At 74.5% G+C, this 57,671-nt stretch carries 39 protein-coding genes and 1 tRNA gene (1 of these 40 running past the window's edge); 21 read left to right on the forward strand and 19 right to left on the reverse strand.

Features of this window, described 5'->3' with window-relative positions; genetic code table 11:
* The 5 genes from ACWDBE_RS02285 to ACWDBE_RS02305 form a co-directional block, all read left to right on the forward strand.
* The coding region (locus ACWDBE_RS02285; RefSeq protein WP_449806989.1) for an SDR family NAD(P)-dependent oxidoreductase at positions 1–8,386 on the forward strand (8,386 nt) is incomplete at its 5' end.
* On the forward strand, positions 8,383–11,679 hold the full coding sequence (locus tag ACWDBE_RS02290) for a type I polyketide synthase (protein ID WP_449806990.1): 3,297 nt from the start codon (positions 8,383–8,385) through the stop codon (positions 11,677–11,679). The genes ACWDBE_RS02285 and ACWDBE_RS02290, both read left to right, overlap by 4 nt.
* 97 nt (positions 11,680–11,776) lie before the next feature.
* A complete protein-coding gene (locus ACWDBE_RS02295) occupies positions 11,777–12,319 on the forward strand; it encodes a TetR/AcrR family transcriptional regulator (protein ID WP_449806991.1) in 543 nt (180 codons plus the stop codon).
* Between the two features lie 576 nt (positions 12,320–12,895).
* On the forward strand, positions 12,896–15,004 hold the full coding sequence (locus tag ACWDBE_RS02300; protein WP_449793501.1) for a flavin monoamine oxidase family protein: 2,109 nt from the start codon (positions 12,896–12,898) through the stop codon (positions 15,002–15,004).
* Positions 15,001–16,833 (forward strand): alpha-keto acid decarboxylase family protein, encoded by a 1,833-nt coding sequence (locus ACWDBE_RS02305; protein ID WP_449793500.1) that lies wholly within the window; start codon positions 15,001–15,003, stop codon positions 16,831–16,833. Before ACWDBE_RS02300 ends, ACWDBE_RS02305 begins: the two co-directional genes overlap by 4 nt.
* Before the next feature lie 132 nt (positions 16,834–16,965).
* Here ACWDBE_RS02305 and ACWDBE_RS02310 read toward each other — a convergent pair whose 3' ends face one another.
* Together ACWDBE_RS02310 and ACWDBE_RS02315 are read right to left on the reverse strand one after the other, a co-directional pair.
* Positions 16,966–18,309 carry a GH1 family beta-glucosidase gene (locus ACWDBE_RS02310; protein ID WP_449806992.1) on the reverse strand — a complete coding sequence of 448 codons (1,344 nt, stop codon included), beginning with the start codon at positions 18,307–18,309 and terminating at the stop codon, positions 16,966–16,968.
* Between the two features lie 244 nt (positions 18,310–18,553).
* A complete protein-coding gene (locus ACWDBE_RS02315) occupies positions 18,554–20,110 on the reverse strand; it encodes a sialidase family protein (RefSeq protein WP_449806993.1) in 1,557 nt (518 codons plus the stop codon).
* 388 nt (positions 20,111–20,498) lie between these two features.
* Between ACWDBE_RS02315 and ACWDBE_RS02320 the strand changes: the two genes are divergently transcribed.
* Together ACWDBE_RS02320 and ACWDBE_RS02325 are read left to right on the forward strand one after the other, a co-directional pair.
* Complete coding sequence (locus tag ACWDBE_RS02320; RefSeq protein ID WP_449787424.1) at positions 20,499–21,020, forward strand: SigE family RNA polymerase sigma factor; 522 nt, start codon at positions 20,499–20,501, stop codon at positions 21,018–21,020.
* A 700-nt stretch (positions 21,021–21,720) separates the two neighbouring features.
* On the forward strand, positions 21,721–22,068 hold the full coding sequence (locus ACWDBE_RS02325; protein WP_449787425.1) for a hypothetical protein: 348 nt from the start codon (positions 21,721–21,723) through the stop codon (positions 22,066–22,068).
* A 155-nt stretch (positions 22,069–22,223) separates the two neighbouring features.
* On the opposite strand, the gene ACWDBE_RS02330 is transcribed toward ACWDBE_RS02325, so the two are convergent.
* Positions 22,224–23,648: an MFS transporter gene (locus tag ACWDBE_RS02330; RefSeq protein ID WP_449787753.1), complete on the reverse strand. Its 1,425-nt coding sequence runs from the start codon at positions 23,646–23,648 to the stop codon at positions 22,224–22,226.
* A gap of 159 nt (positions 23,649–23,807) precedes the next feature.
* Here ACWDBE_RS02330 and ACWDBE_RS02335 point away from each other — a divergent pair, with 159 nt between their 5' ends.
* Positions 23,808–24,233 (forward strand): winged helix-turn-helix transcriptional regulator, encoded by a 426-nt coding sequence (locus ACWDBE_RS02335; protein WP_392875880.1) that lies wholly within the window; start codon positions 23,808–23,810, stop codon positions 24,231–24,233.
* Between the two features lie 120 nt (positions 24,234–24,353).
* Here the strand turns inward: ACWDBE_RS02335 and ACWDBE_RS02340 are convergent, their stop codons facing one another.
* On the reverse strand, positions 24,354–25,547 hold the full coding sequence (locus ACWDBE_RS02340; protein WP_449787754.1) for an MFS transporter: 1,194 nt from the start codon (positions 25,545–25,547) through the stop codon (positions 24,354–24,356).
* Between the two features lie 210 nt (positions 25,548–25,757).
* Between ACWDBE_RS02340 and ACWDBE_RS02345 the strand changes: the two genes are divergently transcribed.
* Entirely contained in the window at positions 25,758–25,916 is a 159-nt protein-coding gene (locus ACWDBE_RS02345; RefSeq protein WP_449787426.1) for a hypothetical protein, read from the forward strand.
* 221 nt (positions 25,917–26,137) lie between these two features.
* Positions 26,138–26,914, forward strand: a complete 777-nt coding sequence (locus tag ACWDBE_RS02350; protein ID WP_449787427.1) for a hypothetical protein — start codon at positions 26,138–26,140, stop codon at positions 26,912–26,914.
* Positions 26,915–27,336: 422 nt separating this feature from the next.
* Here ACWDBE_RS02350 and ACWDBE_RS02355 read toward each other — a convergent pair whose 3' ends face one another.
* Complete coding sequence (locus ACWDBE_RS02355) at positions 27,337–27,960, reverse strand: LysE/ArgO family amino acid transporter (RefSeq protein ID WP_449787428.1); 624 nt, start codon at positions 27,958–27,960, stop codon at positions 27,337–27,339.
* A 69-nt stretch (positions 27,961–28,029) separates the two neighbouring features.
* Between ACWDBE_RS02355 and ACWDBE_RS02360 the strand changes: the two genes are divergently transcribed.
* Together ACWDBE_RS02360 and ACWDBE_RS02365 are read left to right on the forward strand one after the other, a co-directional pair.
* On the forward strand, positions 28,030–28,947 hold the full coding sequence (locus ACWDBE_RS02360; protein ID WP_449787429.1) for a LysR family transcriptional regulator ArgP: 918 nt from the start codon (positions 28,030–28,032) through the stop codon (positions 28,945–28,947).
* Between the two features lie 319 nt (positions 28,948–29,266).
* The gene (locus ACWDBE_RS02365) at positions 29,267–31,357 is read left to right on the forward strand and encodes a HelD family protein (protein WP_449806994.1); all 2,091 of its coding nucleotides are present in this window, start codon (positions 29,267–29,269) and stop codon (positions 31,355–31,357) included.
* 99 nt (positions 31,358–31,456) lie between these two features.
* On the opposite strand, the gene ACWDBE_RS02370 is transcribed toward ACWDBE_RS02365, so the two are convergent.
* The gene (locus ACWDBE_RS02370) at positions 31,457–31,639 is read right to left on the reverse strand and encodes a hypothetical protein (RefSeq protein ID WP_449787431.1); all 183 of its coding nucleotides are present in this window, start codon (positions 31,637–31,639) and stop codon (positions 31,457–31,459) included.
* Positions 31,640–31,980: 341 nt separating this feature from the next.
* Here ACWDBE_RS02370 and ACWDBE_RS02375 point away from each other — a divergent pair, with 341 nt between their 5' ends.
* Positions 31,981–32,838 carry an ABC transporter ATP-binding protein gene (locus ACWDBE_RS02375; protein WP_449806995.1) on the forward strand — a complete coding sequence of 286 codons (858 nt, stop codon included), beginning with the start codon at positions 31,981–31,983 and terminating at the stop codon, positions 32,836–32,838.
* Entirely contained in the window at positions 32,835–35,444 is a 2,610-nt protein-coding gene (locus ACWDBE_RS02380; RefSeq protein WP_449806996.1) for an ABC transporter permease, read from the forward strand. Before ACWDBE_RS02375 ends, ACWDBE_RS02380 begins: the two co-directional genes overlap by 4 nt.
* A gap of 44 nt (positions 35,445–35,488) precedes the next feature.
* Here the strand turns inward: ACWDBE_RS02380 and ACWDBE_RS02385 are convergent, their stop codons facing one another.
* From ACWDBE_RS02385 to ACWDBE_RS02395, 3 genes are all read right to left on the reverse strand, one after another.
* The gene (locus ACWDBE_RS02385; protein ID WP_449806997.1) at positions 35,489–35,911 is read right to left on the reverse strand and encodes a hypothetical protein; all 423 of its coding nucleotides are present in this window, start codon (positions 35,909–35,911) and stop codon (positions 35,489–35,491) included.
* Positions 35,912–36,077: 166 nt separating this feature from the next.
* Positions 36,078–36,857 carry a response regulator transcription factor gene (locus ACWDBE_RS02390; RefSeq protein ID WP_449787435.1) on the reverse strand — a complete coding sequence of 260 codons (780 nt, stop codon included), beginning with the start codon at positions 36,855–36,857 and terminating at the stop codon, positions 36,078–36,080.
* 181 nt (positions 36,858–37,038) lie between these two features.
* Entirely contained in the window at positions 37,039–38,583 is a 1,545-nt protein-coding gene (locus ACWDBE_RS02395) for an FAD-dependent monooxygenase (RefSeq protein WP_449806998.1), read from the reverse strand.
* A gap of 58 nt (positions 38,584–38,641) precedes the next feature.
* Between ACWDBE_RS02395 and ACWDBE_RS02400 the strand changes: the two genes are divergently transcribed.
* Entirely contained in the window at positions 38,642–39,271 is a 630-nt protein-coding gene (locus ACWDBE_RS02400; RefSeq protein ID WP_449787437.1) for a TetR/AcrR family transcriptional regulator C-terminal domain-containing protein, read from the forward strand.
* Positions 39,272–39,327: 56 nt separating this feature from the next.
* Here ACWDBE_RS02400 and ACWDBE_RS02405 read toward each other — a convergent pair whose 3' ends face one another.
* Both ACWDBE_RS02405 and ACWDBE_RS02410 read right to left on the reverse strand, forming a co-directional pair.
* A complete protein-coding gene (locus ACWDBE_RS02405; RefSeq protein WP_449787438.1) occupies positions 39,328–39,747 on the reverse strand; it encodes a cyclic-phosphate processing receiver domain-containing protein in 420 nt (139 codons plus the stop codon).
* 54 nt (positions 39,748–39,801) lie between these two features.
* On the reverse strand, positions 39,802–43,182 hold the full coding sequence (locus ACWDBE_RS02410; protein ID WP_449806999.1) for a S8 family serine peptidase: 3,381 nt from the start codon (positions 43,180–43,182) through the stop codon (positions 39,802–39,804).
* Positions 43,183–43,474: 292 nt separating this feature from the next.
* Between ACWDBE_RS02410 and ACWDBE_RS02415 the strand changes: the two genes are divergently transcribed.
* Both ACWDBE_RS02415 and ACWDBE_RS02420 read left to right on the forward strand, forming a co-directional pair.
* Complete coding sequence (locus ACWDBE_RS02415; protein WP_449787440.1) at positions 43,475–44,008, forward strand: SigE family RNA polymerase sigma factor; 534 nt, start codon at positions 43,475–43,477, stop codon at positions 44,006–44,008.
* The gene (locus tag ACWDBE_RS02420) at positions 44,005–44,814 is read left to right on the forward strand and encodes a hypothetical protein (RefSeq protein ID WP_449787441.1); all 810 of its coding nucleotides are present in this window, start codon (positions 44,005–44,007) and stop codon (positions 44,812–44,814) included. Before ACWDBE_RS02415 ends, ACWDBE_RS02420 begins: the two co-directional genes overlap by 4 nt.
* A gap of 235 nt (positions 44,815–45,049) precedes the next feature.
* Here the strand turns inward: ACWDBE_RS02420 and ACWDBE_RS02425 are convergent, their stop codons facing one another.
* From ACWDBE_RS02425 to ACWDBE_RS02435, 3 genes are all read right to left on the reverse strand, one after another.
* A complete protein-coding gene (locus ACWDBE_RS02425; protein WP_449787442.1) occupies positions 45,050–45,517 on the reverse strand; it encodes a hypothetical protein in 468 nt (155 codons plus the stop codon).
* Positions 45,518–45,855: 338 nt separating this feature from the next.
* Entirely contained in the window at positions 45,856–46,842 is a 987-nt protein-coding gene (locus ACWDBE_RS02430; protein WP_449787443.1) for an AraC-like ligand-binding domain-containing protein, read from the reverse strand.
* Between the two features lie 23 nt (positions 46,843–46,865).
* Positions 46,866–47,891 (reverse strand): helix-turn-helix domain-containing protein, encoded by a 1,026-nt coding sequence (locus ACWDBE_RS02435; protein WP_449807000.1) that lies wholly within the window; start codon positions 47,889–47,891, stop codon positions 46,866–46,868.
* A 205-nt stretch (positions 47,892–48,096) separates the two neighbouring features.
* Between ACWDBE_RS02435 and ACWDBE_RS02440 the strand changes: the two genes are divergently transcribed.
* On the forward strand, positions 48,097–50,850 hold the full coding sequence (locus ACWDBE_RS02440; RefSeq protein WP_449787445.1) for an ATP-binding protein: 2,754 nt from the start codon (positions 48,097–48,099) through the stop codon (positions 50,848–50,850).
* Between the two features lie 51 nt (positions 50,851–50,901).
* Here the strand turns inward: ACWDBE_RS02440 and ACWDBE_RS02445 are convergent.
* Positions 50,902–50,972 (reverse strand) — tRNA-Cys (locus tag ACWDBE_RS02445).
* A 195-nt stretch (positions 50,973–51,167) separates the two neighbouring features.
* Between ACWDBE_RS02445 and ACWDBE_RS02450 the strand changes: the two genes are divergently transcribed.
* Positions 51,168–52,016 (forward strand): hypothetical protein, encoded by an 849-nt coding sequence (locus ACWDBE_RS02450; RefSeq protein WP_449807001.1) that lies wholly within the window; start codon positions 51,168–51,170, stop codon positions 52,014–52,016.
* Between the two features lie 45 nt (positions 52,017–52,061).
* Here the strand turns inward: ACWDBE_RS02450 and ACWDBE_RS02455 are convergent, their stop codons facing one another.
* Positions 52,062–52,733, reverse strand: a complete 672-nt coding sequence (locus ACWDBE_RS02455; protein ID WP_449787447.1) for a polysaccharide deacetylase family protein — start codon at positions 52,731–52,733, stop codon at positions 52,062–52,064.
* Positions 52,734–53,268: 535 nt separating this feature from the next.
* Here ACWDBE_RS02455 and ACWDBE_RS02460 point away from each other — a divergent pair.
* Positions 53,269–53,925: a hypothetical protein gene (locus ACWDBE_RS02460; protein WP_449807002.1), complete on the forward strand. Its 657-nt coding sequence runs from the start codon at positions 53,269–53,271 to the stop codon at positions 53,923–53,925.
* A 49-nt stretch (positions 53,926–53,974) separates the two neighbouring features.
* Here ACWDBE_RS02460 and ACWDBE_RS02465 read toward each other — a convergent pair whose 3' ends face one another.
* A complete protein-coding gene (locus ACWDBE_RS02465; protein WP_449807003.1) occupies positions 53,975–54,844 on the reverse strand; it encodes an NAD-dependent protein deacetylase in 870 nt (289 codons plus the stop codon).
* A 140-nt stretch (positions 54,845–54,984) separates the two neighbouring features.
* Entirely contained in the window at positions 54,985–55,788 is an 804-nt protein-coding gene (locus tag ACWDBE_RS02470; RefSeq protein WP_449787450.1) for a methyltransferase domain-containing protein, read from the reverse strand.
* A 272-nt stretch (positions 55,789–56,060) separates the two neighbouring features.
* Between ACWDBE_RS02470 and ACWDBE_RS02475 the strand changes: the two genes are divergently transcribed.
* Positions 56,061–56,750, forward strand: a complete 690-nt coding sequence (locus tag ACWDBE_RS02475) for a Tat pathway signal sequence domain protein (protein WP_449787451.1) — start codon at positions 56,061–56,063, stop codon at positions 56,748–56,750.
* A gap of 182 nt (positions 56,751–56,932) precedes the next feature.
* Here the strand turns inward: ACWDBE_RS02475 and ACWDBE_RS02480 are convergent, their stop codons facing one another.
* A protein-coding gene (locus tag ACWDBE_RS02480; protein WP_449807004.1) for a class I SAM-dependent methyltransferase crosses the window boundary here: on the reverse strand, positions 56,933–57,671 show its 3' portion. 17 nt of this gene lie beyond the right edge of the window; the window shows 739 of its 756 coding nt (coding positions 18–756); the start codon falls outside the window, past its right edge; it ends in the stop codon at positions 56,933–56,935.

A 57,671-nucleotide genomic window follows, 5' to 3' on the forward strand; every position in this document is an offset into this window, starting at 1 on the left:
CAACGCCACCACCCTCCACGCCACCCTCACCCCCACCACCCCCGACACCACCCACCTCACCATCACCGACCCCACCGGCACCCCCGTCCTCACCGTGGGCTCGTTGCACCTCCGGGCGGCCGACCTGACCCCGTCGGCCACCGCCGCCGACCCCGGCCTCGGCCTGTTCCGGGTCGACTGGCAGCCCGTCGCCACCCCGCCCGAGGCAGAGCGGGCCGTCACCCGTGCGGTGCTGGGCCAGGACGTGATCGGCGTCGTCGCGGCGCTCGGCGGGGACGTCCCGCTCCACGAGGACCTGGACGCGCTGCTCGCCGCCGGGCCCGTACCGGAGGAGGTGCTGTTCGCGGTCAGCCCCGGCCGGCCGCCGCGCGGCACGTACGTCCCGGTGGAGCTGGCCAAGGAGGCCCCGAGCCGAGTCCTGAAGGTCCTCCAGCAGTGGCTCGCGGACGAGCGGTTCAGCCGTTCGCGGCTGGTCGTGGTCACCCGCAACGCCGTCTCCACCCGCTACGACGAGACGATCCGGGACCAGAGCCTGGCGGTCTGGGGCCTGGTGCGCACGGCGGAGCGCGAGCACCCCGGGCGGTTCCTGTTGGTCGACGTGGACCGGGACGAGGCCTCGCACCGGGCACTGGGACAGGCGCTGACCGTCACCGGGGAGAACCAGCTCGCGCTGCGCCACGGCGCCGTGCTCGCCGCCCGGCTCGGCCGGGAGGCCCCCGGGGGCCGGCTGGCGGAGCCCGCCGGGTCGGCCAACTGGCGCCTCGGCTCAGCGAGTCGGGGCACCCTGGACCACCTGGCGCTGCTGCCCGCCGAGGACCCGGACGCCCCGCTCGGGCCGGGTGAGGTGCGGGTCGGCATCCGGGCGGTGGGCCTGAACTTCCGCGACGTCCTGATCGCGCTGGGCCAGTACCCCGGCGAGGCTCCGATCGCCAGCGAGGGTGCCGGCTACGTCCTGGCGACCGGGCCGGGGGTCGACGGGTTCGCTCCCGGCGACCGGGTGATGGGTCTGTTCGAGTCGGGCGCGGGCGGTCCGGTGGCGGTCACCGATCAGCGGCTGCTGACCGGGGTCCCCGGCAACTGGTCCTTCACCCAGGCGGCCGGCGCACCGGTGGTGTTCCTCACGGCGCTGTACGCACTGCACGACCTCGGTGACTACCGGGCCGGCCAGACCGCGCTCGTCCACTCGGCGGCGGGCGGCGTCGGCATGGCCGCGGCCCAGCTGGCCCGCGCCCGCGGCCTGGAGGTGTACGGCACCGCGAGCCCGGCCAAGTGGGACGCGCTGCGCTACCAGGGCTTCGACGACGCCCACCTGGCCAACTCCCGCACCCTGGAGTTCGAGCAGCGGATCCTGGACCTGACCGGGGGCCGCGGCGTGGACCTCGTGCTGGACGCGCTGGTGGGCGAGTTCGTGGACGCCTCGCTGCGGCTGCTGCCGCGCGGCGGCCGGTTCCTGGAGATGGGCAAGGCCGACATCCGCGACCCCGAGCAGGTCGCGCGGGAGTATCCCGGCGTGGTCTACCGGGCGTTCGACCTGATGGAGGCCGGTCCGGACCGGATCGCCGAGCTGCTCGCGGAGCTGTCCGCGGGCTTCGAGTCCGGTCAGCTGCTGCCGCTGCCCGTCGAGGCCTGGGACGTGCACCGGGCCGGTGACGCCTTCCGCCAGCTGCGCCAGTCTCGCCACGTCGGCAAGGTGGTGCTGACCCTGGCCAAGCCGCTGGACCGCGACGGCACGGTACTGATCACCGGTGGCACCGGCACGCTGGGCGGCCTGCTCGCCCGCCACCTGGTCACCGAGCACGGCGTCCGGCACCTGCTGCTCACCAGCCGCCGGGGCCCCGACGCCCCCGGCGCCGCCGAACTCGCCGCCGGTCTCTCGGCATTGGGCGCCGAGGTGGAGATCGTCGCCGCCGACCCCGCCGACCGGGAGGCCGCCTTCGCCCTGGTCGGCTCGGTCGGGCCGGAACACCCGCTGACCGCCGTGATCCACGCGGCCGGGGTGCTGGACGACGGCACCATCGAGTCGATGACCCCGGAGCGGCTGGACACGGTGGCCCGGCCCAAGCAGGACGCCGCCTGGCACCTCACCGACGCGGTACGGACCCTGGACCTGTCGGCCCTCGTGCTGTTCTCCTCCTTCGCCGGTGTGCTCGGCAACCCGGGTCAGTCCAACTACGCGGCCACCAACTCCTTCCTCGACGGCCTCGCGGCGTACCACCGCAGCAACGGCATCCCCGGCGTCTCGCTCGCCTGGGGCCTGTGGGGCGCCGAGGCCGGGGACGGCGCAGGAGGCGGCATGGCGGGCGCGTTGGACGGCGGGGCGCTGTCCCGGCTGGCCGCCGCCGGGTTCGCGCCGCTGGCCCCGGAGCAGGGCCTCGCCCTGTTCGACCAGGCGCTCGACCGCGACGAGCCGCTGCTCGTCCCGCTGCGGCTGGACCTCGCGGGGCTGCGCGCCCGCGCCGAGGACCGCTCGCTCGCGCCGCTGCTGCGCGGCCTGGTCCGTACCCCACTCCGGCGGCCGGCGGCCACCGCGCGGGCGGCCGCGGGCGGCGGCGGTTCGCTGGCCGACCGGCTGCGCGAGGTGGACGAGGCCGAACGGGACCGGCTGCTGCTCACCCTGGTCCGGGCCGAGGCCGCGGCCGTGCTGGGCCACGGCGGCGCCGAGTCCGTCGGGCCCGAGCGGGCGTTCAAGGACCTCGGCTTCGACTCGCTGACCTCGGTGGAACTGCGCAACCGGATCAACAGCGCGACCGGGCTGCGGATGCCGTCCTCGCTGGTCTTCGACCACCCGACCCCGGCCGCCCTGGCGGGCCGGCTGCGCACCGAACTGCTGGACGAGGACGAGGCGGCGCCGGTGAAGGCCGTCGCGGTGCCGTCGGCCCCGGTCGAGGACGACCCGATCGCGATCGTGGGCATGGCCTGCCGCTTCGCCGGCGCGGTGACCTCGCCCGAGGAACTGTGGCGGCTGGTGGCCGAGGGCCGGGACGGAATCACCGACTTCCCGGAGAACCGCGGCTGGGACACCGAGGCGCTGTACGACCCGGACCCGCAGCGGACCGGCACCTCGTACACCCGTCGGGGCGCCTTCCTGACGGACGCCGACCGGTTCGACGCGGCCTTCTTCGGCATCAACCCGCGTGAGGCGACCGCGATGGACCCCCAGCAGCGGCTGCTGCTGGAGACCGCCTGGGAGGCCGTCGAGCGGGCGGGCATCGACCCGACCGCCCTGCGCGGCAGCGACACCGGGGTCTTCGCCGGCGTGGTCGCGGGCGACTACGTGACCAGGCTCGGGCACTCGCCGGAGAGCGTCGAGGGCTACCTGGCGACCGGGACGACGGCCAGCGTCGCCTCGGGCCGGATCGCCTACACCCTCGGCCTGGAGGGCCCGGCCGTGTCCGTGGACACCGCCTGCTCCTCCTCCCTGGTGGCGCTGCACCTGGCGGCGCAGTCCCTGCGGGCCGGCGAGTGCTCGCTCGCCCTGGCCGGCGGTGCGACCGTGCTCTCAGGCCCCACCAGCTTCGTGGAGTTCAGCCGCCAGCGCGCGCTGTCCGCCGACGGCGTGTGCAAGGCCTTCTCCGACGACGCGGACGGCACCGGCTGGGGTGAGGGCGCGGGCCTGCTCCTCCTGGAGCGCCTGTCCGACGCCCGCCGCAACGGCCACCCGGTGCTCGCCCTGATCCGCGGCACCGCCACCAACCAGGACGGCGCCAGCAACGGCCTGACCGCGCCGAACGGCCCCAGCCAGGAGCGGGTCATCCGCCAGGCCCTCGCCAACGCCCGGCTGACGGCCGACCAGGTGGACGCCGTCGAGGCCCACGGCACCGGCACCAAGCTCGGCGACCCCATCGAGGCGCAGGCCCTGCTGAACACCTACGGCCGCGCCCGCGATGCCGAACACCCGCTCTGGCTCGGTTCCCTGAAGACCAACGTCGGCCACACCATGGCGGCGGCGGGGGTCGGCGGCGTGATCAAGATGGTCATGGCGATGCGGCACGCGACCCTCCCCCGCACCCTGCACGTCAGCGAGCCCACCAGCCACGTCGACTGGTCCGACGGCACCGTCCGACTGCTCACCGAGGCGCAGCCCTGGCACCACGAGGGCGATCGGCCGCGCCGCGCCGCCGTCTCCTCCTTCGGCATCAGCGGCACCAACGCCCACGTCATCCTCGAACAGCCCGTCGGGGACCCGGAGCCGGCCACCGGGACGGCGGAGCTTCCGCTGCTGCTCTCGGCCCGCAGCGCCGAGGCGCTGCGCGAGCAGGCCGGGCGACTGACCGCCTTCCTGGCCGAGCAGCCCGAGGCGCGGAACGCCGCCGTCGCCCGCGCCCTCGCCGCCCGCACCCGCTTCGACCACCGCGCCGTCGTCCTCGGCCAGGACCGCGAGAGCCAGCTCGCCGGACTGCGGGCGCTCGCCGACGGAGTGGAGACCCCGGGGGTGGTCACCGGCAGCACGGTCGGCGACCAGCCGGGCCGGGCCGTGTTCGTCTTCCCCGGCCAGGGCAGCCAGTGGGCCGCGATGGGCCGCGAACTGCTCGACTCCGACCCGGAGTTCGCCCGCTACCTGGGCGAGTGCGCCGAGGCGCTGGCCCCGCACACCGACTGGGACCTGCTGGAGGTGCTCACCGAGGCGCCCGGCGCGCCGGGCCTGGACCGGGTGGACGTGGTGCAGCCCGCGCTGTTCGCCATGATGGTCTCGCTGGCCAAGCTGTGGCGCCACCACGGGGTGGAGCCGGCCGCCGTGATCGGCCACTCCCAGGGCGAGATCGCCGCCGCCCACCTCGCAGGCGCGCTGAGCCTGGCGGACGCCGCCAGGATCGCCGCGCTGCGCAGCCGGGCCATCACCCGGCTGGCCGGAACCGGCGGCATGCTGTCGGTGCAGGCACCGGCCGCGACCGTCGCCGAGCGGCTCGCCGAGCGACTCGGCAAGGGGCTCGGCAAGGGCGAGGACGCGCACGTCGCCGCCGTGAACGGCCCTGCGGCGACCGTGGTGTCCGGGGCGCCGGAGGCGCTGGCGGCGCTGCGGGACGCCTTCGAGGCCGATGGCGTCCGGGCCCGGCTGATCCCGGTGGACTACGCCTCGCACTCCCCTCACGTGGACACGCTGGAGGAGGAGCTGCGGACGCTGCTGGCCGCCACCGCGCCCACCGCGGGCGACGTCCCGTTCTACTCGGCCGTCACCACCGAGCCGCTGGCGGGCACGGAGCTGGACGGTGCGTACTGGTTCCGCAACCTGCGCGAGCCGGTGCGCTTCGAGGAGACGGTGCGACGGCTGCTCCACCACGGGCACACCGCGTTCATCGAGGTCAGCCCGCACCCGGTGCTGACCACGGCGGTGCAGGAGACCATCGAGGCCGCGGGCGCGGCAGCCGTCGCGCTGGGCACCCTGCGGCGTGACCAGGGCGGCCCGGAGCGCTTCGCGCTCTCGCTCGCCGAGGCGCACGTCAGCGGCACCTCCCCCGCCGCCTGGGCACCCGCCGCGGCCGGTGCGGCCGTACCGGAGCTGCCGACCTACCCGTTCCAGCGGGAACGCCACTGGCTGGAGGCGACGCACACGGCGGTGGACGCCGACGGACTCGGCCTGGACCGGGCCGGGCACGCCCTGCTCGGCGCGAGCGTGCCGCTCGCGGACGGCGACCAGCTGGTGCTGACCGGCCGGATCTCCGTCCCGACCCACCCCTGGCTGGCCGACCACGCCGTCGAGGGCACGGTGCTGCTGCCCGGCACGGCCTTCGTCGACCTCGCGCTGCACGCGGCCGAGCTCGCCGACCCGGAGGCCGAGGTGCCCGCCGTGGAGGACCTGGTGCTGGAGGCGCCGCTGGTGCTCGCCGGACGGGACGCGGTGACCCTCCAGGTCAGCGTCGGCGCCCCGGAGGAGGGCGGCCGACGGCCCGTCGGGGTGCACTCCCGGACGGCCGGCGCCCCCGGCTGGACCCGGCACGCCGCCGGCTTCCTCGCCGCCGGCGACCCGACGGCCCCCGGCGGGTCGACGGCCCCCGGCGACCTGCCCTGGCCGCCGCCCGGAACCGCGGTCGACCTGTCCACGGCGTACGACGAACTGGCCGCGCAGGGCTACGCGTACGGACCGGTGTTCCAGGGTCTGACCGGCCTGTGGCGCGACGGCACCGACCTGTACGCCGAGGTGACCCTGCCCGAGGACACCGACGCCACCGGCCACACCGTGCATCCGGCGCTGCTGGACGCGGCGCTGCACGCGCTGGCGCTCGGAGCGCCGGACGGCGAGCAGGGGCCCCGGCTGCCGTTCTCCTTCGCCGGACTGCGGCTGCACGGGCGCGGCGCCACGGCGCTGCGGGTGCGGCTCGCCCGGGCCCAGGACGGCACGGTGGCGCTGAGCGCCGCCGACGCCTCGGGCGCCCCGGTGGCCGAGCTGGCGGCGCTGGCGCTGCGGCCGGTGACGGCCGAACAGCTCGCCGCGCTGCGAGCCGGCGCGGAGGGCGGCGCGCTGCCGCTGCACACGGTGGAGTGGACCGCACTGCCCGCCGGCCCCGCCGCGCCCGCCCCGGCGCCGGGCGCCTGGACGGTGCTCGGGGCCCCGGCCGTCGCCGACCTGCTCGGCGCCCCGGCCTTCACCGACCTGGCGGCGCTGCGCACGGCCGTCGAGGACGGCGCGACGCCGGTCCCCGAGGTGGTGGTGACCGCACTGCCGCCGCTGGCCGACTCCGGCCCGGAGGAGACCCGGGCCGCGCTCGGCGGGCTGCTCGCACTGCTGCGCAGCTGGCTGGACGACGAGCGCTTCGCCGCCTCGAGGCTGGTGCCGCTGGTGCCGGGCGGCGCCGTCGGGGACGCCGACGCGGCGACACCCGCGGCGGCCGCGCTGTGGGGCCTGCTGCGCACCGCGCGGACGGAGAACCCGGACCGGCTGGTGCTGGTGGACCTCGACCCGGCCGACGAGGCCGCCGTCCTGGCCCTGCCGACCGCCCTGGCCTCCGGCGAGTCCGAACTGGCCGTCCGGGCCGGCACGGTGTCCGTCCCCCGGCTGGCCGCCGCCCCGGCGCAGCCCGCCGGCCACCCGTGGGCGGGCGCGGCCGACGGCACCGTCCTGATCACCGGCGCGACCGGCACCCTCGGCGCCCTGGTGGCCCGCCACCTGGTCACCGAGCACGGCGTCCGGCACCTGCTGCTGACCGGCCGACGCGGCTCCGCCGCCCCCGGCGCCACGGAACTCGCCGAGGAGCTGGCCGAGTCGGGCGCCGAGGTGCGGATCGAGGCCTGCGACGCGTCCGACCGGGACGCCCTCGGCGCCCTGCTGGCCACCGTACCGGCCACCCGGCCGCTCACCGCGGTGGTGCACGCGGCCGGAGCGCTCGACGACGGCGTCCTGCAGTCGCTGACCCCGGAGCGGCTGGCCACCGTGCTGGCCGCGAAGGCCGACGCGGCCCGGCACCTGCACGAGCTGACCAGGGACGCGCCGCTGTCGGCGTTCGTCCTCTTCTCCTCGCTCGCCGGGGTCATCGGCGCCGCCGGCCAGGCCAACTACGCCGCCGCCAACGCCTACCTGGACGGCCTGGCCCGGCTGCGCCGCTCGCTGGGCCTGGCCGCCACCTCGGTGGCCTGGGGCCTGTGGGCGGACGCCAGCGGCCTGACCGGCCACCTGGACGCCCGGGAGCGGGACCGGATGGGCCGCACCGGCGTGGCACCGCTCTCGACGGAGGACGGCCTCGACCTGTTCGACCGGGCACTGCGCTCCACCGCACCCGCCCTGGTCGCGGCCAGGCTGGACACCGGGGCACTGCACCGCCAGGCGGCGGCGGGGCTGCTGCCCCCGCTGTTCGGCGGTCTCGTCCGGCGCACGGCGCGACGCGGCACCGTCCAGCCGGCCAGGTCGCTGGCCGAGCGGCTGGCGGCGGTGCCGCAGGCACAGCGGGAACGGCTGGTGCTCGACCTGGTCCGGGACACCGCCGCGCTGGTCCTCGGGCACGCGGACTCCTCGGCGGTCGACGACGAGCAGTCCTTCAAGGAACTGGGCTTCGACTCGCTGACGGCGGTGGAGTTCCGCAACCGGTTGAACGCGGCGACCGGCGTGCGGCTGCCCGCCACCGTGGTCTTCGACCACCCCTCGCCCGCGGCGCTGGCGGCCCGGCTGCTCACCGAGGCGGAGCCCGCCCGGTCCGCCACCCCGGCACCGGAGTTCGGCGGATCGGCGCTGGCGGGGCTGGACGCGCTGGAGAAGCTCCTGGTGCGCACACCCGAGGAGGACCCGGCGACCCGGGCCGAGATCGGCCGCAGGCTGCGCGAGTTGCTGCGCGGCTGGGAGTCCGAGCAGCCCGGCGGCGCGGAGGCCGACGTGGCCTCGCGCATCCAGTCCGCCTCGGCCGCCGAGATCCTCGATCTGATCGACAGCGAGTTCCGCGGAAAGGGCGGATCGCGATGACCAAGGACCCGGCCCCTGCCACGACCCCGGCCCCGGCCCCTCTCACGACCCCGGAACGAACGACTGCGGAAGAGACGGCGAGCACACCGATGAGCAACGAGGAGAAGCTGGTCGACTACCTCAAGTGGGTCACCGCCGACCTGCACGAGACGCGACAACGGCTCGCAGAACTGGAGGCGGCCGCCCAGGAGCCGGTCGCGATCGTCGGCATCGGCTGCCGCTACCCGGGCGGCATCCGCGGCCCCGAGGACCTCTGGCGGGTCGTCGACTCCGGCACCGACGTCATCGGGGACTTCCCCGACGGGCGGGGCTGGGACGTCGACACGCTGTACGACGCCGACCCGGACCGGCCCGGCACCTCGTACACCCGCCACGGCGCCTTCCTCCCGGACGCCGCCGAGTTCGACGCCGGCTTCTTCGGACTGAGCCCGCGCGAGGCACTGGCCACCGACCCGCAGCACCGGCTGCTGCTGGAGACCGCATGGGAGGCCTTCGAGCACGCCGGGCTGGACCCGCACACCCTGCGGGGCAGCCGGACCGGGGTGTTCGCGGGCCTGATGTACAGCGACTACGCGGCCCGGCTTCCGTACATCCCCGAGGAGTTGGAGGGGTTCATCGGCAACGGCACGGCGCCGTCGGTGGCCACCGGTCGGATCTCGTACACCTTCGGCTTCGAGGGCCCGGCGGTCACCGTGGACACCGCCTGCTCCTCCTCACTGGTGGCGCTGCACCTGGCGGTGCAGTCGCTGCGGCAGGGCGAGTGCTCGCTCGCCCTGGCCGGGGGCGCCACGGTGCTGACCACACCGGGCCTGTTCACCGAGTTCAGCCGCCAGCGGGGGCTGTCCGCCGACGGCCGCTGCAAGTCCTTCGCGGCCGCCGCGGACGGGACGGGCTTCGGCGAAGGCGTGGCGCTGCTCGTGCTGGAGCGGCTGTCCGACGCCCGCCGCAACGGCCACCGGGTGCTGGCGGTGGTCCGCGGCAGCGCCGTCAACCAGGACGGCGCCAGCAACGGCCTCACCGCGCCCAACGGCCCGGCCCAGGAGGCGGTGATCCGCCAGGCGCTGGCCAACGCCCGCCTCGACCCGCAGGACGTGGACGCGGTCGAGGGGCACGGCACCGGCACCACGCTGGGCGACCCGATCGAGGCCCAGGCGCTGGTCAACACCTACGGCCGTGAGCGCGACCCGGGACGACCGCTGTGGCTGGGCGCCCTCAAGTCGAACATCGGGCACACCCAGGCCGCGGCCGGGGTGGCGGGCATCATCAAGGTGGTGATGGCGCTCCGGAACGGGCGCCTGCCGCAGACCCTGCACGTGGACGAGCCGAGTCCACACGTCGACTGGAACGGTGGGGTGCGGCTGCTGACCGAGCCGCGGCCCTGGCCGGCGGCCGAGCGCCCGCGCCGCGCCGCGGTGTCCTCCTTCGGGATCAGCGGCACCAACGCGCACGTGATCGTGGAGGAGGCGCCGGCCGTCGAGTCCGCACCGGCGCGAGCGGCGGAGGCCGCCGGTGCGCGTTTCCCGCTGGTGCCGTGGGTGCTGTCCGGACAGGGCCGCCCCGCCCTCGCCGGGCAGGCCGCCCGGCTGCTCGACCACCTGCGCGCGCACCCCTCGTACGAGCCCGCCGAGGTGGCCCGGGCCCTGACCGCCCGCAGCGCGTTCAAGGACCGCGCGGTGGTGGTCGGCGAGGACCGCGAGGAACTGCTGCGCGGCCTGGAGACCCTCGCCGCCGGTGGCGCGGCGGCGTCGGTGGTCACCGGACGGGCGGACCGCGGGGCCCGGACGGCGTTCCTGTTCACCGGCCAGGGCAGCCAGCGGCTCGGCATGGGCCGGGAACTGTACGGCAGCCACCCCGAGTTCACCGCCGCCTTCGACGAGGTGTGCGCGCTGTTCGACCGACGGCTGGAACGACCGCTGCGCGAGGTGGTGTTCGCCGCGCCCCGCACCCCGGAGGCGGAGCTGCTGAACTCCACCCGCTACGCGCAGGCGGCGCTGTTCGCGTTGGAGACCTCGCTGTACCGGGTGCTGGAACACCACGGCCTGGTCCCGGACTTCGTGCTCGGGCACTCGCTCGGCGAGGTGGCCGCGGCCCACGCGGCCGGGGTGCTGGGCCTGGCGGACGCGGTGACCCTGGTCGACGAGCGTTCCCGGCTGATGCAGTCGGCCCGCTCGGACGGCACGATGCTGTCGGTGCAGGCCTCCGAGGAGGAGGTCCGCGCGTTCCTGGACGCGGACGGCGGCGCACGCTTCGCCGGGCGGCTGGAGATCGCGGCGGTCAACGGCCCGCAGGCGGTGGTGCTCTCCGGTGACGCCGATGCCGCCGCCGAGGCCCTGGCGCACTGGCGCGGCAACGGCCGCAAGACCAAGCGGCTGCGGGTCAGCCACGCCTTCCACTCCCCCCACATGGACGGCATCCTGGCGGAGTTCGGCCGCGCGATCGCGGGCCTGTCGTTCCGACCGCCGACGATCCCCCTGGTGTCCAACCTGACCGGACGACCGGGCACCGCGGAGGAGTTGGGCAGCCCCGAGTACTGGGTGCGGCAGGTGCGCGGGGCGGTCCGCTTCCACGCGGGCGTCCAGCACCTGGCCGGGCAGGGCGTGCGGATCCTGCTGGAGCTCGGACCGGACGGGGTGCTGTCGGCGATGGCCGGGCAGAGCCTGCCCGCCGAACCACTGGTCCTCACCCCGGTGCTGCGCGCCGACCGCCCGGAGGGGCGGACCCTGCTGGCCGCGCTCGGCCTCGCCTGGGCCCACGGCCGGCCGGTGGACTGGCACCGCCCCGTACCCACGGACGGCACCGGCGCGCTGCCGCTGCCGACCTACGCCTTCCAGCGCCGCAGCTACTGGCTGCACGGCCCCGCCCGGCACGCCGACCCGGCCTCCGGGCGGGCCGCCTCGACCCCGGCGCGGGACGGTTCCCCCCTCCTCCCCGAGGCCCTCGGGGAGGACGTCGACGCCCCCGGGGGGACCGTCCTGCGCCGGCAACTCGCCGCCCTGGAGGCCGACGCGGAGCGCGAGACGCTGCTGCTCGACCTGGTGCGGGGCTCGGCCGCCTCGGTGCTGGGCCACGAGTCGGTCGAGGAGATCGCGGCCGACGTCTCCTTCCTGGACGCCGGATTCACCTCCTTCACCGGCCTGGAGCTGCGCAACCTGCTCTGCGCGGCGACCGGCCTGGACCTGCCCGCGGTGATCGCCTTCGAGCACCCGACCCCGGCCGGCCTGGCGAAGCGGCTGCTCACCGAGCTGACCGAGGGGGCGTCCGCCGCCGGGGAGGACGGGTCGACCGACGGGTAGCACGGGCTAGAATCCGGGGAAAGGCCCCGGTACGGTGCTGCCCCCGCGACCGGCGGGGGCAGCACCACGCCCAGTACGGCTAGGAGAAGGTGGCACCATGCGCGCAGACGCCCGCCGCAACTACGAGCGACTCCTCGCGGAGGCCAAGTCGGCCTTCGAGCAGCACGGCACCCAGGCCTCGCTGGACGACATCGCCCGCCAGGCCGGCCTGGGCAACGCGACCCTCTACCGCCACTTCCCCACCCGGGAGAGCCTGCTGGAGACGATGCTGCGGGACAGCCTCAAGGAACTCGGCGACACCGCCGAGGAACTGATGACCACCGAGTCCCCGGGCGAGGCGCTCGCCACCTGGGTGCGCGCGGCGGTCGCGCACGCCACCCTCTACCGCGGCCTGGTCACCATGCTGATGGACAGTCTCAAGGACGAGTCCTCTGACCTCAACAGCGCGTGTACCGCGATGCAGTCCTCCGGCCGCCACCTGCTCGAACGCGCCCACCTCGCCGGTGAGGTCCGCCAGGACGTCACCGCCAACGGCCTCTTCACCCTGATCGCCTCCGCCGCCTGGGCCCGCGAGCACGCCCCCGAGGAGAGCGACCAGGTCCTCACCGTCCTCATCGACGGCCTCCGACCCCGCCCCTGAGCCGCCCCCTCCCGCGGGACACCCCGGCCCGCGCTGTTCCGGGCGGTCGCCCGCGCCCGCTCCCACGGCATCCGGTGGGCGGCGGTGCCGTGTCGGTGCGGTACGCCGTGCGCGATCCGCTCGGGGAGCTCCCCGCGACTCATGCCGCCCCGCCTCCTCGGGTCGCTCCGCCACCCAGCGCCCGGCCGGTGCGGACACCCCCCGGTCGGCCTCGGTGACCGCCTCTACGGCGCTGCCGGGCCCCGTCGGCCGACCACCCCCCGGAATCACCGGGCCACTCGCCGCCGCACGGCACTCCCCGGCCGGAGGCCCCACCGACGCCGTGCGGCTTCCGGCGCACACCCGCACGGAAGCGCCGCGCCTGGTTACGCTGCGTGACCCCGCCGAGAGGCCGACCTCCGGTTGACAGGCCTCTCGCACCCACGGCACGGTCGACGTGAAGCGCTTGGTCCGCACGACGGGCGCGCTCTACGCCTTCACCCCCTCGATCAGCACGCTGCGCCTGCTCGCCGAGGGCAAGGACCTCCCCAACAAGCCGGTCGGCTCCTGACCCCCGAGCCGCTCCGAGGAGACATCATGGAGAACCCCGTCATCACAGGGGCCGCCGACGAAAGCGCCCGCCGGCGGACCTGCCTTCAGCTGGCGCGCGAACTGCTGCTGGTCGGTCCGGACGACAAGGACCTGAAGCTGCGCTACCTCGACGTCCTGATCAAGGACGGCATCCCGAAGACGGACGAGCCCAAGGACGTGCTGATCGTCGGCGCGGGCATCGCCGGCCTGGTAGCCGGAAAGCTGCTCAAGGACGCCGGACACAACGTCACCATCCTGGAGGCCAACGCCAACCGGGTGGGCGGGCGGATCAAGACCTTCCGTTCCACCGACGACGAGGAGGACGGCCCGTTCTACGACCCACGGCAGTACGCCGAGGCCGGGGCGATGCGGCTGCCCAGCTTCCACCCGCTCACCCTGGCCCTGGTCGACAGCCTCGGCCTGCAGCGGCAGCTGTTCTTCAACGTCGACGTCGATCCGGACACCGGCAACCCGAACGCGCCCGTGCCGCCGGTGGTCTACGAGTCCTTCGAACCCGGGAAGGTGTGGACGTACGGCACGGACAGCCCGGACTTCCGCGAACCGGCCAAACGCTTCAACTCGTGGATCCGCGCCAACCGGATCCAGGCGCGGCGCAGCGAGTACACCGCCGACCCGAGCTGCGTCAACGAGGGCTTCCACCTCACCGGCGACGAGGTGCGGATCACCGCCGCCGACATGGTCAACCAGGCACTCGAGCCGGTCCGCGACTACTACTCGGTGATCAAGGACGGCACGCGTGAGAACAAGCCGTTCGCCGAGTGGCTGGACGGCTGGGCCCGGGTGATCCACGACTTCGACGGCTACTCGATGGGCCGCTTCCTGCGCGAGTACGCGGGCTTCAGCGACGAGGCCATCGAGGCGATCGGCACGATCGAGAACATGACCTCGCGGCTGCACCTGTCCTTCTTCCACACCTTCCTGGGCCGCAGCGACATCAATCCCCAGGCCACCTACTGGGAGATCGAGGGCGGCAGCTGGAACCTGCCCCACGCGCTCGCCGAGGAGCTCCGAAGGGAGCTGCGGATGGGCGAGCGGATGATCCGGATGGAGTACTGGGACACGCGCCGGGACGGCGGGGGCGCCCGGAGCGTCGGCCCGAACGGGCCGCAGGTCGCCGTCATGACCGTTCCCGAGCACGACCCGGAGGCCGAACCCACCGTCTGGACGGGCGACTTCGCGATCGTGACGGTCCCGTTCTCCGCCCTGCGGTTCGTCCAGGTGACGCCCCCGTTCTCGTACAAGAAGCGCCGGGCGATCATCGAAACCCACTACGACCAGGCCACCAAGGTGCTGCTGGAGTTCTCCCGCCGCTGGTGGGAGTTCACCGAGGCGGACTGGAAGGTCGAGCTCGACTCCATCGCACCCGGCCTGTACGAGTACTACCAGCGGGCCGGCGAGGAGGACGCCGAGGCGGCCGTGGCCGCCGCCCACAACGGCCACCGGCCCCCGCGCAACCTGCCGGAGGTGCTGCTCGGCGCGCACCCGAGCGTGGACGAGCGCCGGATCAGCCAGGGCCAGCGGGAGCTCTACCGGCACACCCCGCTGCTCCGGGCGAGCGTGCGCCCGGCCACCAACTGCTTCGGCGGCGGCTCGACCACCGACAACCCGAACCGCTTCATGTACTACCCCTCGCACCCGGTGCCCGGCAGCGACGGCGGCGGCGTGGTGCTGGCCGGCTACAGCTGGTCGGACGACGCGGTGCGCTGGGACTCCATGGAGGACGACGAGCGGTACGTCTACGCGCTGCGCAACCTCCAGTCGGTGCACGGCCGGCGGATCGAGGTGTTCTACACCGGCTACGGGAAGACCCAGAGCTGGCTGCGCGACCCGTACGCGTTCGGCGAGGCGGCGGTGTACACCCCGCACCAGATGACCAGTTTCCACCTCGACGCGGTCAAGCCGGAAGGCCCGGTGCACTTCGCCGGAGAGCACGTCTCGCTCAAGCACGCCTGGATCGAGGGCGCGGTGGAGACCGCCGTGCGGGCGGCCATCGCCGTCCACGAGGCGCCACCGCCACCGCCCCCGGCGGAACCGGAGATCCGGCCCGAGGTGCGGGTCCGTGGCGAGCGTCGACAGGAGGCGATCAGCAGATGAGCGGCGAGCACGACTGGACGGTGGCCCGCTACCTGGCCACCAGGCTGGAGCAGTTGGGCATCCAGTACCTGTTCGGGGTGCCGGGCGACTTCCTCGGCCCGTTCCTGACGATCATGCAGTCCACCACCGAGGTGCGCTGGATCGGCACCCCGACCGAGATGGGCGGCGGCTACGCCGCGGACGCGTACGCCCGGGTGCGGGCCGCCGACGCCGACCCGGACAAGAACGAGGTCGGCGTCGGCGCGGTCGCGGTGACCTACGGGGTGGGCGCGTTCAGCCTGCTCAACACCATCGGCGGCGCGTACGTCGAGGACGTGCCGCTGATCGCGATCAACGCGGCGCCCTCGTACGAGCAGTGGCTCAACCAGCAGGCGGTCGGCCTGCTCACCTCGCACATGAGCCCGCGCCGGGAGAGCAACCTGGACGTCTACCGGCAGGTCACGGTGGACGCGCAGGTGCTCTCCAACCCGGGGCTCGCGCCCTGGCAGATCGACAGCGCGATCACCGCGTGCCTGACCGAGCGCAAGCCCGTCTACCTGGAGGTGATGGAGGACCTCTGGCACGCGCCGTGCGAGCCGCCGCGGGGTGAACTCCGGGCTCACGAGCGGGTACCCACCAAGCGGAACGAGGAGATGCTGGCCAAGGCGGTCGAAGCGGCGGTGGAGCTGATCGGGAAGTTCGGCACGCCGATCGTCTGGGCCGGCGAGGAACTCGTCCGCCAGCGGCTGGAGGCCGAGCTGTTGGAGTTCGTGCAGACCACCCGGATGCAGTTCTGCACCACGGTCGGCGCGAAGTCCGTGGTCTCCGAACGGCATCCCCTGTTCGCCGGCGTCTACAACGGCAAGGCGAGCCTGCCGGAGATCCGGGACACCTTCAAGAACGCCGGGTGCCGGATCGGCCTGGGGACCTGGTCCACGTCCAAGAACCTCGGCGGCGAGCAGTCGATCGGCGACGACTGGATCGTGGCGGCCCGCGGCGGTGTCAGCGTCGGCGCCACGTACTTCCCCGAGGTCCAACTCGGCCGGTTCATCTCGGCGTTGCGCAACGCGCTGCAGGGACAGACCTTCCCGGCCGACCACTTCGCGCTGGCCCACGCGGCGGGCCTGGACGTCCCGGCCAGCACGGCCGAGTTCCTGGAGTCGCTGAGCACCGACCGATACCCGGAGGAGCTGACGTACGACAGCTTCTTCGAGCACGTCAACCACTTCCTGGAGCACCAGGCCACCGGTGGGGACCCGCAGGCCCCCTCGCCGTTCACGGTGGTCTCGGACGCGGCGTTCGCGCTGATCGGTTCGATGAACCTGCGGATCACCGAGCGGGCCGGCTTCCTGGCGCAGAACAGCTGGCTGTCCATCGGCTACTCGGTCGGCGCGGCCACCGGCGTGGCGCTGGGCCGGCAGAAGCCGCTGAAGCGGCCGCTGGTGTTCGTCGGGGACGGCTCGTTCCAGGAGATCTGCCAGGAGCTGTCCACCCATGTGCGCCACCACCTGCGGCCGGTGGTCTTCGTACTGGACAACGAGGGCTTCTACGGCATCGAGCAGATGCTGGTCAGCCCCTGCTACTACAAGGACAAGCCGTCCGACGGCGCCGACTTCTACAACGTGCTCCACCCGTGGCGGTACGAGAAGCTGGCCGAGGTCTTCGGCACGGACAAGGACCGGATGCACGGGTACGAGCTCACCACCCACACCGAGCTCGAATCGCTCCTGCTGGACATCGTCGACCCCGGCAACGACATCAACCACGCGCCGATCCTGGCCCGCGTCCGGCTCAGCCGGCACGACTACCCGAGGGCGCTCCAGTACAAGATCGACGAGAAGTGCCAGTAGGCCCCCTCGTCCGCCGGGACCGGGAGCCGGCCGCACCCGAGGTGTCGGGTGCGGCCGGCTCCCGCGCTGACCGCCCGCACGCGCGCGGGCGGTCAGCGGTGGTGCGCCACGGACCCGGCCGCCGGGTGCCGACTACCGCGTCCGGGAAGCCCGGTGGGCGGCGATCAGGTCCCGGTACCAGGCGTAGGAGGCCCTCGGCGTCCGCTCCTGCGTCGCGAAGTCGACGTGGACGAGGCCGAAGCGCTGGCTGAACAGCCCCTCGGCCCATTCGAAGTTGTCGAGGAGGGACCAGGTGTAGTAGCCGCGGACGTCGACGCCCTCGGCGGCGGCCCGGGCGAGGGCGTCGAGGTGGGCGGCCATGAAGTCGATGCGGGGCTGGTCGGGTTCGACGGACTCCTCGACGGAGCAGCCGTTCTCGGTGATGGTGACGGGTGGGAGGGCCTTGCCGTAGGTGTCGCGGAGGTCGAGGAGGAGGCGGGTGAGGGCGTCGGGGACGACGGGCCAGCCGAAGGCGGTGTGGGGGACGTCGGGGATGTCGACGAGGTCGAAGGGCAGGCCGGGTTCGGTGGGGGCGGCAACGCGGGTGGGGTTGTAGAAGTTGAGGCCGAGGCCGTCCAGGCCGGGTGCGTGGATGAGGTCGAGGTCACCGTCGCGCACGGCGCCGAAGATGTCCTCGAGGACGCCGAGGGCGGAGAGGTCGGGGTAGCGGCCGAGCAGGACGGGATCGGTGAACAGCCGGTTGTGGAGGGCGTCGTAGGCCCGGGCGGCGGCCGCGTCCTCGGCGGCGTCGGAGGCGGGCTCGACGGGGGTGAGGTTGTTGGAGAGCATCACCTCCAGGCCCCGCTCGTGGAGGATCGAGGCGGCCAGACCGTGGCCGAGGAGCTGGTGGTGGGCTGCCGGGAGGGCCTCGAACATCAGGGTGCGGCCGGGGGCGTGGGTGCCCAGGGCGTAGCCGAACACCGTGTGGACGAAGGGCTCGTTGAGGGTGATCCAGGCGGGGACGCGGTCGCCGAGGCGGTCGGTGACGATCCCCGCGTACTCGGCGAAGCGGTACGCGGTGTCGCGGTTGAGCCAGCCGCCGCCGTCCTCCAGGCCCTGCGGGAGGTCCCAGTGGAAGAGGGTCGGCAGCGGCGTGATGCCGGCCTCCGACAACGCGTCCACCAGGCGGTCGTAGAAGGCGAGTCCGGCCGGGTTGACGGCGCCGGCGCCGGTGGGCAGGACTCGGGACCACGAGACGGAGAAGCGGTAGCCGTCCAGCCCGAGGCCCTTCATCAGGGCGATGTCCTCGGGGTAGCGGTGGTAGTGGTCGCAGGCCACCGCGCCGGTGTGGCCGTCGCGGACGGCTCCCGGCCGGGCGGCGAAGGTGTCCCAGACGGAGGGCCCGCGGCCGTCCTCCTCCACCGCCCCCTCGATCTGGTACGCGGCGGTGGCGGCACCCCAGCGGAATCCCGCCGGCAGGTCGTAGCGGTCCGACATGACAGCCTCCTGACGTAAACGTGAGGGTCACTCATGTTACTGGCGCGGAATCGAAACGCCAGAGGGCGAACAGGATGCCCGGCGGGAGCCCTTCCCTCTCGCGTTGCCCCGCAGGACGGCCCAGGGGCGACGGATCACCTACGGTTCGGAGCGCCGGAGGACGTCGACAACTGCCGTGCGGGGAAGGGCCCGTCCTCCCGGCGGGGCGGGAGGACGGGCCCGGTGGAAGGACGGACCGGAGCGGTCAGTGGCGGGTCAGCGGCGGGAGGGGCCGCTCGTGGTCGGGCGAGGTGGAGAGGACCGGGCCGGTGCTCGACGGGGTGGTGCCGGCGCGGACGGGCAGGCCGCCCGGGACGGCGTACATCGCCTCGTCGAAGGCCCGGCCGTCGGCCGGGGCCCTGCCGACCGCGAAGACCGCCACCGCCCTGCCGTCGAGGACGGAGGTGGAGAGGTAGTCGCCGACCATGCTGCCCCCGGTCGTGGCGGCGATCCGGGACAGCGGCATCGGGCCGGCGACGGTCAGCGGTGTGCTCCAGGTGGCGCCGCCGTTGGCGGAGGAGATGTATCCGACCTCCAGCCGGCAGGTGACGTCGGTGCAGTCGGCTTCCGGGTAGAAGTAGTAGTACAACCCGAGCTTGGCGGTGGGGCCGGCAGTGGCGCGGTCGACGCCGAGGCCGGGCAGGAAGTGGTCCGCGCCGCTGGTGGTGGGGTCGATCGGCACCCTGGTCACGGCGGACCAGCTGGTGCCGTCGGGCGAGGTCGCGTAGACGATGTCGTTGGCCGGGCAGCCGGCCCGGAAGCGGCAGTCCTGCCAGGCGACGTAGACCCTGCCGTCGGCGTCGATCTCCGCCGAGGGCAGGCCCTCGCCGTCGCGCAGGCCGCCCGCGACCTCGTGCGCGGAGACGTCCGCGACCAGGACCGTGGAGCCCCAGGACCTGCCGCCGTCGGTGGAGGTGAAGGAGCGGATCGAGGTGGTGTCGGTCGAGAAGGGGACCACGACCGTGCCGTCCGGCCGCACCAGCGGCTGGCCGCCGAGGCCCAGGTTGACGCCGGACGGGGAGGCCGGGGCGGACCATGTGGAACCGCCGTCCCGCGAGACGGACATGACCATCAGGTCATCGGAGGACGGGATGTCGACCTCGATGTAGCAGGTGCCGAAGTATCGGCTGGTCGGAGTGTTGTCGCAGACGATCCACTCCTTGTCGTAGGCCTGGCCGTCGAAGCCGACCGCCGGCACCGGCTCCCGCCAGCTCCGGCCGTCGGCGGAGCGGCTGACGGTCACGCCCACGGGGTTGCGCCCCGAGTCGATGACCAGGCCGGCGACCATCCAGGTGCCGTGCCTGGCGTCGTAGGCGACCGACGGGTCGGAGGCGCGGGCCCAACGGCCGCCCTGCTGGACGGTGAGGCCGGGCAGCATGCCCTGCCGCCAGCTGACGCCGCCGTCCATCGAGGTGCTCCAGCCGAGGCCGGCCGCGCCGCCGTCGACGAACCGCCCGACCTGGAAGGAGGAGACGATCGTGCCGCCCTGGGCGAAGGTGTCGGGCTCCACCTCGGTGGCGTGCTGGCTGCCGGTGTCGGTGAGCGGGTCGGCGCCCACCCGGACCAGGCTCGGCCCGACGGCGGCGGTGTCCGAGGTGGGCGTCGCCGCGACGGCGGCGGCCGGGGTGGTGGCGGCCGGGGTGGCGGCGGCGCTCGCGGCCGCCGGCGCGGTGCTCCAGGCGGCGCCGGCCAGGGCGAGGGCGGCGGCCGCGACGGCGGCGAACGGCCGCCGCCAGGGGGTGGGGGTGCGCGGGTGCTTCATCCGAAGCTCCTTTGCGTGGGGGTGGGAGTACGGACGACGGGCGCGGTCCGGGGGCACGGCGCCCACCCCTGCTGGTGCGTATGGTCAGAGGAGCGCGGCGTCGGACCGAGCGTCCGGGGATGTCCGACGGTGATGGCGGCCGTCCTCCGGACCCGGCCGGAGGAGGGCATGCGGCGGCCGGGGAGCGCCCGGCGGACGAGAAGTGGAGGACCTTCGTGCGGAAGCGCACGTATGGTCGCAAATCGGTAGTGTGAGCCCGGCCATGACATCCCACAAGATGTGTGACCGAACTCACGGAAAATCAGGCCCGGCGCCCATCACGCCGGATCTCCGGGGCGAATACCGGTGGTTTGTCATCCGTTTTCGGCGGCCCGGACGTCCTGGGGACATGAAGCGCGAAGCGATCCGCCCGGGGGGCTCCGGGCCCGACCCGTTCGACGAGTTCGTCGCAGCGCGGTACCAGGCCCTGCTCCGGGGGGCCTACCTGATCACGGGGGACGTCCACGACGCCCGCGACCTGCTGCACGACGCCCTGGCCCAGGTGTATCCGAAACGTTCGGCGATCCGGGACGTGGCGGCGAGCGAGGGGTACGTCCGCAGGACGATGGTCCGCACCCACGTGTCGCGATGGCGGCGGACCAGACGCGAGGTGCTCACCTCCGCGCTGCCGGACGGGCCGGCGGCCCAGGAGACCGAGCGGGACGACGAACTGGCCGCGGCACTGGCCGGGCTGCCGCGACGGCAGCGGGCGGCCGTGGTGCTGCGCTACTACTTGGACCTCCCGGTGGCGCAGGTGGCGGAGGAGCTGGGGTGTTCGGTGCCCACGGCGAAGACTCACCTGGCGCGCGGGATCAAGGCGCTTCGACAGGAGATGGAACCGGTGGAGGAGTTGGTGAGTCGTGAGCGCTGAGGACAGGTTCGAGGAGGAGCTGGTCACCCGGCTCGGAGCGCATGCCGCGGGAATCGGTGGCAGCCCGCCGCTGACCGAGCTGCACGAGGCCGGGCGCCGCCGGGCCCGACGGCAGGCGGTCGTGCGGGGAGTCACGGCGGTGGCGGTGCTGGCCGTCGGAGCGGGGGCGTTGACACAGCTCGTCGGCGGCCTCGGGGCCGGCCGCACGGGCGCGGCCGGGGCGGGCCCGGGCACGACGAGTCCGACACCGAGCGCGACGGCGCCGGGACGCGTGACCGTGATGCTGAACTGCACGAACGGGCCCTCGTCGATGCGGACGCCGGGCTGGCACCAGCACGGCGCCCGGCTGCTGCCGAGTCCGCCGTCGGGCCACCCCTCGGGCGGAACGCCGTCGTCCGGCCTTCCGGCGACGGACCAGCCCTCGTCGGGGATGCCGTCGACCGGCGGCACGACGACCGGGGCCCCGACAACCGGCGGCACGACGACCGGGGCCCCGACAACCGGCGGCCCCACAACCGGGGCCCCGACAACCGGCGGCCCCCCAACCGGGGCCCCGAGCTCCGACGCCCCGTCCAGGCCCGGCTCGCCGTCGACCTGGCCCACGGCCTCGGGCTCGCTGTCACCGTCGTCATCGTCGGTGTCGGCGGATCCGGCGGAGCTCGCCCTGAACCAGGCGGGTCAGGCCATCGAGGGACTGGCGATGACCGACTACCCCGACCAGTACTTCGGCACCTGCCGCGACCGGAGCACGAACACGCTGTACGTGATGCGCGTCCCCGGCAGCGGACTGGACGCCGCCGTGACCCGCATGGCGGCACCCCCGGTGAAGGTGGCGTTCGCCGACGCGGCCGGCTCCCGCGGCCAGCTCATGACGTTCCTGAACCGGATCCGCGCGGACACCGAGGAGTGGCAGGCCAAGGGTGTGGAGATCGAGGGGCTGACGCTCGCCATCGACGGTAGCGGCGTGATCGTCGACACCCCGCAGTGGCAGTCCGCGGCTGCGGACATCAAGGCGAAGTACGGTCCCCTGGTGGCCGAGGTCCGCTGACGGTCGGCGCCGTAACATCCCTTGCCGTCAAGCGACTTGACGCCAGGGACCACAGCACCGGACCACCGGACCACTGCTGACGGCAGGCCCCGCACCCCCACGTGCGGGGCCTGCCGGCGCTGCACCGGTGCCCGGCCTGGCGTCCCGGAGAGGCCTCAGGAGACGAGCGCCTCGTCCTCGCGCGCCCCGGCCACGGGAGCGGCGACGACACGCTTCCGGCCGAGGCCGAAGGCGGTGACGACCGCACCGAGGAGCACCGCGCCCACCGGCACGGCGAGCGCCGCGTGGAAGCCGTCCAGCTTGTCCCGGACGGTGCCGTCGGCCTTGGTGGCGGCCAGGTTGACGGTGGTGACGACGGAGAGGCCGAGCGCCGCACCGAACTGGAACGAGGTGTTGACCAGGCCGCCGGCCAGGCCCTGTTCCTCCTCCTCGATCCCGTCGGTGGCCGCGATGGTGAGCGGGCCGTAGGCGAGCGAGAAGGCCATGCCGGTGAGGATCATGGTCGGGAACATCGCCGCGTAGCTCCAGTCGAGGCCCACCGGCAGGAACAGCGCGTAGGACACCGCGGCCAGCAGGAAGCCGCCGAGGATGACCTTGACGTTGCCGAACCGGTCGACCAGCTTCGGGGTCAGGGTCGGGGCGAGGATCGCGTCGCATCCGACCGCCAGCAGGGCGAGACCGGTCTGCAGCGAGTTCCAGCCGCGCAGGTCCTGCAGGAACAGCGTGACCACGAACTGGAAGCCGAAGAACGAGCCGGCGAAGAGCATCGCCCCGAGGTTGGCGCGCACCAGCGGGCCGGAGCGCAGGATGCCCAGCCGCACCAGCGGGGTGGCCGAGCGCTGCTCGGCGACGACGAACAGCACCAGCAGGAGCAGGCCGCCGCCCAGGATCGCCAGGGTGACCCCCAGCTCGGCGTCGGACTCGCCGAAGCGGACCACCGCGTAGACGAGCAGCAGCATCGCGCCGGTCGCGGTGATCGCGCCCAGGACGTCGAACTTCTCGTTCGGGTCGCGCTGCGGCGGCGCCTCCCGGGGGATCAGCGCCAGAGCCCCGAGCAGGATCGATCCTGCGAGGATCACCGGGGCGAAGAACACCCAGCGCCAGCTGATCCCGGTGAGCAGACCACCGACCACCAGGCCCAGCGAGAAGCCCGCGGCCGCGGTGCCCGCGTAGAGCAGCAGGGCCCGGTTGCGCTGCGGGCCCTCCGCGAAGGAGGTCGTGATGACGGCCAGGCCGGCCGGCGTCATGAAGGCCGCCGACAGACCGGTCACGAAGCGCGCGAGGATCAGGATCCAGCCCTCCGTGGCGAATCCGCCGAGGCCGGAGAAGAGCACGAAGGTGGTCAGCCAGAACAGGAACATCCGCCGCCGGCCCAGAAGGTCGGCGGTGCGGCCGCCCAGCAGCATGAAGCCGGCGTAACCGAGGACGTAGGCGCTCAGCACCCAGCTGAGCGCTCCGGTGGACATGCCCAGGTCGGCGCGGATGGAGGGCAGCGCCACGTTGAGCATCGCGACGTCGATGCCCTCCAGGAAGATGGCGCCGCACAGGACGATCAGTACACCCAGGGATCGGCCGGTGATCCGGCCTGAGTCGCCTTCCGGCGATGCGGTTCGGGTTGACACGGAGTTCTCCTTGCGAGGCGTCACGGAGCCCGGGACCGGACGGCCGGGGTCGGTTCCCGCACGGCCTGCCAGTTCCCTCTTGTAAGCAGTCGCCATCCTGCGGCAGCATGAGGAACCGTGGAAGAAGGCACTTCGAAGTTACCGACGCACTGCACGGATACCGACGGCGACTACGCGGTCCTGCAATGGGACACGCGTGAGGACTGCGAAGTCCGCCAGATCCTCGACCGGATCGCCGACAAGTGGTCGCTGCTGGTCATCGCCCTGCTGGACCGGCGCTCCCTGCGCTTCACCGAACTGCGCCGTGAGATCGACGGCATCAGCCAGCGGATGCTCACCGTGACGCTCCGCCAGCTGGAGCGGGACGGCCTGGTCAGCCGCACCGTGCATCCGGTGGTCCCGCCCCGGGTGGACTACGAACTCACCCCGCTCGGGCGCACCCTGCACTCGACGATCCAGTCCCTGGTGGTGTGGACGGAACAGCACCAGAACGAGATCGCCAGGGCCCGTTCCCGTTACGACATCCGGTCCGACGCGCCCTGACTCCCGGCGTCCTCGGTGGCGCCGGCCAGGCCCCGTCCTCGACCGGGCGCGGCTGGTCGGCCCCACCCGCCGAGGGCGGAACCGCCGTACGTCATACGCCGCCCGCCGCCCGCACCCCGATCAGGCGAGGTCGCGCACCCGGCGGATCGGACCGACCAGCAGGATCGCCGGACCGGCCAGGCCGCACACGGCCAGCACCACCAGGGCCGTGCGCGGCCCCCAGGCGGTGGAGGCCGCGCCGGCCAGCAGCGCGCCGACCGGGGTGGCGCCCCAGGAGACGAACCGGACGGTGGCCATCACCCTGGGGAGCAGCTCCGCCGGGGCGTGGGTCTGCCGGTGGGTGCGGGCGACGATGCTGGTGACCACGACGCCCGCCGAGAAGCCCGCGTTGCCGACGGCGAAGACCAGCACCGCCCAGCCCGAACTCGCCGCCGGGAGCAGGAAGGTGAAGAGCGCGGCCACCAGCGCCGCCCACCGCAGGGCGCCGCCGCTGCCGATCCTGGACACCACCCGGGGTGTGAGGGCGGCGCCGGCCAGACTGCCCAGGCCGCCGGTGGCCATCAGGGCGCCGACGGCGGCGGCCGGCGCGTCGAGGGTGTCGATCAGGAACACCGGAGTGAGCGTCATCAGCCCGCCCGCGACGAAGTTGACGACGGCGGCGTCGGCGGCGCACGGCCCGATCACGGGGTGGCGGGTGACGAAGTGCCAGCCCTCGCCGATCTGTTCCCGCATCCCCGCGCCGGCCGGCCGCCCGGCGGGCCGCTCCGCGCGCGGCAGGCTGCGCAGCAGGGCGGCCGAGACCAGGTAGCTGACCGCGTCCAGCACCATCGCGGCCGCACCGCCGACGAGTTGGACCAGGACCCCGCCGAGCGAGGGGCCGGCCAGCTCGGTCGCCGCGCTGCTGCCGGAGAGCAGGCTGTTGCGGGCGGTCAGCTCCTCCTTGGCGACGATCGAGGGCAGGAAGGTGGAGTTGCCGACGTCGAAGACCACGCTCGCCAGCCCGACCAGCAGGGCCACCGCGACCAGGTGCGGCAGTCCGAGCACCCCCAGCGCGGCCGCCACCGGCACCGTGGCCACGGCCAGCGCGCGCACCAGGTCCATCACCACCTGGGTGCCGCGCAGCGGGAGCCGGTGGACCAGGACGCCGGCCGGCAGCCCGACCAGCAGCCAGGCCAGGTACCCGGCGCCGGTGACCAGGCCGACCTGCCAGGCCGTCGCATGCAGGGTGAGCACGGCGATCAGCGGCAGGGCGACGGCGGTCACCTGGTCCCCGAGCCGGCTCACCAGCGATCCGGTCCAGTAGCGCCGGAACACCCCGGCGGACGTGCGGAGTTGCGCCTCCCATCGCGCCTCCCGTTGCGCGTTCCGTTCCGCCCCCGAGCGGTCCGTCGTGACCGCCGTCCGTACCGTCACATCCACCCTCGGTCCCACCCCTTCTGTCGCCAACCGGCCCACCCACCGGGTGGGGGGGAGTCCCCGGCACGGCCGACACGCACCCCTGAGTCCGACACCGACCGTGACCGAGTGGCCGAATCCACCGCCCGCGACGCCCGGGCCCACGGCTGCGGCACCCAACGCCCCTACTGGACGGCCGCGTTGGCGGAGTCCGCCACGCGGCGATCGACCCAGCGGGGATCGGCCGAGGACGCACCCACCCTGATCGACGGGCTCCTCGCACACTGACGGCAGGCCGTCACCGGCCCCGCTCCGACGCACCGGGCGTCCGCACAGCCGCCCGGGTCCTGACGCGTCCCTGCCCAACTCTCCCGACACTCACACCCCAGGCGTCGACAACACTCGGCAGGACCGGGCCCCGGACAGAGCGGTTGCACCGCCGTCCGACAGGATGGGGTGGGTCAGCGAACGGAAGCGGAAGCGGAAACGGAAGCGGAGGAGGAAAGCCGATGTCGAGGTACGACATGCTCGTCGTCCTGCCACCGATGGCGCCCGAGCGGTACCGCAAGGCCCTGATCGCCGCCCTCGCGCCGTACCACAGCGAGCTCGAAGTGCCCCCGTACCGGGACTACGAGCCGGCGGACCCGAACAGCGCGTACTGGGTGCGGGCGAACAAGGAGCGCGGCATCCTGCCGGACCGGGACCGCCTCGGCTGGGCCGAGGTCGCCGACGTGATGAACTCCCGGACCGGACGAACCCCCGGTGACGACGGCTATCTTCACGTCGACGGGACCGGGCGCGGATACTTCCTCAGCACCCGCAATCCCCGCGGCGAGTGGGACGGCCTGTCCCTGCGCATCGAGGGCCCGCGCCTGCTGCACCGGCCCGACGCCATCGCGGACCCGCGACTGGTCAAGCACCTCTACGCCGAACCGCCCCAGGGCCGCGACCTGCTCGGCGGCCTTCCCAACCGGTGCGACGGCGGCCCGCGCGGACTGCTCGACTTCGAAGCGCTGCGTGCCGCACACGAACGCCTCGCCGCGGCCCGGCACGACGCGTGGGCCGCGGGCGGCGACGAGCCGTGCGACTGGCCGTTCCGGTTCACCGAGGACCGGGCCCGGAACATCGCACGGGCCCGCGCCACCGCGGTGCCCGGCCACGCGCTGCTGCGGCTCGACGGCTCGTGGGCCGACCACGACGACGCCGGCTACCTGCCGGACGCCAACGCCTACCTGGACGCCCTGGCCCCGGAAGCCGTCGTCCTGGACGTGTACTGCCACTGCTGACGGGACGCCGGGGCGGCGGGCCCGGAACCCGAAACCCGCCGGACCCCGGTCGGATCGGAGTTCAGGACCGCTACGCGATGGGGCCGATCAGCCGGTTCTCCTGCCCGGCGACGGGGCACGCCGCCCCGTCAGGACTTTCGGCGCACGTTAGGTCGAAAATGAACGGCGCGACAATTGCTTTCCGGGAAAATCACGCCTTCGATGGAAGAACGCGCCATGAACGCATGATCTGCGCGCGCGAGGATAGGGCAGCACGGCGCCGTGCCGGTCGACGCGGACGACTCGGCTGAGCCGCCCGGGCTCTCCTCGGGGTCGCCGTCGGTGGGGTCGCCGTCGGTGATGACGCCGCCGTTGCCGAAGCCGATCCACCGGGAGATGCCGCCGAAGGCCCCGGTCCGACGGCCAGGGCGCCTCGGACCGCCCTACGCCCCGGCGACGAGCATCCCGCCCATCACCAGCATGGTCACGGCGACCAGCCCGTCCAGCACCCGCCAGGCCTTCGGCCGGGACAGGACGCCGGTCAGCAGCCGGGCGCCGAAGCCCAGGGCGGCGAACCAGCACAGGCTGGCCAGCGCCGCGCCCGCGCCGAAGGCCCAGCGCAGGTCGCCGCGGTCGGAGGCGAGCGAGCCCAGCAGGAGCACGGTGTCGAGGTACACGTGCGGGTTCAGCCAGGTCATGGCGAGGCAGGTCAGGACCGCTCGCCGGACGGAACCCGTCTCCGGTCCGCCTCCGGTGAGCGCGGCCGCCGGATCCGGGCGCAGCACCCGTCGGGCCGCCAGGAAGCCGTAGCAGAGCAGGAACGCCCCGCCGACCAGGCCCACGGCGGTCAGCGCCGCCGGCCAGGCCGTGACCACGGTGCCCACCCCGGTCACGCCGAGCGCGATCAGCGCCGCATCCGAGAGGGCGCAGATGGCGACCACCGCGAGGACGGCGTGCCTGCGCGCGCCCTGGCGCAGGACGAAGGCGTTCTGGGCCCCGATGGCCACGATGAGGGAGAGTCCGGTTCCGAATCCGGCGATCACGGCCGCGATGGTGCTGCTGTTCATGGCCTCGACCGTATGGACGGCGTATCGGTGAGTACAGCTAAAGATTCTTACGTATCCTTAGCGGTAGTTATGGACGAGCTTCCCCTGGACCAGGTCCGGACCCTGCTCGCGGTGGTCGACGAGGGCACCTTCGACGCCGCGGCCGCCGCCCTGCACGTGACCCCCTCGGCCGTCAGCCAGCGCGTCAAGGCCCTGGAACAGCGCACCGGGCGGGTCCTGCTGCTGCGCACCAAGCCGGTACGGCTCACCGAGTCCGGCGAGGTGGTGGTCCGTTTCGCCCGCCAGCTGGCCCGCCTGGAAGGCGACGCCCGCGCCGAACTTGGCCTGGCCGCCGAGCAGGGCCCGGCCCGGGTCCCGATCGCGGTCAACGCCGACTCCCTCGCGACCTGGTTCCTGCCCGCGCTCACCCGGGTGCCGCAGGACCCTCCGATCTGCTTCGAGCTGCACCGGGAGGACGAGGCCCACACCACCGCCCTGCTGCGCGAGGGCCAGGTGATGGCCGCCGTCACCTCCTCGCCCGACCCGGTGGCCGGCTGCACCGCGCGGCGGCTCGGGCTGGCCCGCTACCTGGCCGTGGCCACACCGGAGTTCGCGGCCCGGCAGCTCACCGGGGACCTGGCCGAGGACCTGTGTCACGCCCCCACCGTGGTCTTCGACCGGCGCGACGAGCTCCAGGACGAGTTCGTCCGGTCCCTCACCGGGGGGCGCTCGGGCGCCGGGCGGATCCGCCACCTGGTGCCCGCCTCGGACGGGTTCCGGGACGCGGTGGCCGCCGGTTTCGGCTGGGGCCTCGTGCCCGAACCGCAGGCCGAGCCGCTGCTGCGGTCCGGCCGACTGGTGGAACTGGCGCCCGGTCGGCCCATGGACGTCGCCCTGTACTGGCAGCAGTGGAAGCTGGATTCGCCCGCCCTGTCCACGGTCGCCGAGGTCGTCGCGACGGCCGCCGCCGAGGCCCTGCTGGCCGAACCCACCCGCCGCCGGCCATAGCCGGCCCTGGATGCACGGCGCACGGCGCACGGCCAGGCCGCTGCCGGTGGCGGCCGCGCGCCCGCGCGCAGAGGGCCGAGGGCCGCGAGGCGGACTGCCACCGGGCTGCGACGAGGAGCGGCACAAAAGGGAGTGACACCGGAAGCGCGTTGACGCGCAACGGATCCACGGCGGCCCGGCGGGCGCGCGGCCGTTCCCGGAATTCCCCGGAAATCCGCACCGCCGGAAATCGAAGGCCACATCAGTGCCGGAAAATCAACATTTACTTTCCCGGAATCGCTCTGCATAGTGGTGGGTCGAATCGAGAGGGGGCTCTTCCTTGTCGCAGATCCACGGCAACGCCGCACAGCAGGTGGAGCTGGAACGGGTGCAGGTGTCCGTCATCGGCGAGCTGTTCGACGAGCGGCTCGCCGGGGCCCGGGCGCAGCTGGGCCGGGTGCTCGCGTCGGCGGCCGGCAGTGCGGGCGAGGTGTACGAGCGGGAGGTGGCGGCCGGGCGGCTGGCGGGCGAGGTGCGCCGGCTGGAGGGCGCCGAGGGAGGGCTGGTCTTCGGCCGGATCGACCTCGCGGACGGGACGGTGCTCCGGATCGGTCGGCTGGGCCTGCAACGGGACGAGGACGAGCTGCCGCTGCTGGTGGACTGGCGGGCGGAGGCGGCACGGGCCTTCTACGAGGCGACGCCGGTGCACCGGATGGGGCTGCGCCGGCGCCGTCATCTGAGCCTGGCAGGCCGCACGGTGGTCGGGGTGAGTGACGAACTGCTGGACGGCTCGGAGCCGACCCGCGGGGACGTCGTCGGTGACGGCCCGTTGGCGGCGGCGCTGCAGGAGCGGCGCACGGGTCGGATGGGTACGGCGGTCGCCACGCTCCAGGTGGAGCAGGACGCGATCGTCCGGTCGTCGCACCGCGGGGTGACGGTGGTGCAGGGCGGGCCGGGCACCGGGAAGACGGTGGTGGCGCTGCACCGCGCCGCGTACGTGCTGTACGCGTTCCCGAAGGCGGCCGAGCGCGGCGTGCTGGTCCTGGGGCCGAACGCGCGCTTCCTGGACTACGTCTCCCAGGTGCTGCCCTCGCTCGGGGAGAACGACGTCGTCCTGGCGACGTGTGCGGAGCTGGCCGGTGTCCGGCCGGGTGCCGTGGACGGGTTCGGGGTGGCGCGTCTGAAGGGCGGTGCCGAACTGGCCGACGCGCTGGTTGGGTCGGTCCGCGCGCGGCAGGCGCCCTGCGGGGACTTCACCGTCCGGGTCGGGCAGGAGTGGGTCCGCCTGGCGGAGGGAGAGGTCGCCGGGGCGCGCGAGGCGGCGCGGGCGAGCGGACTCGCCCACAACCGGGCGCGCCGGCTGTTCCTGGAGCTGCTGGTGGACGCTCTGACCGGCGCGCTGGCCCGCGGCATGGCCGAGGACCTGGAGCGCATCGACGCCGAGGTCGCCCAGCTCACCGGCGTCGACTTCGACAAGATGGCGGCCCGGGACCTGCGCAACCTCGGCATCGACGGCGAACCCTCCACCGGGGCCGACGAGTTCGACGCCGACGCCGTCCGGTCCGCGCTCCTGGACGACGCGTACGTGGACCGGGCCGTCGAGGAGCTCTGGCCGCGGCTGGTGCCCGGCGGGGTCATCGACGCCCTGCTGGCGGACGCCGACGCACTCGCCGAGTACCTGCCGCACCTCACCGACGACGAGCGGGCGTCGCTGCTGCGCTCCCCCGGCGCGCCGTGGACCGAGGCCGACGTGCCGCTCCTCGACGAGGCGGCGAGCCTGGTCGACGGGCCGCCCGAGCAGGACTTCGGGCATGTCGTCGTCGACGAGGCGCAGGAGCTGACGGCCATGCAGTGGCGGATGATCGTGCGCCGGTGCCCGGGGCGGTCGATGACGCTGGTCGGTGACTTCGCGCAGGCGGGCCCGGCGGCGACCGCGCGGGACTGGGACGAGGCGCTCGCCCCGCACCTCGGCCGGCGCTTCGACCTGCGGACGCTGACCGTCAGCTACCGGACCACACAGGAGATCCTCGCCACCACCGGGGAGTTGCTCCACCGGATCGCCCCGGCGCAGCCGCCGGTCCGGTCGATCCGGCACGGCGACGAGCCGCGGTCCGTCGCGGTGGCCCCGGAGCGGCTCGTCGGCGAACTCGTCCGCGAGCTGCGGGCGCAGGCCGCCGCGCACCCCGGCGAGCTGCTCGGCGTCGTCTGCGCGGACGGCCGGGTGGCGGAACTGGCGGCCGCCGGAGTCGAGGAGTACGCCCGGCTGGTCCCGGCGTCGGAGGCGCGCGGCCTGGAGTTCGACGAGGCCGTCGTGGTGGACCCGGAGGGGATCGTCGCGGCCCGTCCCGCGGGCGAACGGGACCTGTACGTCGCCCTGACCCGCGCCACCAAGCGGCTGTGCACGGTCGTCGTCCGGGGGTCACGGGCGTAGCGGGACGTCCGGCGCGGCCGGGCCGGGCGGTGACCGTCCGATCCGGTTGATCCGGTTGATCCGGTTGCTCCGGTTGCTCCGATGTGACGAAGCCCGTCGTCACCGTCGTTGCTGCATCGCGCGGTCTTCTGCCGCGCGTCGCTGCCGGTCTGCCCTGTCCTTCGCCGCGTCCTTGCGGGCCTGGGCCGCGTCGGGGGGCTCCACGACGTGATTGCAGTTGCCGCAGACGTAGCCCCCGCGCGGGCCGTAGATGATCTCCGCTCCGCACTGGGCGCAGTTCATGCCCGATACGCCCACCTCCCGAGTGGTGACCTCTCGGGAGGTGGCGTTGGCCGGCGGGGGGACGACGTGCCAGCACGAGCCGCACACGTACCCGCCCAACGGCCCCTCGGTGGCCGGTTTCCTGCACTTGCCGCAGCGCGGAGACTTCATGGCTACCTCTCGGCGGGCTGGACGCTTCGGAGGAACAGCCTAGGGATGTGTTCCGGATGCACCCGGGTGGGGTTAACCCCACCCCTCGTCCGCCAGCAGCCTCCATGGCTCGCGACACCCGCCGTTCCTAGCCTGGGTCACGTCGACGACCAGCGACGATCCGCCGACGATCCGCGAGGGAAGGCACCACCATGGCACGCCGCCACGACCGCTCCGAGTACCGGTCCGAGTACCGGCCGTCCGGGCCGACCGGGCCGACCGGGCCGACCGGGCCGACCGGGCCTTTCGATCCTTCCGGCCGGGCCCGAGTCGCGATCGAGTTACGGGCGGTGCGGCGCAGCTACGGGCGCGGCGGTGAGACGGTGCACGCGCTGCGCGGCATCGACCTGGCGCTGGCGCACGGCACCTTCACCGCCGTGATGGGCCCGTCCGGCTCCGGCAAGAGCACCCTCCTGCAGTGCGCCGCCGGCCTGGACGAGCCGACGTCGGGCGAGGTGTTCCTCGGCGGCGAGGAGATCACCGGCCTGAGCGAGAACCGGCTGACCGAACTGCGGCGCAGCCGGGTCGGGTTCGTGTTCCAGGCGTTCAACCTGCTGCCCTCGCTGACCGTGCTGCAGAACGTGCTGCTGCCACTGCGCCTGGCCGGTGAGCGTCAGGACCGTGACAGGGCGCGGGAGTTGCTCGACCAGGTCGGTCTGGGTGGGCACGCTTCGCGCCGGCCGGGCCAGTTGTCCGGCGGTCAGCAGCAGCGGGTGGCGATCGCGCGTGCGCTGATCACCCGCCCCGACGTGGTGTTCGCGGACGAGCCGACGGGTGCCCTGGACACCCGCACCGCACACGAGGTACTGGGACTGCTGCGGCACGCGGTGGACACGATGGGTGCGACGGTGGTCATGGTGACGCACGATCCGGTGGCGGCCTCGTTCGCCGACTGCGTGGTCTTCCTGGCCGACGGCATCCTCGCGGGCGAGTTGCCCCACCCGGATCCGCAGTCCGTCGCCGACCGGATGGTCACGCTCACCACCGGCCGGGTGGAGACGGCGGCGTGAGCAACGGCCTCGCGCGCGCGTCGGTGCGCTTTCGGCCCGCCTCCTTCGCGGGCACGTTCATCGCCCTGCTCTTCGCCGCGGCGGTCATCATGGCCTGCGGCACCATGCTGCAGACCGGCATCACCGCCACCGTGCCCCCGGTCCGCTACGCGAACGCGCCGGTCGTCGTCGCGGCCGATCCGGACGTCGAGATCGTCCGCAAGACCGGCAAGAAGGAGAAGACCGTCGACCGGCCCGTCTCCGACCGGGCCCGCCTGGATGCCGCCCTGGCCCGGCGCATCGCCGCGCAGCCGGGCGTGGCGGCGGCCCGCGCGGACTCCGCCTTCCCGATCCAGCCGGGCCCTGCGACGCCGGGCCTGACGGGGCGCGGGTACGCGGCGCTCGGCATCGCCGGCGGCGCGGACACCCTGGTCGAGGGCGTCGCCCCCGGCGACGGCGAGGTCGTCCTCGACGCCGCCAGCGCACGCGCCGCCCACCTCGCCCCGGGCGCGAGCCTGAGCCTGGTCGCGCCGGGCGGCAGCGGCACCTACCGGATCTCCGGCCTGGCCGCGCCGCAGAGCGCCGGCCCCACCGCCTGGTTCGCCGACGACACGGCGAGCCGGCTCTCCGGCCACCCCGGCCGCGTCGACGCCGTCGCCGTCCAGCCACGCGAAGGCGTCAGTGCCGGGGACCTCGCCCGGCAACTGCGCGGCGCGCTGCGCGACACCGCCGACCGGAAGGCCGCCGGAGCATCCCAGCCCGCCGCCTCCCCCACCGGGATCAGGGTGGTCACCGGCGACGCCCGCGGATCCGTCGAACAGCCGGCGCTCGGGAACGGCCGGACACTGCTCATCGCGATCGGCGGTTCCTTCGGCGGCACCGCGACCATGACGGCCGTCTTCGTGGTGGTGTCCACCATCGCCCTGGCCATCGGCCAACGAGCGCGCGAGTTCGCCCTGCTGCGCGCCGTCGGCGCGACACCCCGTCAGATCCGCCGCTCCGTCGCCACGGAGGCGGTACTGGTGGCCCCGCTCGCCGGCGTGCTCGGCCTCGTCCCGGGCGTGGCACTGGCCCGCTGGTGGTTCGACGGCCTCGCCTCGCGCGGCGCCGTCCCCCCGGGCGTCGAACTGGACGTCGGCCCGCTCCCCGCGCTCGTCGCCGTCGCCACCTGCCTGCTCGCCGCACTGGCCGCCGGCTACCTCGCCGCCCGGCGGCCCTCCAACCTGCGGCCCGGCCAGGCGCTCGGCGAGGCGTCGGTGCCGGTGGCGCGAACGGGCGTGGTGCGGACCCTCCTCGGGGTGGTGGCCATCGCGGGCGGCGTGGTGCTGACCGCGGTCGCCGCCAACCTGAGCGGCGAGAACGCCGCCAACACCGCGCTCGGCGTGGTCATGTGCTTCCTGCTGGCCATCGCCCTGCTCGGCCCGTGGGTGGCCCGGATCGCCGCCGGAGTACTCGGCCTGCCGCTGCGGGCCGGCGCGGGCGGCGCCGGCGGATCACTGGCCGCCGACAACGCCCGCGCCAACGCCCGCCGACTGACCTCCGCCCTCACCCCCATCGCGATGGTGAGCGCCTTCTGCGGCACCATGCTGTTCATCCAGAGCAGCGTCCAACACGCCACCGGCGAGCAGGTGCGCGAGGGGATCACGGCCGACCACGTGCTCGGCTCCACCGGCCCCGGCCTGCCCGCCACCACCGCCGAACAGGCCGCCCGGGTGCCCGGCGTCGACGCCGCGATCGGGCTGCTGCGCACCGGCGCCGTCTACCGCTCCGACGGCAAGCTCCGCTCCGCCAACGCCCTCGGCGTCTCCGGCGACCCGGCGAAGCTGCCCCGGGTCCTCGACCTGGGAGTGCGAACCGGTTCGCTCGCCGACCTCGCCCGGGGCACCGACACCGTCGCCCTCGACACCGCCCTCGCCGACAAGCTCGGCCTCAAGGCCGGCGACCGCGCCTTCTTCTGGCTCGGCGACGGCACCCAGGCTCAGCTGACGGTCGTCGCCACGTACGAACGCGGGCTCGGCTTCGGCCAGTTGATCCTGCCCCAGGCGGCCGTCGCCACCCACGCCGCCGTCGCCTACGACAGCCAGGTCCTGGTCGCGGACACCCCCGGCACCGACCGCGCCGACATCGCCGCCCGGCTGGCGAACCTCTCCGCCGACGCCTCCGGCACCACCACCGCCACTCCCGGCGCACTCACCGTGGCCGACCGCGCCGGATACCTCGCCCAGACCGACCGCAGGCGCGCAGCCGGCGACTGGGCGAACTCCGTGATGGCGGGCGTCCTCGGCGGCTTCGCGGCGATCACCGCCGCCAACACCCTGGTGATGACCGTCCTCGACCGCCGCCGCGAAGTGGCCCTGCTGCGCCTCACCGGCGCCACCCGCCGCCAGGTGCGCGGCATGATGCGCTGGGAGGCCCTGCTCGTGGCCGCGGCCGGACTGCTGCTGGGCGGCGCGATCGCCTGGATCACCCTCGTCCCGATCGCCCGCGGCCTCGCCGGCACCGCACCGTACGTCCCGCCGGGCACCGCCCTGACCCTGGCCGCCGCGGCCGTCGCACTCTGCCTCGCCGCGACCGCCCTGCCGACCCGGGCCCTGCTGCGCACCCGTCCGCTCGCGGCGGACGGCTGAACCACGTCCGGGTCGGGCCTCGCCAGTGCCCGGGTCACGTGTCCTCAGTCATCGGTGTGCCGAACGAACATGTTCCGCCAGCGCTGACTGAGGACATGGCGTTTGCCCGCCGCCAACGGCGCAAGTGCCTTGCGAGCGGCGCGGATGTCCTGGTCCCGCCCACTCCAGCTGCGAGTCGACGACGCGTCGCTACGGCGATAGACAGCGGAAACGGTGTTCCACTGCCGAAAGCCCAGAACCTTTGCGAGTGCCACCCGGTTCTCCGCCCACGCCCGCGCAGTCGGACGCGCCTGGTGACCAGCCGCACCGACGCTTCCTGTTTCCAGGCGAGCCAGGTCGTCGTCGACGAGGCGGGCACCTACGAGGCCATCGGCCAGTTCCTGACGGATCGTCGCGAGCCATCCCCACAGAGTGGAGATCAGCCCGCCGACCACGACGCCGATCAGACCGAACCACGCAGCATCCACGCGGCGATGGTACGTCAATTGGTCCTGGTTCTGGCGCATTTGGACCGCCGACCGGGCCGCCGGTAGCGGGCCCGGGGGAGAACTCCTCCAAGCCGGCGGCGCCCGAGCCGACCCGCAGGCCGGCTACGCGTCGAGCGGGATGGTGGCGACGGTGTCCCAGTCCGCGTCAGCGGGAGCAGCCGATTCCCCAGGCGGCGGCCCGGGCGGCGGCGGCCGCACGGTTGGGGAGGTCGAGCTTGGCGAGGATGTGCTCGATGTGGGTCCCCACGGTGCGGGGCGTGACGTACAGCCGTTCGGCGATCTCCCGGTTGGTGCGGCCGGCCGTCAGTTCGGCCAGGACCTGCAGCTCGCGCGGCGAGAGCCCACCGGGCCGGGACGAGGCGCCCTGGCCGGGAACGGCTGCCCCGGCGGCCTCCTCGGACCGCGGGCCCGCGTGGGGGGCGACGGCCGCGGCGAGCGCCTCACTGAGCAGGGTGACCACGGCCCGCGCGGGATCGGGCGCTGACCGCGGCCGTCGGGTGCTCACGTTCAGCACCCCGACGTACCGGCCGTCGACGGCGAAGAGGCACTGGGCCACCCCGTCCGCTATGCCGAGCGGGCGCAGCACCTCCCGGAAGCCCGGGGAGGCGGCCAGGAGCCGTCCGGGGACGTCCCCGAGCCAGAGGCCGCCCCTGGCCGGGCTGCGGAGCACGGGGAACACCGGGTCGTGGTGGAGCCGCGTCTCGATGTACGCGGTGGCGTCGTCCGGGTAGCTCCCGGCCAGGGTGGTGTGGCAGCCGCGCAGCGGATCCCACCGGGCCAGCGAGGCGTGGTCGTACTCCATCACCCCCGACAGCGCCGCCAGGACCGCGTCGAGGCCGGTCGTGCCGGCCGCCGCACCCCTGGCGGCCTCGCGGACGCCGACGGCCGCGTCCAGGATCTCCGCCACGCTCCGCTCCGCTGCCATCGTCCCAGGATGATCATGTGCCCGGAATGCGTCAAACGCGCGCCCGGACCGCGACTCGCCGCGCCGGCCCCGCGGGGCGTGCCGGAGGCACCGCAGCAGGTGATGCGGCAGCTCCGGCCGTGTCGATCAGCCGGAGGACCGGGCGCCGGACGTGCCGCGGCGGGCGTCCTCCCTTCCGCTCCTAGCGGCGGGCGAGCGTCGCCGCGACGGCGGTGCGGGCGGGTTCGCGGGGGTCGGGGTCGGTGGAGAGCCAGGCGAGGTGGCCGTCGGGGCGGACGAGGGCGGCGGTGACCCCGGACCAGGCGGCGCGGTGGCCTGCGGGACGGCTGCCGGCCGGAGGGGCGGTGTGGACGTCGAGGCCCGGCGTCACGTCGTGGGCCAGCGGCGCGAGCGGCGACGGGGTGTCGGGGGCGGTGGTCAGGTCGAGCAGGACGTAGCGGCCGCGGCGCAGCAGGGGCAGCAGTGTTGTGCCGCCGTGAACGGGGAGGTCGGGGGTGCGGGTCCCGGTGAGCGGGTGGGTGTCGGACGGTTCGGCGGGCGGGTAGTGGACGGCGAGTCCGGAAGCGCGCAGGGCCAGGGCGTCGGAGAACTCCGGTACGTCGCCGATGAGTTCGCTCAGCAGGTCTCGCATGGCGAGGTTCTCCGGGGTGTAGCCGGTCATCAGGCCGGTCTGCGCGCTGGTGCTGCGCAGCAGGTCGGCGCCGACCGGGTGGCGCTCGGTGTGGTAACTGTCGAGCAGGCCGTCGGGGGCGGTGCCGGCGAGGGTCTGGGCGAGCTTCCAGCCGAGGTTGCCGGCGTCCTGGAGTCCGACGTTGAGGCCGGGTCCGCCGGCGGGGAAGTGGGTGTGCGCGGCGTCGCCGGCGAGCAGGACCCGACCGTGGCGGTAGCGCTCGGCCTGGCGGGTGGCGTTGCCGAAGACGGAGATCCAGTGCGGGTCGCGCATGCCGAGGTCGGTGCCGGCGATCCGGCGCACCCGGGTGCGGAGTTCCTCGATGGTGGGGGTCTCGGGCGGCTCCTGGACGCTGTGCGCGTCGTTGCCGACCACCCGGTGGAGGCCGTCGGGCAGGGGGAAGACCATGACGGTGCCGTGCTCGTTGAAGGCGGTGTGCGCGGCGGGCGGCGCGTCGAGCGTGACGTCGGCCATCCAGGCCCACCGGGTGGCGGACGTGCCGGGGAAGCCGATGCCCGCGGCGGTGCGGACGGTGCTGCGGCTGCCGTCGCAGCCGACCAGGTAGGCCGCGCGCAGTTGCCGGTGCCCGGTGGGGGTGTCGACCTGGACGGTCACCGCGTCGTCGTGCCGGGTCAGACCGGTCACCCGGTGCTCGCGCAGCAGGCGGACGCCGACGGCCTCGGCGTGGGCGGCGATGAGTTCCTCGGTGCGGACCTGCGGCAGGACGAGGGTGAACGGATAGGGCGTGTCCAGCCGGGAGAAGTCCATCCGGGTGGTGAGCGCGGCGAAGTGCCCGTTGGGCACCCGCAGTCCTTCGGCCAGGAAGGGCGCCACCAGCCCCCGGGCGGCGAACAGTTCGAGGGTGCGCGGGTGGACGGTGAGGGCGCGGGAGTGCGGGTCGGGCTCGGCCCGGGTCTCCAGCACGGTCACGTCGACGCCGTGGAGCCGCAGCTCGCAGGCGAGCCAGAGCCCGACCGGTCCGCCTCCGGCGATGACGACCCCGGTGGCCTGTTCGGCAGTGGCGGGTGCGGTGGTGGTGTGTGTTCCTTCGGGCATGACGAGACTCCCCTTCTTGGTCGCTGACCAATAGCGATGCCTCCAGTAGACTAGGTCAGTGACCAAGAAGCAAACCCCGGCCGCCCCGCGAACCCGGCTCGACCCCACCGCCGTGGTGCGGGCGGCACTCGAACTGCTCGACGAGAAGGGCGCCGACGCCGTCTCCCTGCGCGGCACGGCCGAACGCCTCGGCGTACGGATGAACACGGTGCTGTGGCACGCCAAGACCAAGGCCCGACTGCTGGAGCTGATGGCCGACGCGATCGTCGCCGGGATCCCGCTCACCGACCTGCCCGCGGCCCCGGACGAGCGGGCGCGCGAACTGGCCCGCCGCTACCGCCGCAGCCTGCTCGCCCACCGCGACGGCGCGGCCGTCGTCGCCGGCACCTACGCCGCCGAGCCCGCGACCCTCGCGTTCGCCGAGCACCTCGTGGCGGCCCTGCTCGACGCCGGACTCGACGAACGCCGGGCCGCCTGGACGTTCTGGAGCATCCAGTACCTGACACTGGGCCTGACCCAGGAGGAGCAGGCACTCGCCACCTCCGGCGAGGAACACACCCTCGGCCCCGCACTCGCCGCCGGCGGCTACCCCGCGCTCGACCGGGTGGTGCCGCACCTGGAGGACACGGCGTTCGACGAACGCTTCGAGTTCGGCCTCGACCAGCTGCTGCTTCCCCGACCCATGTGATCGCACGTCAGGCAGGTTTGACGCCCGGACAAGCCGCCGAGCCGGTAGCGGACTGGCTACGCCACTGCCCGCCGGACGCGGTAGTTCCAGCGCGTGAGTGACCGGACGACGGTTTCGGCGCCGATGGGGTTGGCGCTGTGGACGAAGACGGTTCCGATCCGGAAGGGCCGCCCGTTGAAGGCGGCTTCTTCCATGAGGGTCACCACGGGCATGATGCTGTCGTCGCCGCCGAGATCGTGGTCGAGCCAGAGTTCGTCGACGAAGACGTCGCGATGTTCTTCCAGGAGCCGGACGCCCTCACGGCTGGTGCGGGCGATCCGCGTGACTCCGGGGAGCGGCCGGAGGTCGTCTATGCCGAGGATGACGGGCGTCGGTACGACTGGATCCTCTTTCATCTGATCATCATCGCAGTAGAGCGGCCGCCAGAGTTGCGGGAATACCGCACCTGGCTCCCGCCTCCCCACGAAGGCGGCCACGCCCCCCGCCACGCCGGTGGCCCGCGGGATCGCCCGCGGGCCACCGGCGGGCCGTCAGGGTGCCAGGCGGTAGGCGCGCAGCACGGTCTGCTCGACGGTGGAGCCGTCGGCGGCGCGTGCGGTGGCCTTGAGCGAGACGAAGCCGCCGGCGCCCTGCGGCGGGTCGACGGTGACGCGGTAGCCGCCGTCGGCCGGGGCGACGGGGGCGTCCTGCCAGGTGGCGCCGTCGTCGAAGGAGACCCGCACACTCAGGCTCGCGGTGGCCGAGGCCGGGGCGCCCTTCTGCCGTTCGACGGCGGCGAGCAGGGTGTGCTGCCGGCGCGGCGTCTGGTTGTCCGGGTCGACGGGGGCGGTGAAGCGGACGGTGTCGACCGGCAGCGCCGTGCTGCCGGTCCGGCCGTCGGGCCCGGGGGCGACGGCCGCCGAGCGGAAGGTCCAGACGGCCTCGACGGTGCCGGACAGCATCGCCCAGGGTTCGGCCCGTACGGCCTTGGCGGTCAGCCGGTAGGAAGCGTCGCCGGCCGGCACGGCGAAGCGGGCCTGTTCCTGGTCGCTGCCGCCGACGCGCTGCCCGTCGCGTTCCAGTTCGAGGCGGACGGTGTCGTCGAGCATGCGCGGCCACGGGGAGCCGAAGTGGCCGGCGGAGGCGTCGCTGAACAGCTGCGGGGCCACGGTGAGGTAGCCGTCGCTGGTGCGGGCCATGGTGGCGCCGCCCTTGTCCGGGGCCAGGCCCGGGCCGATGACGGCGGCGTTCCAGCGTTCCGCGCAGGTCGCGCCGGCGGCGCAGCGCACCGTGCCGCTCTGGCTGGTGGCACTGGGGACCATCTCGCCGCCGGGGCCGGCGGTCTGGCCGAAGGTCGTCTCGCGGAACTGGTCCTTCACGGTGAAGTACTCGGTGCGGGTGGCCGGCAGCGCGAAGTTGGGCTGGCCGATGCTGAAGAGGCCGAGGCCGCCGGCGGACGCGAAGCTGCTGAAGTCGCCCGCGGTGCCCGGGCCCTGGGCGAAGTAGCGGGTGTTGAGGGTGGCGAGTTCACCGGCCTTGACGGTCAGGGCCGGGTCGGGCAGTCCGCCGGTGGTGTGCACCAGCAGGTCGTAGCGGTCCGGCAGTCGGCCGTTCTGCGCGGCCGGGCCCTCCTGGATGCTCTGCGTGACGAAGTCGAGCCGGCCGGTGGTGGGCCGGGCGGTGGGGACGACGTACAGGTTGCCGGGCCGGGCCAGGACGGCGAAGGAGTCCGCGCAGTCGCCCTCGGGGGCGCTCCCGGTTGCGCGGTGGCAGTAGCCCGCGGCGAGCGACCAGCCGGTGGTGGCGCGGCCGGGGACGGTGACGGTCAGCTGCCGGCCCTCGCGGGCGTCGACGGCGAGCCGGGTGTCTCCGCGCAGCTCCAGCTCGGGCTGCAGGAACAGCGTCGAGGTGCGGCTCGCGGTGCCCGAGGCGGGGGTGACCAGCTCTCCGCCGAGGTTGTAGCGGCCCTCGGGCACCCGCGCGGTGGCCGTGCCGCCGGTGAACCGCAGCTGGAAGGTCTCTCGGGTGTCCAGGTTGACGAGGTTGACCGTCGACGAGGTGTTCCAGGTGCCCGGCCCGATCGGCGCCCCGTTGCGGTCGACGGCCGTGACGGTGACGTCGTGCCGCACGGCCTCGCGGGTGAGCGCGTAGGCGGTGGTGACGGCGGCCCCGCCGGGCCCGGTCGCCCGCACCCGCCCGGTCAGCGACGCCCCCGAGGGGACGCGGGCCGGATCGACGGTCACGGTGGCCGACGCCGTCGCGCCCGCGGGCACCGTCAGGCGGGAGGGGGAGACGGTGAACGCGCCGGCCGCCGCGGTGGTCTCGACGGCCAGGTCCAGGGTGACCGGCGTCCCGCCGTCGTTGCGGTACTCGACCGTACGGGTCAGCGGCGCGCCGCCGGGCGGGCCCTCCAGGTGGATCCCGGTGCCCTCGGCGGTGGCGGACACCTCCTGGGCGGTGGCCCGGGCGAGGTCGACGCGCCCGGCGCCCTGCTCGTACGCGCCCTGGCCGGCGGCCGGCGCCGCGGAGGAGGTGAGCGCGGCCTTGAGCTGCGCGCCCTTCCACTGCGGGTGCTGCTGGGCGAGCAGGGCCGCGGCCCCGGCCACGTGCGGGGCCGCCATGGAGGTGCCGGAGATGGCCGTGTACCGGTCGCCGACCGGTTCCTGACCGTTCGTCCCGGCGGCCCGGGCGGCGACGATGCCGACGCCGGGCGCGGTGAGGTCCGGCTTGACGGCCTGGTCGCCGACGCGCGGGCCCCGGCTGGAGGACCGGGCGAGCGCGCCGTCCCGGTCGACGGAGCCCACCGTCAGCGCGGCGTCGGCCGACCCGGGGGTGCCGACGGTGCCGGGGCGGCCGCTGTTGCCGGCGGCGGCGACGAACAGGGTGCCGTAGCGGGCGGAGAGCGTGTTGACGGCCTGGGCCATCGGGTCGGTGCCGTCGGTCGGGGGGCCGGTGAGGCTCAGGTTGACGATCGGCGCCCGGGCCGCGGCCCACTCCATGCCCTGGAGCACCCAGGACTCCTGGCCGTTGCCCTCGTCGTCCAGCACCCTGCCGACCAGCAGCTCGGCGTCGGGGGCGACGCCCTTGAACCGGCCGTCGGAGGCGGCCCCGGTGCCGGCGACGATCGAGGCGACATGGGTGCCGTGCCCGTCCGGGTCGGCGTTCACCGGCGCGTTGGCGGGTCCGGTGAAGTCGGAGGTCTCGCCGAGCGAGCCGGCCACGTCGGGGTGGCCGCGGTCGATGCCGCTGTCGAGCACCGCGACCTTGACGCCCTTGCCGGTCCAGCCGGAGTTCCAGGCCTGCGGGGCGCCGATCTGGGCGGTCGAGTGGTCGAGCGCCGCGGTGACCTTGCCGTCCAGCCAGACCTTGTCCACGCCGCCCGCGCCGGCCGCGGCGAGTCCGGCGTCCGGCCGCGCGACCAGCTGCCACAGCTCGCCCGCCCGCGCCTTCGGGGCGCGCAGGGCCGCGCCGTGCACGCTCTCCAGCGCGCGCACGGCGGTGGCGCCGGCGGGCGGCGCGGCCGCGGCCAGGCCCGGGGCGCCGGTGTGCTCCGAGCCCAGGATCAGCGGCAGTTCGGCGGTGTGCGCGTCGTCGTAGCCCTGGGCGATCAGCCCGGCGACGTCGAACAGCCGGGGGTCCAGCCGTCCGGAGTCCAGCGGCCCGACCGCGTCCGAGGGGACGAGGTTCAGCGAACCGGGCGCACCGGAGCGCCGGACGAAGGTCACGTCCTCACGCCCCGGCCCTGGCCGCACGCCGGCCAGCGCCACGGCGCCGTCGGCACCGACCCGGGCCGTGACCGTGTCGCCGGTGACCAGGGTGACCTGGACCGGACGGCCCGGCGTCGGCCCGTCCGCCGCCGCGTCGGGCGCCGGGCCGGGATCGGCCCAGGCGGCGGGTGCGGCCAACGAGGCGACCAGCGCCGCGCCCAGCACGGCGGCCGGCCACCGCCGGGCCGCCCGGGGCCCTCGCCCGGGCGTGTCGTTCCTGTGGGTTCCTCGCACAGGTGTCCTCTCGATCTGGCGGCGCCACGGATCCCGGGGCCGCGCACAGGTTCTGGCAAGGAATCGACGGAACCCGGGGCAGCGGAGGATGTCATCCGAGGATCAGAAACCCGGAGAACTTCCGGTCCCCCTGACGACCGGCGAACTTTTCCCGCCACCCGTGACATCCCGGCACCGGGTGCGCTCCGTCGGAGTGGACAGAGACGAACGGAGGACACGCCCTGTGCGTACCGCAGACCTGGAGGAGTTCCGCGGCTTCGCCGAGGACCGGTTGCCGCACCTGCGGCGGACCGCGTACCTGATGTGCGGCGACTGGCACCACGCCGAGGACATCACGCAGACCGCACTGACCAAGCTGTACGCGGCCTGGGGAAGACGGCACCGCATCGCCAACCTGGAGGCCTACGCCCACCGCGTACTGACCCGGACCTGCATCGACCACACCCGGCGCCGCTGGCGCCGCGAGGACCCGACAGCCGCACTCCCCGACCGGCCCGGTCCGGGCACCGACCCGTCGCTCGGCCTGCAGGTCCGCGCCGCGCTCGCCGCCCTGCCGCCGCGTCAACGGGCCGTGGTGGTCCTGCGCTTCTGGGCCGACCTGGACATCGCGGACACCGCCAAGGCCCTCGGCTGCACCGCCGGAACCGTCAAGAGCCACACCGCCCGCGCACTCACCAAACTGCGCACCCTGCTCGGCGACACCGACCCGTTCGACGAACTCGCCGCCAACCCCACCCCCTTGAAGGAGCTGCTGTGACCCACGACGCCCTCGACCCGCAGGACGAGCTGCGCACCCTCCTCGCCGCCGGGCTCGGCGCCGAACCCCCGCTGCGCCCCGACGCGGTCGACGCGGCGGTCGCGGGCGGACGCCGCCGCCGCGGCACCCGCCTGGTCGTCCGCGCCGGCGCCGCGACGGCCGCCACCGCCGCCCTGGCCGCCCTGGTGGCCACCGTGCCCACCACCGGCACCCCCGCCCCGGGCGCCCCGGCGGCGGCCGCCGACCCCCTGACCGGCCCGCTCACCCTCGCCGGCTCGGAAGGCGCGAGCGCCGTACCGCTGCGCCCCGACTCCTTCGGCTCCGGCAGCGGCCGCGCCACCGACTGGACCAGCGAGCACCTGGCGACCACCCTGGCCGGCCTGCTCCCGGCCGGCTCCACGACCGTGGGCGCCGGCGACATCCCGGGCCGCACCTTCCGGGTCGCCTGGCAGGCCCCGGCCGGCCCGGTGAACTTCGTCGGCGGCGCCGAGCACACCGCCGAGGCGCCCAAGGTCCCGTTCTGCGCCACCATCGCCCTGCCCGTCGTCACCCCCCGCCCCGGTGTGCCCAGCCCGCAGGAGGTCGCCCCGCGCACCAGCTGCCACCTGGTCGACCTCCCCTCCGGTGCGCACGGCGAGGCCGTGACCCTGACCCACCCGCAGAGCGGCCGCACCTCCCAGTACGTCCGCCTCCAGCGCACCGACGGCCGCACGGTGACCCTCCAGCAGTGGACCGACCAGCCGGACGCCGGCCTGGCCGAGGCCGCCCTCCTGGCGATCGCCGACAACCCCGCCTGGCAGTTCTGACCGACCCACCCCCGCCCGGCCGCCGCGCCCCGGGGGCCGGACAGGGACCACCGGAGTGACCCACGAGGGCCCGTGCCGCGCAACCGCGCGACACGGGCCCTCGCCCCGTTCCCGACCGGCCGCGTCCGGAACCTCGCCGCCACCGTCGGCTCACCCGGCACGGCCGAAGGGGCCGGTGCCCGACCGGCCGGGGGCGGCCCGCCGGGCACCGGCGGGCCGCCCCCGGTCCCTGAGATCAGTACCAGTTGGTGCAGGCGATGTTGTAGCCCCACTGGGGGTTCGCGTACGGGCTCCCCGCCCACTCGGCCGCGGAACAGGCGCGGTACCACACGCCCCCGTCGTCGTACTTCGTCGGCAGGGTGTACCAGCCGCCCGGGCCCACGTACGTCCGGTCGAGGAAGCTGTTCCAGGTCCGGCCGCCGTCGTGGGACTGGTCGTAGTAGAACGCGACGTTGCCGCTCCCCGCGTACAGCCAGCCGACGACGTAGTGGTGGCCGTCGCTGCCGACGTACTGGTTGATCTCGACCGTGTTCACGTGCCCGTCGGGGTTGTAGGTGGCGGTGTTCCACACGCCGCTGTCGAGGGCGGGCTTCGCCGACGCTGCCCCGGCCACGGGTGCGGCGCCGGCCGCCGTGGCGGCGAGGGGACAGAGTGCGAGGGTGGCGGCCGCTGCCGTGGCGGCGGCTATGGCGCGAAGACGCATCGTTCCTCCGGTCCTGAGGGCTTGGCTGGCGCTTCGACCGACGACTGGACGTCGGTGCGCGAGGAGTTCGGTCGGCCGGTGGTACACCGGCACGCGCCGGTCCTCGCTCCCCGGTCCCCGGCCCCTTCTCCGGACCGGCCCCGGTGCGCTGGTTCCAGGAAACGCCACGCCACCTGACGGGTCGAATCATTCGAAGTTCTTCGACGGATCGGCGAAGGAGGGGCCGTTCGTGGTACGGATCCGGGTGCCTTCGCCGACCGGACACGATCCCGGCCTCCGGTCACTCGTCAGGGCCCGATCGGCCGGGCGTCAGCGCGCGATCGGCCGGGCGTCCCACGTCAGCCCGCCGCCCCGCCGCTGACCTGCCAGTCCCTCGGCGTCATGCCGTAGGCGTCGCGGAAGGCGCGACTGAAGTGGCTGGAGTTGGCGAAGCCCCAGCGCCGGGCGATGCCCGCCACGCCGAGTTCCGCGGCCATCGGGCGCAGCAGGTCCCGGCTGCAGCGTTCCAGGCGCTGGGTCCGGATCCACCCGCCGACCGTGAGGTCCTCCTGTTGGAACAGCTTGTGGAGGAAGCGCACCGACATGAAGTTCGCCTCCGCGATGGTGGACGGCGAGAGGTCCGGGTCGCGCAGGTTGCGCAGGATGTGGTCCTTGACCCGCTCCAGCGAGGCCGCGGTCCGCGAACCCTGCGGCCGCACCAGCCCGGCCCGGTCGTCGACGAGCAGCGCCAGCAGGTCGAGTGCCGTGGCTGCGGCCCGGCGCCCGACGGCCTCGTCCAGCCCGGCCGCCTCGCGCGTCATCTGCCGGAGGTAGCCGGCCAGCAGCGCGGCACTGCCCTCGGCGCCGTCGAAGGTGGTCGCGGTGAGCGCCCGCAGGTCCTTCTCCCGGACGTCGAGTTCCGCACGGGGGAACTGGAAGGAGGTGAAGGCGAACTCCTCCTCGATCCTCTTGCGGAACACCCGGGAGGTGTCGGTGAGGGAGAATCCGCCGGGCCGGATGAGCGTCTCCCTGCCGTCCTGCTCCTTGAGCGCGACACCGCGCTCCTGCAGGCTGAGGATGAGCGTCGGCGAGTCGCCGTCGGCGATCAGGCGCCTGGTGCGGGTCACCATCTGCGGCCCGGCCTGGACCCTCGAGATCCGCACCGGACCGAGCCGGTGGCCGGTGATCTCCCCGGGTGACGGCTCCTCCTCCAGGAAGTCCACGGCCATCGGCACGAAGGCGTGGGACACGGCGTCGTGCCACACGTCCGCCCGGTCGGAGGCGGACAGCGACGCGGTGGAGAGGGATGCGGTGGAGCGGGATGCGGTGGAGCGGGAAGGGGACACCGGGTTCCTCTCCGGTCGACGGGTCATCGGGACACCGGGCCTGGGGTGTCCGGCCGGGTGGCCGGCTCGGTGCCGCCGCGGGTGTCGCGCCACCGGCTCGGCGAGACGCCGTACGAGGCGCGGAAGAGCCGGCTGAAGTGGGCCGGGTCGGTGAAGCCCCATCGCTGGGCCACGCCGGAGACCGTGCTGTCACCGCCGTCCTCGCGGGTGAGCTCCTCGGCGCTCTCCTGGAGCCGGCGGCGCTGGATCAGACGGCTGACGGTGGTCCCCTCCCCTTCGAAGAGCTTGTGCAGGGAGCGGACGGAGATGGCGTGCGCGGCCGCGATGGTCTGCGGCCCGAGTTCCGGATCCTTGAGGTGCCGGTCCACGTAGGCGTGGATCTCCCGGATCCGGGTGTGCCGGGAGTCCTCCGTGCGGGAGTCCTCCGTGGCGGGCGTGTCACGGGCGGCCTGCTCGGTGACGAGGGTGGCCACCAGGTCGGTGACGTTGCGGGCCAGTCGGCCGGCGACGAACTCGGGGCAGTCCTCGGCGGTCTCGGCCAGGGTCAGCAGGGACTGCGCGACCAGGGCGGCCACCGGCCCGCCGGCATCGGCCACGGTGGCCGTCACCCGCGCCAGTTGCTCGTCCCGCGCGCCGAGGGCCCGGCGGGGGATCAGGCACGCCCTGACGTCCACTCCGTCCGGGTAGTCGACCACATGAGGGGTCTCCGAGTACCAGAAGGAGACCGCTCCCGCGGGGACCTCGGTCGTCCTGCCGTCCTGCCGCACCACGGCGCCGGTGGCCCCCATCACGGCGACCACGAAGAACCCCTCGGCCTGCCGGGTGCCACGGGCGATCTCCCGCGGGCCGCGGGTGTAGCACCGGGGGCCCGCCTCCGTCGTCAGGAAGAGCAGGTGCCCCAACTGCCGGGTCGTCATCCGGCCCGGGTCCGACGCAGGCTCGTACGAGGCGACCGTGAAGGGTACGGCGGCGACGGGGACGGCCCCGCTCCGGCGGCGGAGCGTGCTCCCGTCGTCCGACTGCCCGGCCGTGTCGGTCACGGATGCCATCGGTCCTCTCCCTCCGCTCGACATGGCTTCCAGCATGGGACACGGGATGACTTACGTCGGCGGCAGGATGACTGTGAAGCGACTGTAGGTGATGTGTCGCCGAACACATGACCATCCGTGCACTCGAACCGTGCAATGCGCGCACCTACACTGCAACGGTCCAGGTCAGGGCACTGGCGCAGGCGCAGGCGCAGAGGAACTTCGGATGTCAGGCACCACACTGTTCGGCCGGGACGAGGAACTCGCGGCCGTCGACGCACTGGTCGACGCCCTGCCCGAGCGGGGCGACGCGCTGCTGGTCCACGGGGCCCCCGGGATCGGCAAGTCCGCCCTGCTGGACCACGCCGCCGCCCGGGCCGGGAGCGCCGGATTCACCGTCCTCAGGGCAGCGGGTGTCCGGGCCGAGACCGAGCTGCCGTTCGCGGGGCTGCACCAGCTGGCCCACACCATGACGGAGCGCATCCCGCACCTGCCCGCCGTCCAGGCACAGGCCCTGCTGGGCGCCTTCGGCATGGCGGAGCCGTCCGACGACGCCTCCGCGCCCCGGTTCTTCATGATCGCCCTGGCCACCCTCGGCCTGCTCGGCGAGGCGGCCGCCGAAGCCCCCGTACTGCTGGTCGTGGACGACGCCCAGTGGCTGGACGCGCCGACCCTGGACGTCCTCGGGTTCGTCGCACGCCGCGTCGGCGCCGAACCGCTCGGTCTGCTCCTCGCCGTGCGCGACGACCGTACGGCCAGGCGGGGCGTCCCCGACATCCGCGAGCTGCACCTCGGGCCCCTGGCCCCGAGCGCGAGCGACGCCCTGCTGGACGCCCGCAGTCCCGGCCTCGACCCGGGGGCGCGCCGCCGGGTGGCGCGGCTGTCGGCCGGCAACCCCCTCGCACTGATCGAGCTCCCCCTCTCCCCGGCGGCGGACGCGGAGCCCACGGCGTCCGTGGGGTCGCCGGTGCTCCCCCGCACCGCCCGGCTCGAGCGCGCCTTCTCCTCGTGGCTGGCCGACCTTCCGTCCGACACCCACCAGCTGCTGCTGGTCGCCGCCACCACCGACGACGGTGCGCTGACCGAGGTGCTCGCCGCGGCCGCGGCCCTGACCGGCGCCGAGGTCTCCGCGCTGCCGCTGGAGCCCGCCGTGGCCGCCGGCCTGGTGCGTGTCGACGGGTTCAGGATCGCCTTCACCCACCCCCTGGTGCGCTCCGCCGTCCTGGGCTCGGCACCGCTCGCGGACCGTCTGGCCGCCCACGGCGCGCTCGCCGACACCCTCCGGGGACACCCTGACCGACAGGCGTGGCACCGGGCCTCGGCCGGCGGCCGTCCCGACGAAGCGGTGGCCCGGCAACTGGACCGGGTGGCTCTCGGCGCGCGAGAGCGCGGTGCCGTCACGGCGGCCCTGACGGCGCTGGAACGCGCCACCGCGCTGAGCGAGGACCCTTCGGGACGGCGGGCGCGCCTCCTCGGTGCCGCGGAGCTGTGCTTCGAACTCGGCCGGGCGGATCGCGTGTCAGCCCTGGTGCAGCAGGCCGAATCGCTGGGCCCGGACGTGCTGGAGCGGGCCCGCGTCGTCCTGCTGCGCGAGTGGCTGGAGTCGGAGTCCGACACGAGCACGTCCCGGATCCACCTGCTGATCGCCACGGCGGAGCAGGCCGCCGAGGCCGGCGATCCCGAACTCGCGTTGCGGCTGCTGCGCGTGGCCGCATGGCGTTGCTGGTGGGCGGACCCGGGTCGGGAACTGCGGGAGCGCGTCGTGACGGCCGCCGAGCGGCTGCCGGTCCCGGAACTCCACCCGGACCTGGTGTGCACGCTGGCGGGGGCCGCCCCGCTGGAGGCGTCGGCGACGGTGATCGACCGGCTGCGGCGCCTCGAACGCGAGGGCGGGTACGACGTCGTGGCCGCCGCCACCCTGGGCAACGCGGCCATCATGGTGAACGGGTTCGACCATGTCACCGGCTTCGCGCGCCAGGCGGCGGACGGACTGCGTCGTCAGGGGCGTCGGGGCCCGCTGACCAAGACGCTGGTGCTCCTCGCCCTCGCCACCGTGCACACCGTCGACTGGGAGACCGGGCTCCCGGCGGCCGCCGAGGCGGCACGGCTGGCCGAGGAGACCGCGCAGCCGCGCTGGCTGACCGGTGCCCGGGTGGCGAAGGCACAGTTCGCCGCGCTGCGCGGCGACCTGGACACCGCACTGGTCGCGATCGGCGAGGCGGAGGGCCAGGGGCTGACCGTGGTCGACCCCTCCAAGCTCGCGTACATCCAGATCGCCCGCGGCCTCATCGCCCTCGCCGCGGGTCGGCACGCCGAGGCGTTCTCCTGCGTCTGGCGGGTCTTCGACCCGGCCGATCCGTCCTACCACCCGTTCATGCAGACCATGGCCATCGCCGAGTTGGCCGAGGCCGCCACCAGCGAGGACCAGCGCGCCATGGCGAAGGCCGCCCTGCGACACCTCGTCACGTCCGTCGGGGCGAGCGAGGTCCAGATGATCCGGGTGAGCCTGGGATTCGCCCAGGCTCTGCTCGCCGACGACGAGGACGCCGAGGAGCGGTTCCGGGCGGCCTTCGACCTGGACATGTCCCGGGCGCCCTTCGTCCGTGCCCGGCTCATGCTCGCCCACGGCACCTGGCTCCGGCGCCACCGCCGGGTGACGGAGGCCCGCACTCCGCTGCGGATCGCCCGGGAGTCCTTCGAGGCCATGGGCGTGGAGCCCTGGCGTGAACGGGCGGCCCAGGAGCTCCGTTCGGCGGGCGAGGGCAGCAAGAGCCAGGGCCGCCCCGACCGGGACCTGCTCACGCCCCAGGAGGTCCAGATCGCCCAGCTGGCGGCGCGGGGCCTCTCCAACAAGGAGATAGGCCGGCAGCTGCACCTGTCACCCCGGACGATCGGCGCCCACCTGTACCGGATCTTCCCGAAGCTCGGGATCACCTCCCGCAGCCAGCTGAGCGACAGGCTGGACGAGCCGTCGGCCTGACCGTCGACTCCGGGCCGCGCACCCACGTCGGCGGGCAGCGGACGGGAGAAGAGGTGGAGACAGGAATCGAACCCGTCTGAACGGCCCTGCAAGCCGTCGCCTCACCACTCGGCCACTCCACCGCGACACCGGTGGAAACATTACACGGGCATGAACCGGAAACTCTCCGGAAGTGGCCTTTCTTCACTCCGGAAGGCTCTTAGTGGGTCTAGTGCTATTTCTTCCGACATGGCCTCGAAAGGCTCCGGAGGCCCGCGCGGGGAAAGGCCGGTTGCGCTAGCCTGTGCCGATATCTCCAACCCGATGGGATTTCATTGATGGCCGTCGAGGAATCACGGTTCCCCCGAACCGCGGAGCTGCGCTGCGAAACCGCCGCGAACCGGTGCCAGTACAAGAGCCTGCCCCTGCGCGACCTCCCCCCGCTCGGTGTCGTGCGCCGCGCCCGGATCGCCCGCGAGGGGCTGCGTGAGCGCCGCGACGGCGTTCCGGCGCCGGGCCGGCCCTCCCGCTTCGCCGAGGGGGACTGGGTCCGGGTGAAGGACGAGGCCGCGGTGCGCGCCACCCTCGACGACAGGGACCGCCACCGCGGCCTGTGGTTCACCGCCAGCCAGTGGTCGTTCTGCGGCGGCGTCTACCGGGTCGACCGCGTCGTGCGCCGCATGGTCGACGACCACTACCGGATGCGGCGCCTGTCGGGCACCGTCGCGCTGGCCGGCGCCACCTGCCACGGCGCCGACGGGACCCAGGGCTGCGGCATGGACTGCGCGCTGCTGTTCCGCGACGAATGGCTGGAGCCCGCCCCCGCGCCGGCCCCCGCCGAACGGCCCGTCACGCTGTGGGCGACGGTGCGCAGCCTCGCGGAGATCCGCGCGACCCTGGGCCCCGACGGGCGTCTGCACGGCGTGCCCTTCCAGGCGGGGATGGAGCGCCACGCCGGCACCCGGCACGGTGCCACCGAGTTGCGTCACCGGTCCCTGGTCTGGTGGCAGTACCCCGCCGGGGGGCGGTGGTTCATCCTCGACGGGCTGCGCTGCGGGGGTGAGCCGCTGACCGCGGGCTGCGACCGCCGGTGCGCGCTGCTGTGGCACGAGTCCTGGCTGCGCGTGGAGCCCGCCGCGGGGGCCGGCGCGGATCCGACCGTGGGATCCGCCGCCGTCCCCCGCTGAGCGGCCGCCCCCCACCGGGCGGCCGTCCGCGGCCGTCCGCGGCGGTCAGCGCCGCCAGCGGTCGCGCACCAGCTTCGCGGCCAGGTGCAACGGTCCGTCCCGGTCGCCGACGTAGCAGCGGGGAAGCGCGTACTCCCCGCTGTGGGCACCGGGGCTGACCGCGCACGCGTGGTCGTAGCCGGCCTCGGCCACCGCCTCCACCGCGGCGGCGTCGAGCGAGCCGTACGGGTAGCAGAACCCCGCGACCTCCCGGCCCGTGAGGTCCTCCAGGACGTGGCGGCTGTCGGTGACCTGGGCCTCCAGGTCCCGCGCGTCCAGGCCCGCCAGCCGCCGGTGCGTCAGCCCGTGCGAGCCGATCTCCATCCCGGCGGCGGCGGCCTCACGGACCTGGCGCGCCGTCATCAGCGGCTTGCGCGGGCCCTGCCGGTCCCAGTCGTTGTAGCCGCCCAGCCGGTCGGCCACCACGTAGACCGTCGCGGTGAAGCCGTGCTCCGCCAGGGCGGGCATGACCTCCTCCACGAAGTCGCGGTACCCGTCGTCGAAGCTGAGCCCCACCATGCCCGCCGCGGCGCCGTCCCGGTGGGCACGCATCAGGGTGCCCACCGACACCCCGCGCAGGCCGCGGGCGGAGAGCCACCGCAGCTGGCGGCGAAACCGTGCCGGATCGACGGTGATCAGATAGGGATCTTCGAGCGCCGGCGCCACCGAGTGGTACATGAGCGTCCACGGAAAGCCGCCCGCGACTGCGCCGGGCCTCTTTTCCGAACTAATACGCGGCTGAATGATTCGCATGTTCCGCTCCAGCTGTCCGATGGCACCGACTGTGCGGGGGGACCCCGAGGAAATTGCATTCTGGCAGCGCCGGACCCGGCTTCATTCCGCGCCGGGCGGCGCCGCGCCAATTCACCCGGATGCCGGATCGGGAATCGCCTGCCGAAGGCCCGGCCGGAACGGCCCGGACACGACGCCGGGGCCGGCGGGGGCGGACTCGGGAGCCGTGCGGGGACTCGGGCGAGGTGCGGGGACCCGGCGACCCGGCACGGCGCGCAGCCGGGCGGAGCCCGTCGCACCCGGGCCCGTCGCCGTACGCCCTCCCGGCCGTCGCCTGCCACCGCATCCCCGCCGCCTCCGTCGCAGGACCGCGCGGAAGGTCTGCTTCCAGATTGTGACGTGCTCCTGTCTAGTTCGTCTCCGTCCTGGTGTGGTGGGATGAGGCCTCACGGGGATGAACCGCTGACGGGGGTGTGTGCTGGTGCTGAGTCGATGGCTGCGGGAGCTGGACGGGGACGCGGCGTGCCTGACGGCCGTGGGGCTGGTACGGCTGGGGGCCGAGGACCGGCTGAGCACGGAGGGCGAGTCGACCACCTGGGTCGGCGGGGTGCGGGCGGCCTCGTTCGCCGATGCCTGGCTGGCGTTCGGGGACGGGTCCGCGGCCGGGCTGCGGGCGTCCGCGCCGACGGTGCTGCGGGCCGTGGTGGCCCGGGCCGCGGAACTGGTGCTCCGCCGCTGCCGGGAGGACGGGCCGGCGGCGCTGGAGTGGCTCGGGCAGCGCTCGGCGGAGGCCCGCGAGCAGGCGCAGCGGGCCGGCTCCTCGCACCCGGCGGAGCCCTGCGCGCTGACCCTGGTGTGGCACGGGGTGCGGGCGCTGACCGCCGAGGACGGGCCGGGCCACGTCGACCGGGTCGAGGAGCGCGCCGAGGCGTACGTACGGGAGCACCGCCGCCGCCGGGACACCCTGGCGCTGGTGCTGTGCTGCACCGGGATCGCGGCGTCCGCGCTGGTGGAGCTGTGCGAGGGTGATCCGGAGCGAGTGGCCGACTGGCTGGAGCAGGACGCGGCGCGCTGCATGCCGCGCGGCGGCCGGGTGCCGCTGTGGGTACCCGGCCGGCCCGCTCAGCCGGCCGGCTGAGCGCGGCGGCGGGCCGAGCGCGGCGGCGGGAACCGGGCGAGCGCGCCGGTCAGGCCGCGGCGAGCAGCCGGGCGACCTCCGTCATGGCCGGCCCCAGCGGCAGGTCGAGCCGGAGCGCGGCGAGTTCGTCCCCGCGCGTCGCCCCCTGGTTGACGATCGCGACCGGCAGGCGCGACCGGGCGGCGCGGCGGACGAAGCGCAGCCCGGACAGCACCGCCAGGGAGGAACCGAGGACCACCAACGAGTCGGCCGCGTCGACCAGTTCGTAGCAGCGCTCGACCCGGGGCGGCGGGACGTTCTCGCCGAAGAACACCACGTCGGGCTTGAGCACCCCGCCGCAGTCCGCGCAGGCGGCGACCCGGAAGCCGTCCACCGCGGACTGCGGCAGCCGTGCGTCACCGTCCGGCCGCAGCTGCACCCCGGGCCGACGGAAGCCCGGGTTGAGCTCCTCCAGCCGCCGGTCCAGCTCGGCCCGGGCGCAGGTGCGGCGGCAGTCGAGGCAGACCACCCGGTGGAGTCCGCCGTGCAGCTCCACGGCCTCCCGGGTGCCGGCCGCGTGGTGGAGGCCGTCCACGTTCTGGGTGATGACCGCCGCGACGTGCCCGGCCCGGTGCAGCCGCTCCACCGCGTGGTGCCCGGCGTTGGGCCGGGCCCCGGCGATCGTCGGCCAGCCGGTGTGGCTGCGGGCCCAGTAGCGGCGCCGGGCGTCGGCGCTGCCGGTGAACTCCTGGTACGTCATCGGGGTGCCGCTGCGGCGCCGGCCGGTGGCGCCCCGGTAGTCGGGGATGCCGGACTCGGTGGACAGGCCCGCCCCGCTGAGCACCACCGCGCCGCGCCGGTCCAGCAGCCGTACCAGGGCTTCCAGCCCCTCCTCCGGCGGGACGGCGGCCTGACCGCCCGGATGTTCGAACGCGTCCATACCGTCGAGGTTAGACCGCCGGGCCGCGGCCACCCGGCCGAGCGCATCGGCCGGGGCGTGCCCCAGCGTGGTCTTGCCCGCCCCCGGCGGAGCGCTCACGACGAGCAGCTGCGGGCGTCGGTGCGCGGTCGGGCGTCGCGTCATGCCCGGCGGGCCCAGGCGGAGATCATCGGGGCGGTGGCCAGGTCGAGGCGGCCGGCGGCGACGTTGGCCAGGTGGCGGTCGATCTCCTCGTCCGTCGCCAGGCCTTCGGCCACCAGCAGCCGGCGGATCTGCCGGACGGTCGCGTCCTCCAGGACGGCGCAGGCCGGCGAGGTGATCGGGAAGTACGCGTCGGCCTGGACGTCGATCAGGCCCGCTTCGCGCAGCGCCCTGGGCAGCGTCCGGCCGTACGCGAGGTCGGCGCCGCGCCCGGCCAGCAGGGTGCGGAAGCCGGACCGCAGTCGGTTGGCGAGGCGCTCGTCGGGGCCGGACTCGTCCGGGCAGAGCAGCGGTTGCAGGGCCGGGTCGGCGTCCTCCAGCAGCAGCCGGCCGCCGGGGCGCAGCGCCCCCACCATCCGGCGCAGGGCCTCGGCGCGGTCGGCGACGTGTACCAGGACCAGCCGGGCGTGCACCAGGTCGAAGCCGCCGGGCGGCGGCGGGTCGGCCGCCACGTCGTGGCGCAGCACTTCGATCACGCCGCCGGCGGCGGGGGCGGTCCAGGAGACGTCGATGTCGGTGGCGACCACCGCGCCGGTCGGGCCGACGCGTTCGGCGAGCCCGAGCGGCACCGAGGGGCCGCCCGCGCCGACCTCCCAGCAGCGCATGCCGGGGCCGATGCCGAGGGCGTCGACGTGCCGGAAGGTCACCGGGTCGAACAGCTCGGCGAGGGCGCCGAAGCGGATGCCCGCCTCGGTCTGCCGGTTGTCCAGGAGGTAGCCGTGGTCGCTCTCGTGCTCAGCCATGGCGGGATTCTCGCAGGCGGGCGGGGCGGCCGGGCGCCGGGCTCGGGGCGGCCGCCGGTCAGGCGCCGGGGCGGCCGGCCGCCCCTTCAGGCGAAAGCCTTGACAGCACTGCTTGTTGACGAAAAGTCAGTAAGTTCCGCCCATCGCCTTGACGGCGCGCGGTCACGCCTGGAACGTATGGAACCCGGAAACGCCGCGCGCTCCCCGGTCCCCACCGCTCGGGAGCCCGCGAGAGGACGTCTTCTCGCCCCTCACCGAGGAAGAGGTTTCCCATGCGCTTCAGCCGCCACCTTGCCGTCACCGCCGCCGTCTGCGCGACCACCGCGCTCGCGCTGGCCGCCGTACCCGCCTCCGCGTCGCCGGGGGCCCTCGCCGCCGGCCCGGTGCTCACCACCGGGAGCGCGGGCGGCACCGCCGTCGCCGTGGGCGACGCGCTCTCCGCGCCGCTCGCCTCGGGCACCAAGGCGACCTTCTACTCGACCGCGACCAGCACCACCGGTGTCACCTGCGCCACCTCCCAGCTCTCGGCCTCGGTGCTGAGCAACCCGGCGGCGCCGGGCAGCGCCACCGCGTCGCTGACCGGGCTGACCTTCGGCTCGTGCACCGCGAACGTCACCGGGGTCACCTCGGTGCGCAGCCTGACGGTCGGCAACCTGCCGTACGGCGTCACCGTCTCCGACGCGCCCGGCCTGCCGGTCACCCTGACCGGCGGGTCCGCCGGGACGATCCAGGCCACCGCGGTGCTCGACACCTGGTTCGGCACCATCACCTGCTCCTACCAGCTGAGCGGCGCCTTCACCGGCAGCGCCGACAACACCGCGCACAGCCTGGCGTTCCGCACCGAGCACTTCGCCAAGAGCGCCGGCTCGACGCTCTGTCCGGGCGACGGCTACTTCTCCGCGGCGTACGGCCCGGTCGCCGACGCCGGCCAGCCGGGAAGCCCCGTGGTCGTCGTCAACTGACCTCGCCCACAGGACCACCGGGTTGGGCGCGGCGGCGCTGCCGCGCCCACCCCGGCAGCCGCCGGGCCCGGGGCACGCCGAGCTCCCGGGCGGTGGCCTGGACGCAGCGGCCGCCGGAGACGGATGACAACGGGACGGATTTCCGCGGGCCACCGGTCGGCCCGTGCGGCCCGGCCGCCCGCTCAGGCCCCGGCCTCCCGGTGCCGCCACCGCACCGGGTCCGTCGCCCTCGCGGCCGCCGCCGTGCCCGGTGCGGTCCTGGCCGGCGCCCGGTAGCCAGCGGTGGAGAGCACCAGCATCTCGTCGGCCCCCGGCTGGAACTCGTAGGCCACCCGCTCCACCCGGCTGGGGACGCCGAGCTCCGCGAGTTCCGCGCGCAGCGATCCCAGCCCCTCGTAGCGCGCTCCGGTGTCGTACACCACCAGCGGGAAGACCCGGACCTCCCGGCGCGCGACCCGGGCGAGCTCCAGCAGCCCCGCCCGCTGGAACTCCCCGCCCAGCCGGTTGCCGTACGAGAACAGCAGGTGCGAGCAGAGCGCCAGGTCGAAGGAGTCGTCGGCGAAGGGGAGCGCGGGCAGCGAGCCGGCCACGTAGCGCTCCGGGCGGGCGGCGATGTCGGCGCCGAAGGCGCGGGCGTTGGCGGTCCACCGGCGGATCATGTCGTCCGCGTCGGCGTACCAGGACCAGACGTACCCCGCGGTCTCCTTCACCAGCAGCTCGCGCTTGAACGCGGTCTCCCGCTCCACCAGCACGCCCAGCTCCTCGCGGTGCTCGGCGTACTGGCGGTCGACGGCGACGGCGTCGACGCCGAGCCGCCCGGCCTCGGCGACGAAACTCGCCGCGCCGGCCGGGCAGTCCAGGATGCGCTGCTCCAGGTCGCGCTCGGTGAGCGCGAACATCGCCCGGTACTCCGCGAAGGAG

The sequence above is a fragment of the Kitasatospora sp. NPDC001132 genome (assembly GCF_053598415.1).

What these genes read in the sequence shown, in the direction of transcription:
- ACWDBE_RS02290 (WP_449806990.1), top strand. Translation starts at nt 8,383, where the DNA reads ATGACCAAGGACCCGGCCCCTGCCACGACCCCGGCCCCGGCCCCTCTC.
- ACWDBE_RS02295 (WP_449806991.1), top strand. Translation starts at nt 11,777, where the DNA reads ATGCGCGCAGACGCCCGCCGCAACTACGAGCGACTCCTCGCGGAGGCC.
- ACWDBE_RS02300 (WP_449793501.1), top strand. Translation starts at nt 12,896, where the DNA reads ATGGAGAACCCCGTCATCACAGGGGCCGCCGACGAAAGCGCCCGCCGG.
- ACWDBE_RS02305 (WP_449793500.1), top strand. Translation starts at nt 15,001, where the DNA reads ATGAGCGGCGAGCACGACTGGACGGTGGCCCGCTACCTGGCCACCAGG.
- ACWDBE_RS02310 (WP_449806992.1), bottom strand. Translation starts at nt 18,309, where the DNA reads ATGTCGGACCGCTACGACCTGCCGGCGGGATTCCGCTGGGGTGCCGCC.
- ACWDBE_RS02315 (WP_449806993.1), bottom strand. Translation starts at nt 20,110, where the DNA reads ATGAAGCACCCGCGCACCCCCACCCCCTGGCGGCGGCCGTTCGCCGCC.
- ACWDBE_RS02320 (WP_449787424.1), top strand. Translation starts at nt 20,499, where the DNA reads ATGAAGCGCGAAGCGATCCGCCCGGGGGGCTCCGGGCCCGACCCGTTC.
- ACWDBE_RS02325 (WP_449787425.1), top strand. Translation starts at nt 21,721, where the DNA reads ATGACCGACTACCCCGACCAGTACTTCGGCACCTGCCGCGACCGGAGC.
- ACWDBE_RS02350 (WP_449787427.1), top strand. Translation starts at nt 26,138, where the DNA reads ATGTCGAGGTACGACATGCTCGTCGTCCTGCCACCGATGGCGCCCGAG.
- ACWDBE_RS02355 (WP_449787428.1), bottom strand. Translation starts at nt 27,960, where the DNA reads ATGAACAGCAGCACCATCGCGGCCGTGATCGCCGGATTCGGAACCGGA.
- ACWDBE_RS02360 (WP_449787429.1), top strand. Translation starts at nt 28,030, where the DNA reads ATGGACGAGCTTCCCCTGGACCAGGTCCGGACCCTGCTCGCGGTGGTC.
- ACWDBE_RS02370 (WP_449787431.1), bottom strand. Translation starts at nt 31,639, where the DNA reads ATGAACTGCGCCCAGTGCGGAGCGGAGATCATCTACGGCCCGCGCGGG.
- ACWDBE_RS02375 (WP_449806995.1), top strand. Translation starts at nt 31,981, where the DNA reads ATGGCACGCCGCCACGACCGCTCCGAGTACCGGTCCGAGTACCGGCCG.
- ACWDBE_RS02390 (WP_449787435.1), bottom strand. Translation starts at nt 36,857, where the DNA reads ATGGCAGCGGAGCGGAGCGTGGCGGAGATCCTGGACGCGGCCGTCGGC.
- ACWDBE_RS02395 (WP_449806998.1), bottom strand. Translation starts at nt 38,583, where the DNA reads ATGCCCGAAGGAACACACACCACCACCGCACCCGCCACTGCCGAACAG.
- ACWDBE_RS02425 (WP_449787442.1), bottom strand. Translation starts at nt 45,517, where the DNA reads ATGCGTCTTCGCGCCATAGCCGCCGCCACGGCAGCGGCCGCCACCCTC.
- ACWDBE_RS02435 (WP_449807000.1), bottom strand. Translation starts at nt 47,891, where the DNA reads ATGGCATCCGTGACCGACACGGCCGGGCAGTCGGACGACGGGAGCACG.
- ACWDBE_RS02440 (WP_449787445.1), top strand. Translation starts at nt 48,097, where the DNA reads ATGTCAGGCACCACACTGTTCGGCCGGGACGAGGAACTCGCGGCCGTC.
- ACWDBE_RS02450 (WP_449807001.1), top strand. Translation starts at nt 51,168, where the DNA reads ATGGCCGTCGAGGAATCACGGTTCCCCCGAACCGCGGAGCTGCGCTGC.
- ACWDBE_RS02455 (WP_449787447.1), bottom strand. Translation starts at nt 52,733, where the DNA reads ATGTACCACTCGGTGGCGCCGGCGCTCGAAGATCCCTATCTGATCACC.
- ACWDBE_RS02465 (WP_449807003.1), bottom strand. Translation starts at nt 54,844, where the DNA reads ATGGACGCGTTCGAACATCCGGGCGGTCAGGCCGCCGTCCCGCCGGAG.
- ACWDBE_RS02470 (WP_449787450.1), bottom strand. Translation starts at nt 55,788, where the DNA reads ATGGCTGAGCACGAGAGCGACCACGGCTACCTCCTGGACAACCGGCAG.
- ACWDBE_RS02475 (WP_449787451.1), top strand. Translation starts at nt 56,061, where the DNA reads ATGCGCTTCAGCCGCCACCTTGCCGTCACCGCCGCCGTCTGCGCGACC.